Origin of the sequence: Bacteroides mediterraneensis, from assembly GCF_900128455.1 — a bacterium.
Taxonomy (GTDB): domain Bacteria; phylum Bacteroidota; class Bacteroidia; order Bacteroidales; family Bacteroidaceae; genus Phocaeicola; species Phocaeicola mediterraneensis.
On sequence record NZ_LT635783.1, the window covers coordinates 846195 to 903865 of the forward strand.

Genomic DNA, 57671 nt, shown 5'->3' on the forward strand with positions numbered 1-57671 from the left:
ATTCCTTGTGCAGAATGGTGGCACACATAAAGGCGGTGGCGGTATGTCCCGAGGGAAATGAATTGTTTGAGGAATTGTCCGGACGTACTTCCTTGGTGGTATATTTCAAGGTATTCACAAATCCGGCCATGAGAGCAGCCGAGAATACATTGCTGACGGTCAGTTCTTTCCACGAACTGCGTCCTTCTACCCCCGCCAGTTTCATTCCCCATGTGGCTGCCAGAGGGAGATATTGCGTATAGTTGTCGTATTTCTGGTGGAAGTTGGGTTCGAAACGGTTGCGCAGGGTGCGGAAATTCCGGTTTTCTCCTTTTACGACCAGTCCGGAAACGATGAAGGGAATACCCATGTACGAGAAATTCCTGCGAAAATGCTCTTTTGCTTTGGGGGCAGAGTATTTTCCTTCCGGTGAGATGGAAAGAAGAGAGTCCTTGGTCGGGTAGGCAGTGTCGTCCGGCAGGCGGGCATGCAGAGACGGAACAATCAGAGGGAAAATGGAAAGAAATAACAAGACACGGATTTTCATTGCGGCTCAGAAAATTAAAAATACATAGTAGGAGGCCGCAAAGATAGTGCTTTAGAAAGAGATGCAGAAGAAAGTCTGATGTACATAGGAACTTGCTACTTTATTGATAATCAGACTGCATCTGATTTTTCTCATGTACAAATCCAGTGTGTGATGGAAATTTCCTTCCGAAGGAAGCGGAATGCTGGAAGTACATAAAAAGAGGCTGTCTCAAATTGAAATATAATTTGAGATGGCCTTTTTTGTGTCTGCAAAAAAAATCGGGCAAGCCCCAACTTCGCTCAGTCAGGACTTGCCCGTCTCCCTAATTTTTTGTATCTTAGGGAATCAAGCAATATATCCCAAAGATAATGTTTAAAAACTATACCTCCAACGATAATCTGCTTTTACCTCCGTGTTTAGGCGATTTTATTCCCCAGAACGACCCGGTCCGGGTTGTTCACCGTATCATTGAACAGATCAGCCTGGAAGAACTTTACCGCAAGTACTCCGTCAAAGGCTGTCCGGCCTACCATCCCCGCATGATGCTGCAGATTCTGGTATATGCCTATCTGCGCAACATCTATTCCAGCCGCCGCATCGAAGAGTTTTGCCGCAATGACATCCGCTTCATGTGGCTGACCGGCAATGTGACTCCTGACCACAACACCATCAACCGTTTCCGCAGCAGTCGGCTGAAGGATGTGCTCAAGACCGTCTTCGCCACCATCGTGAAGTTCCTCGTGGCGGAGGGCTTTGTAAGTCTGGACGTGGCCTGCACCGACGGGACGAAGATGGAAGCAAACGCCAACCGTTATACGTTCGTCTGGGGCAAGTCCATCCACACCCGCATCTCCAGAATCGCGGAACAGCTTGAGGAAATATGGCGGTACGCCGAGTCCGTCACCAAGCAGGAGTTGCGCGACTCCGCTCCCGTCACTTACCAGGACATCACCCCCGAGAAGGTGGAAAGGGCGCTGGAGCAGATACATGAAGCCTTGGAGGGAACGGATGCGGACCGGAAAGTGAAGGCCAAGGTTCGGCGCGTGAGGAAGGCATGGCCCGAACAGCTGAAGAAATATGAATCCCAGGGAAAGATTCTCGATGGGCGCAACAGCTACTCCAAGACAGACCCCGACGCCACGTTCATGCGGATGAAGGAGGACCACATGAGGAACGGGCAGCTCAAGCCCGGATACAACCCGCAGGTCAGTACCAACAGACAGTTCATCCTGAACTATACCCTCCACCAGTGTGCCGGTGACACCTCCACCTATCCCCTGCACATGGAAGACTTCCATTCCCTGTACGGCAGATATCCTGACGTGTCCGTCTGTGACGCCGGATACGGAAGCGAGGAGAACTACCTGTACGCCTTCAGGCATGGCATTGAAACCTTCATAAAGTACAGCTATTTCCACAAGGAACAGAAAAGGAGCTTCAGGAATGACCCGTTCCTGTCTGCCAACTTTTACTATAATGAAGAAACCGACGGGATGTACTGTCCGATGGGACAGAGGATGAAAAGACTCTCCGATGTAAAGCGGACGACGGACAACGGTTTTGTACAGACCATCTCAAGGTACAGGGCCCGGAACTGCAAGGGCTGCCCGTTAAGATGCCGGTGTCACAGAAGCCGGTCGGAAAGGATTGTGCAGGTAAACCACAGGCTGAGGAAAATCAAGGAAAGGGAACGTGAGAAACTCCTTTCTGCGGAAGGTCTTAAATACCGGAGCCAGCGGCCGCAGGATGTGGAAGCCGTATTTGGAAACCTCAAGAACAACAAGCACTTCAAGAGGTTCCATCTCCGTGGACTGAAGAAGGTGGAAATTGAATTTGGCCTGCTGGCCATAGCGCATAATCTTGCAAAAGTAGCCTCTTAGGAGGCTTCTGACCAAGAAAAAACCGTTTAAAGCGATGAAATCTGTAGAAAGAAACTTGTAAATTCCTTTTTTTGAGAAAAATCCAAACGACTTCAGTCTGATATGAAACGACAGAGGCCATCTCAATTCATTTTGAGACAGCCTCTTTTTATATCAATGGAATATCCGATTATTTGATGTTCGGGTTCAGCTTGTTCCATTCAGAGATAGCAGGAAGAACGCCCATTGCGATTACTTCGTCACGCAATTCGCACAAGTGAGCATAGCTCTTGTCCAAAGCAGCCTGTTCTTCAGCTGTACCGTTCAATGCAGCGCAGTGGCAACCGTCAGCTGTGATTGAAGTTTCCCAAGCCATCATGATGTGATCGTACTTATCGTTTGAGATATAAGTACCAGCCGGCCAACGGAAGGCTTTGCCACCCATAGCCGCACCAATCATTTCGATAGAAACGTATGCCGGGCTCTGGAATGAAGAACGGCCACGCAGGTTGATGATGTTGGCACCACCTTTTGTTACTTTCTGCTGGATTTCAGCCCACTGTTCTTTAGTCAGAGCGTCAGTACCAATCATGTCGATCAACGGTTTGCCGTTTACTTTTGCAGTTGAAGCAAATACAGCCATCTGTTCGCCGTGGCCACCGTAAGTACGGCAGTTTTCAACAGCGTCCATAGATACGCCGAAGTGTTTAGCCAGTTCGCTGCGCAGACGAGTAGAGTCGAGAGCGGCCAAAGTAGTAACCTGGCTCGGTTTCAAACCAGAGTACAGCAAAGTAATCAAACCAGTGATATCAGCCGGGTTGAAGATTACCACGATGTGTTTTACATCCGGGCAGTACTGTTTTACGTTCTTACCGAATTCTTCTGCGATGGCAGCGTTACCTTTCAACAAGTCTTCACGAGTCATACCAGCTTTACGGGCAGCACCACCTGAGTTTACGATATATTTAGCACCAGTCAGCGCTTCTTTGATATCTGAAGTGAAAGTGACGTTAACACCTTCGAAACCGCAGTGGAACAATTCTTCAGCAACACCTTCCAAACCTGGAGCGTACGGGTCGTACAAACAGATGTTTGGAGTTAAGCCCATCATGATAGCAGTCTGAGCCATGTTAGAACCGATCATACCGGCAGCACCAACAATGGTAAGTTTTTCGTTTGTTACAAATTCCATAATTCTTATGTATTTAAGTTATGTATAAAAGTGTATAGTCTTTGTTTTTTCTTTCGATGCAAAGATAGGAAAGTTCTCATTGAAAAACGAATCTTTGTTCTGGGAAAAATGGGGGCGGAAGAAAGTATTTCCGGCAATTACGGAAAAATTTCACTATTTTTAGAAGTCACACCCTGATTTTGCAAAGAGTAGGTTGCATTTTTGTCTTCGGGGGCATACATTCGGTCTTTTCTTTTTCTTTTGTGTGAGTTTTATGGAGATTTTCAAGGGGGTTAATTCGAAATTATCCGGTAATTTCTCTGTCCCACAGTGTGGGATACAAAAACCACAGTGTGGGATACATATTTCACAGTGTGGAATATAAAAACCACACTGTGGTACAGAGAATATGAAAGGCCGGAAGAATTTAGGAATAAGGCGATTTGGAAGAATCGTTGGTCATTCTTTCAATTCTGCATTACAAACTCATTGCGGTTTCTGAAATATTCCATATTTTTGCCCCAATGACCATGAAGAAGATGAATTTGAAACTGTATATATTATGGTGGATGCTGGCCGTATGCTGTATCTTCCCGCTGGAGGCGCAGGAACAGGAAGAACCTGCCTTTCAGGAAGTAACGGATACAGCCGATGTATATCTGCCATCTGATTCCTTGTTTGCCCGTTTTCTGGAAAAGAAGCATATTCCGGTGACTTCATGCAACCGTATGACACTGTTGAAGAGTGGCCGCAGCAAGTTTGAGCATTTGTTTGAAGACATCAAGAAGGCCGAAAAATACATCCATCTGGAGTATTTTAATTTCCGGAGCGATTCCATTGCCAAGGAATTGTTCACCTTGCTGGCAGAAAAGGCAAAGGAAGGTGTGACGATAAAGGCACTTTTTGACGATTTCGGCAATTTGTCGAACAGCCGTCCGCTGCGGAAAGAACATTTGAAGATGCTGGCAGACAGAGGCATTGAAATGGCCCGTTTCAGCCCCATCCGTTTCCCTTATATCAACCATGTGTTTTGCCGTGACCATCAGAAGATTGTGGTCATCGACGGGAAAGTGGGTTATACGGGCGGAATGAACATTGCCGATTATTATATCAACGGACTGCCGGAAATCGGGGTATGGCGCGACATGCATATCCGCATAGAAGGTCCAGCAGTGAAGTATCTGGAAGAAGCGTTTCTGGGGGTATGGAACAAGGAAACGCATGAAGAGCTGCAAGAAATGACGGTGGTGCCGGACAGCTTTTGTGTGGGCTCCGGAAGGAGAGTCGCCATCGTGCAGCGTATTCCGAGGGTGTGTCCGGAAATCATGCGGGAGGCTTACATTGCTGCCTTGGATGCGGCGGAGCATAAGGTGCAGATAATCAATCCTTATTTTACGCCTACCCGTCAGGTGCGAAAGGCCATCAAGCGGGCGGCCAAGCGTGGGGTACGGGTGGAAATCATGATTCCCGGCAAATCGGACATTCCCTTTACGCCCGATGCAGGTTTTTATATTGCCAACAAGCTCCGTAAGGCCGGGGCGCATATCTATGTGTTCAACGGGGGATTCCATCATTCCAAAATCATGATGGTGGACGAGCGTTTCTGTACGGTGGGCAGCACCAATCTGAACAGCCGGAGCCTGCGCTACGATTATGAAATCAATGCGTTTATCCTGGACCTGCCTACTACAGCCGAACTGGGAGAGGTCTTCAGCAACGACAAGCTTCACAGTACGGTCATGACGCGTGAGGAATATAAGAAACGCGGTGTGTGGCGACGCTTTGTCGGCTGGTTCGCACATTTGTTCACTCCGGTTATATAATAATAAGGGAGAATATACCCTGAAACTACGATTTTTTTCTTATTTTTGTCCGATTATATGGGAATAATAGCCCTGAAAAGAACCTGATTTTTTAACTGGAACCGCATGTCGTTTTTTAAGGATGTAATCGGACAAGATGAAGTGAAACAGCTTCTCATCCACAACGTTCGGAGTGGAAAGATGCCTCATGCCCTGTTGCTTACGGGACCTGCCGGTAGTGGCAAACTGCCGCTGGCACTGGCGGTGTCGCGCTATCTGCTCTGTCGTCATCCGGGAGAGGACGATGCGTGCGGGCAATGCAGTTCGTGCAAGATGATGGACCATCTGGCGCATCCCGACATGCACTTTGCCTTTCCGGTGGTGAAAAAGAAGGCGGGACGCGACGTGGTGTGCGATGAGTTCCTGCCTCAGTGGCGTGAGATGCTGGAGCGGAATCCGTATGCCGACCTTCAGGAATGGATGCGGATGATGGATGCCGGCAACCAGCAGCCGCAGATTTACGTGCGCGAAAGCGACGAGATTCAGCGTAAACTGTCGCTGAAGGCCAGTCAGGGCGGATATAAGGTGATGCTCATCTGGCTGCCGGAGAAAATGAATGTGGAGTGTGCGAACAAGTTGCTGAAACTGTTGGAAGAACCTCCTTTGAAGACGGTATTCCTGCTGGTCAGCGAAGAGCCCGACTTGCTGCTGCCCACTATTTTGAGCCGGACGCAGCGCATCCACCTGAAACCTCTGTCCGAAGCGGATATTGAACGTTATCTGAAGGAACGGTATATGCTGCCGGAGGAAGATGCCCGTGACATTGCGCACCGTTCGGCGGGAAGCCTGTTGAGGGCGGTGGAAAACGTGCATCTGGGTGAAGAGAACAGACTCTGTTTTGAACTTTTCGTGAACCTGATGCGTACGGCTTACAAGCGTGACATCCGTAGCCTGAAGGCCTGGAGCGAGCAGGTGGCCGGGATGGGACGTGAGCGCCAGAAGAATCTGCTGGAATATTGCCAGCGGATGGTGCGCGAGAATTTCATCTGCAACTTCCGACAGCTGGATATGGTGTACCTGAGCCCGGAAGAGATGCAGTTTGCCACTCGTTTTGCACCTTACATCAACGAGCGGAACATCTTTTCGGTGACCGGGCTGCTGGAAGAGGCACAGCTCCACATCGAGCAGAACGTCAATCCGAAGATGGTCTTTTTTGACATGGCATTGAGAATGATTGTAGAAATGAAACAACAATAACAATATATGAACGATTTTAAGCTTAAAAACGGAAGCGGTCGACTCTGTTGTGGAGGCTGCGGACGACAGAATAATAAACTGAACACTTACGACTGGCTGGCCGATATCCCGGGCAATGGAGAAGAACAGGATATGGTGGAAGTACAGTTCAAGAATACCCGGAAAGGTTATTACAAGAACAGCAACGGTTTGCACCTGGTGAAGGGGGATATCGTGGCGGTAGAAGCCAGTCCGGGCCACGATATCGGCACGGTGACACTGACGGGGCGGCTGGTGCCGTTGCAGATGCGGAAAGCCAACCTGAAACCGGATGCGGAAATCCGCCGCATTTACCGGAAGGTGAAACCGGTGGATATGGAGAAATACGAAGAGGCCAAGTCGCGCGAACACGACACCATGATTCGTTCCCGCAAGATTGCGGAGAGCCTGGGACTTCAGATGAAAATCGGTGACGTGGAATACCAGGGTGACGGCAACAAGGCCATCTTCTATTACATTGCCGACGAACGTGTGGATTTCCGTCAGCTGATTAAAGTGCTGGCCGAAACGTTCCGGGTGCGAATCGAGATGAAACAGATTGGTGCCCGTCAGGAAGCCGGACGTATTGGGGGAATCGGGCCTTGCGGACGGGAGCTGTGTTGCGCTACGTGGATGACGAACTTTGTGTCCGTGTCTACCAGTGCTGCACGTTTCCAGGACATTTCACTGAATCCGCAGAAACTGGCCGGACAGTGTGCCAAACTGAAGTGTTGCCTGAATTACGAGGTGGATGCGTATGTGGAATGTCAGAAGCGTCTGCCTAGCAAGGAAATTACGCTTGAAACACTGGACAATGTGTATTATTATTTTAAAGCAGATATCCTGAAAGGAACCATCACGTACAGTACGGACAAGAGTTTCCTGGCCAACGAGGTGACAATTTCTGCCCGTCGGGCTTTTGAGGTGTTGAACATGAACAAGCGGGGTGAGAAACCGGAGAAGCTGGATGAAGAAATTTCTTCCCGTGAACCGCAACGTTCGAAAGACCTGCTGGAACAAGAGAGTCTGACACGTTTCGATAAGACGAAGGCCGGACGGAACCGGAAAAAGAAGGCAAAAGGGGGCGCTCAACCGGCTAACCAGCCTGCAGCTCCGGTGGAAGCCAACAGCAACGGACCGGCACCGGAAACAGGAACGAAAGAACGGGAAAACAGAGGCCCTCAGGCCCGAAACAACCGTCCGTCTCGCCCGAAAAATAATCCCGCACCTCAGGCGGCTGCAGGAAATGCTCCGCAAGGAGAGGCAAATGCGGGGCAGGAGCCTCGTCCGAGCCGGAACGGAAGACGAAATTTCCGTCGGAACAACAATAATGAGGGAAATAAACGTCCGGAACGAAATACAAATTCATCAGATGTACAGGGATAAAAAATGGATAAAGGGCCGAATGGGGTATGCGGGCTTTCTGAGTCTGGTCGTGTGCCTGCTTTCAGCCTGCCATACAAATACGCAGTATCATGTGTACCAGTCCGTTCCCGGAGGGGAAGGTTGGCAGAAAACGGATTCGGTGGTGTTTGAACTTCCCCCGGAAGTGCCGGCGGGAACTTATCAGATGGAAGTGGGGATTCGTCACACGGGAGCTTATCCTTATCGGGATATCTGGTTGTCCGTGACGCGAGTGGACGGCGATTCTCTGCCTTCGCATACGGACACTTTACATATTTACCTGGCCGATGAGAAAGGACAGTGGCATCATGAAGGGGCTGTCGGCGGATTGTTTCAGACAACTTATATATGGGATGAGCCGGTGGTATTGACCACAGATTCCTTGGGGCGCAGTTTCCGCATAGCCCATCTGATGCGGAAGGATCCGTTGCCGGGCATTTCGGATGTGGGCATCCGGCTATTTTTCCCGGGCCGCGTCGATGCGGAGAAACACGAATAGCAGAATGGTAAATCCCCACAGCGAAGAACCTCCGTAGCTGAAGAAGGGAAGCGGAATCCCGATGACAGGGGTCAGTCCGAGCACCATTCCCACATTGATGAAAAGGTGAAAGAAAAAGATGCCCAGCACGCAATAACCGTAGACCCTTCCAAAACGGGTTTCCTGCCGTTCGGAGAGGACGATAAGACGGAGAATAAGTGCCATGAACAAGAAGATGACAATGGCAGAACCCACAAATCCCTGTTCTTCTCCAATGGTACAGAAGATGAAGTCGGTGTCTTGTTCCGGCACATATTTCAGTTTGGTCTGGGTGCCGTTGAGGAACCCTTTTCCGAGTAACCCTCCGGAACCGATGGCAATCTTACTCTGGTTGACGTTGTATCCGGCTCCCGCGGGGTCGTCCTTCATGCCCAGCAATACTTCAATTCGGATTTTCTGATGAGGCTCCAGTACGTGGTTGAACACGTAATCGGTGGAGAAAAAGAAGATGCCGGAACCGATGACAAACAGGATGATATAGAAATACTCCCTTACTTGCTCCCTGAGGTAATAATAAAAAAGGGTGACTACGAGGGCCGCACAAATGGCCAGTTGAAGATGGCAGACGTTAAAAGGAATCACGTAGTTGGAAAAGAGTGCGCCCAGCAGGGTGGCTCCTCCTCCGATGGCGAAGATATAAACCGCCAGTTTGGGAGACTGCCGGCAGAATCTTCCTACCAGGAAGGAAGATAGCAGGATGATGAGGGTCAGTACGGAAAATTCTCCCCAGGAGGTCATTTCGTCGGGCATGATTTCGGCTCCAAACCGGAGTCCGACAATAAAAAAGACAACGGCACAGATGCCGGAAAACAATACGGCTCCGGTCATGCCTTCCCGGTACAGCATGAGGAAAAAGGAGAGATACACCAGTGCGGAACCTGTCTCTTTCTGAAGGATAATCAGTGCCATCGGCAGCAGGATGATGCCCAACACTGCCAGCAGGTCGCGGGTGCGCTGCATCTGGAAGGTGTATTCGTTCATGTATTTCCCCAGTGCCAGGGCTGTGGCGAACTTTGCGAACTCGGCCGGTTGCAGACTGACGGGACCGAGCACAATCCACGAGCGTGAACCTTTGATTTCATGCGGATTGAAGATGGTACCGAAAAGGAGCAGGAGCAGAATGCCATAAATCAGGTAGGCGTATGTATCGTAAATGCGGTCTTCTAGCATGAGTATGACGAATCCGAGTCCCAGCGAACAGCCTATCCACATGAGCTGCTTGCCGGCACGTGTCGTGATGTCGAAGAAATTGGGCTCTCCGTAATCGTAGCTTGCTCCGCATACGCTGAACCAGCCGCAGGTGACCAATACCAGATAAAGTCCGATGGTCCACCAGTCCACATTTTTCCATACACTACCTCTCGTGTATCCCATAATCAATCCTCCTGTTTTGAATTTCTGTTGCCATCGCTTCGTCTTCGGGCGAAAGCTTTCCTTTCAGATATTGTTCTATCATGAGCCGTCCGATGGGGACACCGTAGACAGCACCGAATCCTCCGTTTTCCACATATACGGCAATGGCTATCTTCGGGTCTTTCATCGGGGCAAATCCCATGAATGCCGAGTGGTCTTTTCCTCGGTTCTGGGCCGTACCGGTCTTGCCGCATACTTCGATGTCGGGCAGGTTGGCTCCCCGGCAGGTTCCACCCAGCACGGCAGCACGCATGCCTTGTACCACTTCATCGTAATGGGAACGGTCGACCATGGTATAGCGTTTCTTGGAATAGAGTGTGTCGAGCGGCTCACCTTGTACTTCCTTGACCACATGGGGCGTAATGAAATAGCCTCTGTTGGCAATGGTCGCTCCCAGATTGGCTATCTGCAGCGGTGTCAGCGTCACTTCTCCCTGGCCGATGGAGATACTGATGATGGTCAGTCCGTTCCATGAACCGTGATAGGCCTTGTCGTACACACTGGCATTGGGGATGAATCCTCTTTTCTCTCCGGGGAGGTCAATTCCCAAGGGGTAGCCGAATCCCATGGATACCATGTAGTCTCTCCATGTATTCATGGCCTTCTGTACGGAGCCATATTTCTGCCGGGCTCCAATCATGTGATAAAGTCCCCAGCAGAAATAACCGTTGCAGGAAGTGGCGATGGCCGGAATCAGAGAGAGGGGGGAGGGGTGTGAGTGACAGCCCACATGGAGGCCTCGGAAATTGAAGCCGCCATTACATGGGTAACTGGTACCGGTGGTGATGATTCCTTCCTGCAAATAGGTGAGTGCCTGTGAGGTCTTGAATGTGGACCCTGGGGGGTAGGTACCCATGATGGCGCGGTTCAGCAAGGGCTTCCATGGGTCACGCGCCAGCATCAGGTGGTTCTTTCCTCGGTTTCTTCCCACCATCTGGCGAGGGTCGTAAGAGGGAGAAGACACCAGACAGAGTACCTCGCCGGTAGAGGGTTCGATAGCCACAATACTGCCGATTTTCCCTTCCAGCAAGCGTTCGCCCAGTTGCTGGAGGTCGATGTCCAGACTGAGTCGCAAGTTCTTTCCCGCTACGGGAGCTTTGTCGAACTTGCCGTCCATGTAGTTGCCTTGAATACGTCCGCGTGCGTCGCGCAGCAATATCTCAATGCCTTTTTCGCCTCGCAGCTGTTTCTCGTAAGAGCGTTCCACTCCCAGTTTTCCGATAAAATCTCCAGGAATATAGTATTCATCCTTTTCCATGTCCGATTTGGACACTTCTGCAATATCACCTAAGATGTGGGCTCCCGCATTGTAGGTATATTGCCGGATGGTGCGTCGCTGGATATAGAATCCGGGAAACTTGAACAGTTTTTCCTGAAACACTCCACAGTCTTCGGCCGACAGCTGGGTAAGAAATACCTGATTGGTGTAGGGAGAGTATCCCGGGTTGAGGCGCCGGTCCTTGATGTCATGGAATTTCTTTCGGAGAAATTCCGGTGTGATTTTCAGGGTCTGACACAAATCGGTCGTATCCAGTTCGGTAATCTCCTTCATGATGACTGTGATGTCGTAGGCTGCCTGGTTATAGACCAGCAGTTTGTCATTGCGGTCGTAGATGACTCCCCGGCTGGGATACTGTATCCGCTTGAGAAAGGCGTTGCTGTCGGCATTCTTCTTATAGTCCTCGCTCATGATTTGCAGGGAGAGCAAGCGTATAAGAAAAATCAGTACAATGACAGCGACGGCGCCTGCAATGACGTATTTCCGCTTTTCAAGGTCGTAATTTCTTTCCACTATTTTTTCCTCCTGACAGAATCAACACATAAAATAAAGATGAGCGTGATGACTGCATCACTGGCTATTTTCAGTAACAATATTTGTGGCCGCGCAAAAGAGAACATATCCAGCAGATTCAGGACGACGGCATGCAACAGTACCATAACCAAGGTGTATCGGAAGAAAGGAGCAAATCCCATCTGATAGATGCCTGGCTCGAAGTTATCAGTGGTGTCGCGCAGTGAGAACAAACGCAGAATCCAGGGGCGGCAGAAAGCCGTCAGCACGGAAGCAGCTGCATTCAAGCCGGGGGTGTTGCTGAAGATATCGATGCAGAGTCCCAGGAAAAAGGCCCACAACAGGAGACCTTTTCGGCTGTTTCCCGAATTTATTTTCAATAAGAAATAAATGTATAATAAGGGAGTAGCGTATTGTTCAAAATGGATGTGATTCAACACCAGCGCCTGAAGTAGGACCAGTATTATAAACCATTTAAGACGTATGATGTATTGCATAATTTCCCAAACTTTCTGTGTGATTAATAGTTATGGTTGCACGGAGTGGATACTGTCTTCCAGCTGTGCCTGTTCGCTCCCGTTGAAAGAACCCAGTACCCTGACGTTATTCAGTCGGGCAAAATCGGTAAAGAGTTTCACCTTGAGCAAGTAGGACAAGCCGTCGTGGCTGTCGGTCATGTCATCGACAGTGCCTACCGGTATTCCGGCGGGGAATACGGCACTGTAGCCGCTTGTCACGATTGTGTCGCCCAACGTGAACTCCGAATGTCTGGGCATGTCTTTCACATAGGCATATTGTGAGGAACCTCCATCCCATTTGAGGAAACCAAAATAGGACGTTCTCTTGATTTTGCAGCTGATGCTGCTTTTGGAGTTGAGCACAGGAAGCACGATGGAATGGTGTTGTCCTGTCAGATAAACAATGCCTACCACCCCATTTCCACATACTACGCCCATTTCCGGGCGGATACCGTCGGCCGACCCTTTGTCTATCGTGATGAAATTGTTGGGGTGGGTTACGCTGTTGTTCACCACTCTGGCATCATAGAGCACGTAGTCTTTCAATGCTTCCTTGCGCAGGTTGGCTACTCCGAGTGTATCTTGGGTATATTGTTCCAAAGCCTGTGACAGGCGCTCTACCTCAATTTCCAGCTCCACGTTTCGTGCCGTGAGGTCTTTATTGACTTCCGTCAGTCCGAAATAACGTGTCACTTGATTGGATGCCTCGTACACCAGTCCCGCCACATAGTTGGCAGAAGTGAAGAAAGCACTTCCCTGATAGTTGTTGAAACGGAACAGCAGGGTAAGGGAAATCACTTCCAGAAGTACGAAAAGGAACCAATGGTTATATTTCAGCAGAAAATTGATTAGGTTTCGCATGTCAGAGAGTCCGAATGATATGTAAACAAAAAAGTGAAAATTGAAAATGAAGGGACCTTCCGACCCCTTCATTTTCAATTTTATGAGATTATCTCATCAGGAATGAGAAACGATCTACATTTTTCAAGGCGATACCCGTTCCTTTGGCTACGCTCAGCAAGGGGTCTTCGGCAATGTGGAAAGGAATGTTGATTTTGTCTGTTAGACGTTTGTCCAGTCCGCGCAGCAAGGCTCCGCCTCCGGCCAGGTAAATACCGTTATTGACGATATCGGCGTACAATTCGGGAGGTGTATTTTCCAGTGCGCTCAGGATGGCCGTTTCTATTTTGGCAATGCTTTTCTCCATGCAGTGAGCTATTTCCTGATAGCAGACCGGAACTTCCATCGGAAGCGCTGTGATACGGTTCGGTCCGCGTACGATGTAGTCTTCCGGAGCATTGTCTCCCAAATCCGTAATGGCCGCACCTACATGAATTTTGATTCGCTCGGCCATTCTTTCACTGACTTTGACATTGTGCTGTCGGCTCATGTATTCCTGAATATCCGCTGTCAGGTCATCACCAGCCACACGGATAGAGTTGTTTGAAACAATACCGCCTAATGAAATTACGGCGATCTCGGTAGAACCTCCACCTATGTCGACCACCATGTTTCCTTCCGGAGCCTCCACATCCAGTCCGATACCGATAGCCGCAGCCATCGGTTCAAATATCAGGTAGACATCACGTCCGCCTGCATGTTCCGCACTGTCGCGTACGGCACGTAGTTCCACTTCTGTGGAGCCTGACGGTACGCCGATGACCATGCGCAGGGAAGGAGTGAAAAGATGACGTCCGGTATTTACCTTTTTAATCAACCCGCGCATCATCTGTTCGCAGGCGTTGAAGTCCGCAATCACTCCGTCACGCAACGGGCGTACGGTGCGAATGTTCGGGTTTTCTTTTTCGTACATCAGCTTGGCACGTTCACCCACGGCAATCATTTTGTCCGTACGGCGATCCAACGCAACGACAGAGGGTTCGTCTACCACAATCTTGTCATTGCAGGTAATGATGGTGTTGGCTGTGCCAAGGTCCATCGCTATGTTTTGTGTAAAGGAGAATAATCCCATTCCTTCTAATATAAGTCTAGAATTTTGAATTAATAAGTCCGTATAAAGAAGGCAGAATGAACTGCCTTTTATTTATTTCTTGAAATAGTCGCGGATAGCGGTATCGTAGTGTGAAGATACGGTAAAGGCTTCACCTGCAAACCAACGGCGCTGTTCACGTGTGGTAACGGCTCCCTGCTGGTTCAGGATGTCCAGCAACGGCTGATACTGGTGTTTGCTGGCTACGATAACTACATCGTTGAAATTCTTGGCTCCGGCACGAATCAATGAAATGCCGCCTATATCGATTTTTTCGATGATATCTTGTTCGGCAGCACCGCTGGCTACTGTATCTTCAAACGGATACAAGTCTACAATTACCAGGTCGATTTCCGGAATCTCATATTGTGCTACTTGTTTTTGGTCGCTTTCCAGTTCTCTACGGCAAAGGATACCTCCGAAGATTTTAGGATGTAAGGTTTTCACACGTCCTCCCAAAATAGAAGGATAAGTCGTGATATCTTCTACTGCCTTGCACGGATAGCCCAGTGATTCAATGAATTGACGTGTTCCTCCAGTAGACAGGAACTCCACTCCTTCTGCATGAAGTTTAGCTAAGATTGCATCCAAGCCGTCTTTATGGTAAACAGACACCAATGCGGTTTTGATTTTCTTTGATTCTGACATAATTTTGAGATTTTGAATTCAGCCGCAAAATTACGAATTTTCAGGTGATAAATATAAGATAGTAGAAATAAAATATCTTTTTTTTACATTCATCTTGAAAGTTTTACGGCCGACCTTCTTGTGAATAATACTTTCATTTGGTTTCTTTCTGAGGTTTTGTAACAGGATTGTAACATATATGACATTCAATTATAACAAGGATGAAATACTTTTGCACCCGGAAAAACTTAGCAAAACAAGTTATGGAAACTATTTATTTGGGAATTGTCATATTCCTGTTTATGCTGGCAGTCTTTGATTTGCTGGTGGGTGTCAGTAATGATGCCGTGAACTTTATGAATTCGGCGGTTGGTGCAAAGGTCGCAAAGTTTAAAACGATTATCATTGTAGCTGCCGTTGGAGTGTTTGCTGGAGCGGTGTTGAGTAACGGAATGATGGATATCGCCCGTCACGGAATTTTCCAGCCGGTAAATTTCAGCTTTTATGAAATCATGTGCATTTTGTTGGCAGTCATGGTGACGGACGTGGTGTTGCTGGATATTTTCAATACGTTGGGCCTGCCTACTTCTACCACGGTATCCATGGTGTTTGAATTGTTGGGAGGTACGTTTATTCTGGCAATTCTGAAGATTATCGGAGACGAAACCGGCATGTTGAGTCTGGGTGATATGATGAATACGGAAAAGGCTTTGTCGGTCATTATGGGTATTTTCCTTTCTGTGGCAGTTGCCTTCATTGCGGGTACTATTGTACAATATGTGTCCCGACTTATTTTCAGTTTCAATTATAAGAAACATCTTTCATGGACCATCGGTGTGTTCGGTGGAATTGCTGTGACAGCCTTGGGTTACTTCATTATTATACAGGGCTTGAAGAGTGCTTCGTTCATGACGCCTGAAGCTCAGCAATGGATTCAGGATAATACCCCGATATTAGTAGGTGGATGTTTCGTGGTGTTTACGGTCATCATGCAAATCTTGCACTGGTGTAAAGTGAATGTGTTTAAGATTATTGTGTTGCTGGGAACTTTCTCCTTGGCACTGGCTTTTGCCGGTAATGACTTGGTGAACTTCATCGGTGTGCCTTTGGCGGGCTTTTCTGCGTACACGGATTATGTGGCAAATTCCAATGGGGCAGGTATTCATGATTTCATGATGTCTTCCCTGATGTCGTCGGCTAAGACTCCGGCCATTTTCCTGATAGCTTCGGGGGTTGTTATGGTATATGCGCTGGCTACTTCCAAAAAGGCGAAGAATGTAATCAAGACTTCAGTCGATTTGGCCCGTCAGGAAGAGGGAGATGAAATGTTCGGTTCTTCGGCTTTAGCCCGTGTCATTGTACGTCGTGCCACTAATATCAATGATTTCCTGGTACGTGTGATTCCGGTGGGGATGCGTCGCTGGATTGATAGCCGTTTCAATAAAGAAGAAGTGATTTTGAACGATGGGGCTGCCTTCGATATGGTGCGTGCTTCGGTGAATCTGGTTTTGTCTGGGTTGTTGATTATCATCGGTACTACCATGAAGTTGCCGTTGTCTACCACTTATGTGACCTTTATTGTAGCGATGGGTAGTTCATTGGCCGACCGTGCCTGGAGCCGGGAAAGTGCAGTATATCGTATCACGGGTATGCTTTCCGTGATTGGTGGCTGGTTTATTACGGCGTTCGTGGCTTTCACGATTTGTGCGCTGGTTACTTTCATAATGTTCTATACCAGTTTCGTTGGCATGTTCATTTTTATTGTGGTAGCCGTAGTGCTTTTGGTACGCAGTAATATCCAGTATAAGAAGAAAGAAGAAAAAGTGGATGGACAGGACGATGTGTTCAAGCGGATGATGAGCAGCAAGGACAAGAGCGAAACCTTGGCGTTGCTTCGTCAGCATGTGCAGGAAACCTTGGCCAGCTACGTGGATTTCAGTGAGAAAACCTATGTACAGGTGACCGACGGATTCATCCATGAAGACTTGCGTAGTCTGCGGAAGGCTATGAATGCGACGGACGACCAGAAGAAGATGCTCAAAAAACGCCGGCGGAAAGAAATTCTGGGATTGCGCCGTCTGCCTATGACGGTAGCCATCGAAAAGAATACATGGTTCCACTTGGGAAGCAACAGTTGCGAGCAAATGCTTTACTGTTTGAAACGAATCTGTGAACCTTGTAAGGAACATGTGGATAATAACTTTAACCCGATATCTCCGGATTGTGTGAAAGAATTTCTCCCTGTACGCGAGCAGCTCTGTAGTTTGATGGAGCGTACCAAGAGTGCCATCAGTACAGGTAACTATGCGGATGCTGATGATATTTTGAAGAAAGGTGATGAACTGAAAAACAATATTTCCGCTCTGCGTAAGCAACAGATGAATCGGATGCAGGAGTCTGACAATACGAGCTTGAAGGCAGCAATGGTCTATTTGAATATCCTTCAGGAATCTCAGGAGTTGGTAAGCATTTGGCGCCATCTGTTACGTGCCAGTCGTTTCTTCCAAGGGGATTATGTACCCCAGGAGGTTTCTATACTGGCTTTGGCGGAAGACCGTTGAGGCTGATTATTCTTTGAATTGATAAAAAAGGCCGGCAGGAAGTTTCTCTCTTTCTTGTCGGCCTTTGTTTTTAGGGCTTATGTAGGTTAGTCTTCTTGTACTTCGGTGAGGTTTCCGGTTGTAGAATCCATGATGAATCCTCTTACCCGTATATCCTGTGGTACTAGCGGGTGGTGGCGTACGATGTGTACGCTCTTTTGTACAGCTTCTTCCGTATCATTGAAGCCGCTGAGCCAGGAATTTAAGTCGATATCGCAGTATTGCATCATTTCGATATGGTCTTGCGAGATACCTCTTTCACGCATGTGGCGTAGCATGACTTGACTGTCCATGTGCTGCACGCCGCAGTCTGTATGCCCGATAATCATCACCTCTTCCACTCCTAGTTCATATATGGCTACCAGCAGGCTGCGCATGGCACTTCCAAAGGGGTGGGTAATCGTACCACCGGCGTTCTTGATGATTTTGACATCTCCGTTTTTGATACCCAGTGCGGCGGGCAGCAGTTCTGTCAGACGGGTGTCCATGCAGGTGACAATGGCGATTTTTTTGTCAGGGTATTTGTTCGTGATGTATTTCTCGTACCCTTTGCTTTCCACAAATGTTTTGTTGAAATGTAATAATTCGTCTATCATAGTCCTTTATATTTTGTATAGAATATGGACAAAAATACAGATTTATTTTGTGATTTTTCCGTTGCTTTCTGTGGGAATTCCTAAAATCATGTGCTAATCGTGAAATATGCTTCTGTTTTTTTTTCTACTTTTGTAGAAAATTCAACCAAACTATTAAAATATGGCTAAAGAACTCGAACTCAAGTACGGCTGCAACCCTAACCAGAAGCCGGCCCGCATTTTCATGCAGGAGGGAGAACTGCCTATTGAAGTATTGAATGGACGTCCCGGTTATATCAATTTCTTGGATGCGTTCAATGGATGGCAGTTGGTGAAAGAACTGAAAGAAGCTACCGGTATGCCGGCTGCCACTTCGTTCAAACACGTGAGTCCTGCCGGAGCCGCAATCGGTCTGGAACTGGATGAAACCATGAAGAAGATTTATTTTGTGGATAACCTGCCTTTGTCACCGCTGGCAAATGCGTATGTACGTGCACGTGGTGCCGACCGTATGTCGTCTTATGGAGATTTTATAGCTCTGAGTGATGTGTGTGACGAGGAAACTGCCCGTTTCATCAATCGTGAGGTATCCGACGGCGTTATTGCTCCAGGATATACGGATGCGGCCTTGGAAATCTTGAAGAACAAGCGGAAGGGTACTTATAATGTCATCAAGATAGATCCGTCTTATCGTCCGAATCCCATTGAACACAAGGACGTGTTCGGCATTACTTTTGAACAGGGACGTAACGAAGTGAAACTGAATGGTCCGGAACTGTTTGCAAACATTCCGACACAGAATAAGAATTTCCCGGAAGAGGCTAAGCGTGATTTGATGATTGCATTGATTACGTTGAAATATACGCAGTCTAATTCAGTTTGTTATGTGAAGGACGGACAGGCCATTGGTATCGGCGCTGGACAGCAGAGCCGTATCCATTGTACTCGTTTGGCTGGAAACAAGGCTGATATCTGGTACCTGCGCCAACATCCGAAAGTATTGAACTTGCCTTGGGTAGAAAAAATCCGTCGTGCCGACCGTGACAATACCATTGATATTTATATCAGCGAAGATCACGATGATGTATTGGCCGATGGCGTATGGCAGCAGTTCTTTACGGAAAAGCCGGAAATCTTGACCCGTGAAGAGAAGCGGGCATGGTTGGATACACAGAAAGGGGTGTCTTTAGGTTCAGATGCATTCTTCCCGTTTGGCGACAATATCGAACGTGCGCATAAGAGTGGGGTAGAGTATATTGCTCAGGCCGGAGGCTCCGTACGTGATGACAATGTGATTGAAACATGTGATAAATATGGTATTGCAATGGCATTTACGGGTATCCGTCTATTCCATCATTGATACCAAAAGTAAAGATAATAAGAGAAGAGGTGCAAATTTGCACCTCTTTTTTTGTAGAAAGAGTAAAGATTTGCTATCTTTGCTGCCACTAAGTACTTAATCTTGGGCTTGTTTGGTTTTGACAGCGAGAGATGTGGTATGTAAGCATGCAGTGCGTCAGTGATTTGCACTATAATCTCAGTTACTGAACAATTATCTGGCAACGAAAATTATGCTCTCGCTGCTTAATCGAAGTATAGTAGATTAGCTTTATTCCCGTCACAGTGATGGAAACGAGACATCGCTCAAAAGCTCTTGTTCCGAAGCGTTTGGTTTAGCGGTGCAGCAAAATCGGAAATAGTTTCAGCCTTGTTCCGTGGTTGAAATGAAATTTTAGGAACTAAGACATAAGTGGGTGGCTCTGGTCTTGCTTGTGTACGAAAACCGAAGGCAGAGATAAGCATGTAGAAAGCATATGGCTTCCTTGTTTGGACGAGGGTTCGACTCCCTCCAGGTCCACAGATAATGAAAAGCTGCTGAGTTTCTCAGCGGCTTTTTTGTTTTTCCTAACGACCCTGTATCTGTTATCGGATGGAGAGGATATGAAAAACGGCATATATCCTTTTGGTGTGGAGAATATATGCCGATTAGTAAATCGATGCTGTTAATCAGCAATGGCATCGTCAAAGTTCTCGATTCGTGTCACTTTCTTAATGCTTTCCAGTTTCTTTAAGTTTTCACAAATCGTGTTCACATCGTCCACATCGTGTACAAATAGTTGGATACGTCCTTCAAAGATTCCATCATTCGACTCGATATTCAGTTTGTGGATATTTACATTCAGTTGCTGGGAAATGATTTGTGTCACTTGATTTAGCACCCCGATACCGTCAATACCTTTTATATAGACGTTTACAGGGAAGTTGAGAGCTTTTCCCGTTTCCCACTGTACGGCCAACAGCCTGTTTCCAAAGCTGGTTTTAAGCTGGGCTGCAATTGGGCATTGACGTTTGTGGATGATAATCCGGTTGTTGTCATCAATATAACCCAGTACATCATCTCCCGGTATCGGCTTGCAGCAGTCTGCAATGATGTAGTGCTTCTGAATCTCTTCAGGAGTGAGGCGGACGACCTTCTTCTTGTCAATGTTCAGTTGAGGCGTATTCTCTTTGGAGGGTATGCTCTCCTGTGATTTTGATTTGTTTCCTCCACCGAAGGCAAAGGCGATATATTTCTTCCAGTTGGTAGGAGTCGGTTTTTCTTTTAATTCATTTTTATCGGCTTCTCCCAGCGTGAAGACTTTTTGTCCTATTTGGTACATCAGGTCTTCGGGTGTTTTCAGTTTGTGGAGTGTGCAAAGTTTCTGTATGTTGGTATCGCTTGCTTCAATACCTTCTTTGGTGAAGAAATCGTGCAGCATGTCTTCTCCCGTCTGTTGCACTTCTTTCTTTTCTCTTTTTAGAATAGACAGAATCTTTGCTTTCGCTTTGGCTGTGGTGGCAAAATTAATCCATGAAGGCTGTACCTTTTGTGCTTTGGAGGTAAGAATCTCCACTTGATCTCCACTTTGCAGTTTATGGCTGAGTGGAACCAGCTTGTGGTTGACTTTTGCTCCAATGCAATGGCTTCCCAAGAAGGTATGAATAGAGAATGCGAAATCAAGCGCAGTAGCGTTTTGCGGCATGGTCTTGATTTCTCCTTTGGGAGTGAACACGAAGATTTCGGAGGCAAAAAGGTTCAGTTTGATGGTATCCAGGAAGTCAATGGCATCCGGTTGCGGGTCATCCAAGATTTCCTTGATGGTTTTCAGCCATTTGCTGAGTTCGCCTTCATCTTCGCTTCCACCTCCTTCCTTGTATTTCCAATGTGCGGCAAAACCTTGTTCGGCTACATCGTTCATCCGTTCACTACGGATTTGTACCTCAATCCATTGGCCCTTATTGCTCATCAGAGTGACATGAAGCGCCTGATAGCCATTGGCTTTCGGATGGCTGACCCAGTCACGTAGACGGTCGGGATGAGGTTTGTATATTCGGGAAATGGCTACATAGATATTGAAGCAGTCATTCAGTTCCTCTTCCTCGTTTTTGGGGGTAAAAATAATTCGTACAGCCAGAATATCATAGATTTCCTCAAACGTGATGTGCTTGTTTTGCATTTTATTCCAAATGGAATAAGGCGACTTGATGCGGGCCAAGATTCGGTAAGGAAGCCCCATTTTGTCGAGCTGTGCCCGGATGGGAGCCGTGAATTCTTCGAACAGACTTTCTCTTTCAGCCTGTGTGGCTTTGAGTTTGTCTTCTATTTTCTGGTATGCTTCCGGGTGCTCGTATTTGAAGCTCAAGTCCTCCAACTCTGTTTTGATGCGGTTCAATCCCAGTCGGTTGGCAAGGGGAGCATAAATATAAAGCGTTTCTCCTGCAATTTTGTATTGTTTGCTGGGAAGCATGGAGCCGAGTGTACGCATGTTGTGCAGTCGGTCTGCAATCTTGATAAGGATGACACGGATGTCATCATTCATTGTCAGAAGAAGTTTTTTGAAGTTCTCTGCTTGTGCGGAAGCTCTGTCTCCAAAGATGCCTCCGGAGATTTTGGTCAGCCCGTCTACGATTTGAGCTATCTTGGGGCCAAACAGATTTTCGATATCTTCCACTGTATAGTCTGTGTCCTCCACGACATCGTGAAGTAACGCTGAACAGATGGAAGTAGACCCTAAACCGATTTCCACGCATGCGATACGTGCTACGGCAATAGGGTGTAAGATATAAGGTTCGCCCGAACGTCTGCGCACTCCTTTGTGCGCCTGTCGGGCGAAATTGAAGGCTTTCGTGATAATTTCAACCTTTTTCCGGTGTTTGCTTTCAAGGTATCGGTCCAATAACTCCTGAAAGGTATTGTCTATCAGTTGTTCATCTGCTTGTTCCTGCGTAAGTTTGTCGTCAGTCATAATTCTCTCCCTTCTTTGAATCGATAATGCAAAAATAGGGAAAAATACGAATCAAACAAGCAAATGGGCGCTTTTCTTATCGAATGCGTAGTGATTTACCGGCTCGGATATTGCTACCCTTAATTCCATTCAACCGCCTGAGCTGATTTACACTTACTCCATATTTAGCTGCGATTCCCCCTAATGTCTCTCCGTTGCGAATACGATGGTACACCGCTTTTCCTTTATTCTGGCTTTTGCTTGCACTGCTGTTGCTGACCGTTACGGTATTGCGTCGTGTCTGATAAACCTCTGGCTTATAGTTGTAAATACTGTCTTCGTGGTCGATGAAGCAGCTCATCATTTGAGTTGGTAATCTTAAGGCATAAGGTTTTTCGTTTCCCGGAATGATATCTTTCTTGAATTCGGGGTTCAGGGCACGCAACTGGTCAATATCCATCTTACATACTTCTGCTATCTGGTTCAAGTTCAGTGAACGGTTGATGTGAACGGTATCCGTACTTTCGGGCATGTTCATTTCCATGGGGCTGATGTAATGCTCGCAATAGTAAGTCATGATGTAATTGGCTGCTACAAATGCAGGTACGTAGCCTCTTGTTTCTTTGGGAAGGTAATTGTAAATCTTCCAGAAGTCTTTTTCTCCTCCCGCCCGGCGGATGGCCTTGTTGATGGTACCCGGTCCGCAATTGTAGGCAGCTAAAACAAGGTTCCAGTCGTGATAGATATCATATAAATCTTTCAGATAGCGTGCGGCAGCACGGGTGGATTTTACCGGATCCCTGCGTTCGTCTACCAAAGAATTGACTTTGAGCCCGTATACTTGTCCGGTACGAAGCATGAACTGCCATAGTCCTACGGCTCCTTGTGCAGAAGTGGCAGTCGGATTCAATGCCGATTCAATGACAGGCAAGTATTTAAGCTCCAATGGAAGGTCATATAAATCCAGCGCTTCCTCAAAAATAGGCATGTATAGATTGTTCGCACTTAGCATGAAAGATACTTTCTGCCGCAGGCGAGTGGCATACATGTCGATGAATTTCCGAATGATGTCGTTATAAGGCATTTCGATGATGGCCGGAATCCGTTGCAGACGATCCATATAGATGGAATCGCTGACTTCCGGGTTCTGGGTGGTCATCGTACAGTTTTCTGCCGGGTTGATGTAGTGTTTAGATATCCAGTCCAAATAGAGACTGTCGGTGGTGGATATCATACCCTCCGGCAAGTCTATCACGTCTTCTTGTCCGTTCGCTGATTGTACAGTGATTGTTTTTTCCGTTTGCTGTGCAAAAAGTGAGGATGCACTGCAGATTGTGGCAGTCAGTAAACTGAAAAGTATCTTTCTCATTTGCTTAAAATTTAATACAGCATTGCAAGCCGACTCCTTGCGGACGGTTGCGGAATGCATCGTTAAAGATGGTGGGTTCCCATTTCATGCTGAGGTCTTTACTGATGTCAAAATCAGAAAGCTCGGCATCGACATAGGCGTCAATCACCGATAATAAATATACACCAATAAATGCAAATATACTCAAGTCGCGTTGGCGACGATAAAGGTCTTTACGTGAACGGAATAATTCTTGCCAATATTCAAGCCGGTCGTTGACATTGGTTCCGGGAGGAAGGAAGTCCTCATAACTTTTGTTGTTGGGGTTGTTACTCATTATATCCTGATAGGCTTGGGAGTAGTCCTTGTACATTTGTCCGTTCCATGTCAGGGCGTATGCACATCCTACGAAGCCTCCATAAATGATGGGTAACTTCCAATATTTCCGGTTGTAGATTTGTCCGGCTCCCGGGATAACCAGTCCCAGCCATACTGTCCGGTTGGAATTGGGTATCCAGCGTTTTTTCTCTTTTACAGGAGGCAGGGTATGTTGTAAAGAGTCATTTTGTTTTGCCAGGGCAGCCGTATCCAGTGGCGATTCCAGATTCTTCAAGGCGATTTGTCGTTGTAAATCTGTCGTATCAGCCAGTGCCAGGCTGTCTGCCTGATTCTTTACACGGATAGAATCGGCCGTAAGTACGCCTTCCCGGTGCTTTTTGGCACGTTGGGCATACACTTCCGTGCTCCCCCAATAAGGGGTGCAGAATAACAAGATCAACAATACTAAATATGTAAATGTATGTGCTCTCAAAAGATTGTTTCCGTTTATTCTGTTTTTTTCAAAGAGTCTAAAATCTCCATAATTCTTTCCAGGTCTGCCTCGCTGTTAAAAGGAATGCTGATTTTTCCTTTTCCTTTATTGCTGCAGGATAGTTGTACTTTTGTGCCGAAGAAACTGCACAAATGATTTTGCAGCATGGAGTACTCTTCCGATAATTGTGCTCCTTTCGGTGCAATGGTTTTTCCTCCGCTTTTCACGCTTTCGCCGCTGGCCAGCGCTTTTACAATTTCTTCAACTTTGCGTACCGAGTAGCCTTGGCTCACGGTTTCATTGAAAATACGTATCTGGGTTTTAGGGTCTTCTAAAGTCAGCAACGCACGTGCGTGTCCCATATCGATTTCCTTGTTTTTCAAAGCCATCTGAATGGGCGCCGGCAGTTTCAGCAACCGCAAGTAATTGGCGATTGTGGTACGTTTTTTGCCTACCCGTTCGCTGAGCCGTTCTTGAGTCAGTTCGTATTGCTCAATCAGGTGCTGGTAAGCCAGTGCGATTTCAAGTGAATTCAAATCCTCACGCTGGATGTTTTCTATCAATGCCATTTCCATGACATTTTCATCGTCGGCCGTACGTATATAAGCCGGTATGGTTTTCAGTCCAGCCAGTATGGAGGCTCTGTAACGTCTTTCTCCTGCAATAATCTGATAGGAATCCTCGCTTATCTGTCGTAAGGTAATAGGCTGTATGATACCGATTTCCGCAATGGAGTCGGCCAGTTCCTGCAAAGCGATAGGATCAAATTCACGGCGAGGTTGGTTGGGATTGACCGATATCTTGCTCAATTCTATTTCATTGATAGAAGATGAGCCGGAAGTTTTTACCTCCTCATTGGATATCAAGGCATCAAGTCCTCGTCCTAATGCAAATTTTTTCTGTACTGCCATACGCTTATTTGCTATTTCGTGTTATAATTTCATTGGCCAAGGCCAAATGGTTCTTTGCTCCGGTGGATTCGGCATCATAAAGGATGGCCGGAATGCCGTGGCTGGGAGCTTCACTCAGTTTGACGTTACGCTGGATGATGGTTTTGAACACCAATTCCTGAAAATGCCGTTTCACTTCGTCGTAAATCTGGTTTGCCAGACGCAGGCGTGAGTCAAACATGGTCAGTAGAAATCCTTCAATTTCCAGTGAAGGATTCAGTTTGGTCTTGATAATCTTGATGGTGTTCAACAGTTTGCTGATACCTTCCAAAGCAAAATATTCACATTGCACCGGGATAATAACCGAGTCGGCAGCGGTCAATGCATTGATGGTAATCAGTCCAAGCGAAGGCGAACAGTCTATTAATATGTAGTCGTATTCGTTTTTCATCGGTTCCAGTGCGTGTCGCATGATTTTCTCACGGTTCTCCAGGTTGAGCATTTCAATTTCCGCACCTACCAGGTCGATGTGAGAAGGTATGATGTCTAATCCGTCAATATCGGTGGTGTAAATAGCTTCCCGGATGTCTGCCTGATTGATTAAACATTCGTAGATTGAACAGTCGATGTCTTTCAAGTCCACGCCTAGACCGGATGAGGCATTTGCCTGGGGGTCAGCGTCAATCACTAGTACTTTCTTCTCGAGAGTAGCTAAAGATGCAGCCAAGTTAATCGTCGTGGTAGTTTTACCTACTCCTCCTTTTTGATTGGCTAAAGCAATAATTTTTCCCATATTAATCAGTTTATTCTGATTGCGAAGTAACGAATAATTGGTGACAGTGTCAATTAAAATTCCATGACTTTTTGGAAAGTGTTGAAAAGTCACCTCATCTGTTAATAACTTCACGCGGGCAAAGATATATATTTTTACTTAATTGCGTGGCCCGGTTTGGTAAGATTAAGATTTGTTGTAACTTTACACTCATAAAAAGATTGAATGATAATATGATGAAAGAGAAACCATTTCTGCTGTTGTCGAACGACGACGGCTATGCTGCGAAAGGAATTCAGGAGTTGATAAAAGTATTGCGTCCTATGGCCGATTTGATGGTGGTCGCTCCCTCGGGCCCCCGTTCGGGAGCTTCCGGTTCCATTACTTCAGAACATCCTCTTCGTTGCACGCAATTGATTTCTGAGCCGGGATTTACTTTATATAGCTGTACTGGCACACCGGTAGATTGTGTGAAGCTGGCTTTGCATGAGTTGGTTCCTCGGGTGCCCGATATGGTGATTGGGGGAATCAATCATGGAGACAATTCTTCGGTGAATGTGCATTATTCAGGAACCATGGGAGTCGTGATTGAAGGTTGTTTGAAAGGAATCCCCTCTGTCGGTTTTTCGCTCTGCAATCACGATCCGGAAGCGGATTTCACACCTACCTTCCCTTACGTACAACGGATTGTGGAAGAAGTGCTGGCACATGGATTACCTGTCGGTTGTTGTTTGAATGTGAATTTCCCGAATGTAAAAGAGCTGAAAGGAGTACGCATCTGCCGACAGACGGATGGAGTATGGACAAACGAGTTTGTGAAGGCGGTTCATCCACGGGGAGGCTATTATTACTGGTTGACAGGCTCTTACAAAAACAATGAGCCGGATGCGGAAGATACGGACCATTGGGCGCTTGATCATGGTTATGTGGCCATTACCCCCACAAAGATTGATGTGACCGCATACGCGTTGAAGGAAGAATTGAATCACTGGAATCTTCAGTTATGAAATACTATTTGATTGTTGGAGAAGCGTCGGGCGACTTGCATGCCTCCAATCTGATGAAATCCTTGCAGCAGCATGATCCGGAGGCGGAATTCCGCTTCTTCGGAGGTGATTTGATGGCTGGAGCGGGAGGTACTTTGGTGAAGCATTATAAAGATATGGCCTATATGGGGTTCATTCCTGTTTTGCTTCATTTGCGGACTATTTTCCGGAATATGGATTATTGTAAGAAAGATATTGTCCGCTGGCAGCCGGATGTATTGATTTTGGTGGATTATCCGGGATTCAATTTGAAAATTGCCGAGTATATCAAGGCGCATACCCGTATTCCGATATTTTATTACATTTCTCCCAAAATCTGGGCTTGGAAGGAATACCGTATTAAAAATATCAAGCGTGATGTGGACGAATTGTTCTCCATTCTTCCTTTTGAGCTGGAGTTCTTTCGAAAACACTCTTATCCGATTCATTATGTGGGAAATCCGTGTGTGGATGCGGTTGACCGTTTTCAACAGACGTATACAGAAGATTTTTCTCATTTCACGGCACGCAACAACCTGGGCAGTAAACCGATTATAGCCTTGCTGGCCGGTAGCCGGAAGCAGGAGATAAAGGATAACCTTTCACGGATGATAGAGGCTTCCCGTGCATTCCCGGAATATCAGTTTGTGATTGCGGGGGCTCCCGGTATTGCTCCTGAGTTTTATCGGGCTTACATGGGAAAAGATGCAGAAATTGTTTTCGGACAGACCTATGATTTGTTGTCTCATGCTACGGCGGCTTTGGTGACAAGTGGGACGGCTACGCTGGAAACAGCCTTGTTCTGTGTGCCTCAGGTCGTATGCTATTATACTGCTGCCGGAAAGCTGGTTTCATTTCTGAGGAGACACATTTTGAAGGTGAAATATATCTCGTTGGTGAATCTGATTGCAGGGCGTGAGGTCGTGACAGAGCTTGTGGCCGACGGGATGACGGTGGAAAACGTAAAAACGGAATTGGCACGGATTGTTCCGGGAGGAGACGGTCGGAAGGCGATGCAGAAAGACTATGAGATACTGGCAGGTATCTTGGGTGAGGCAGGAGCTTCTGATAGGGCAGCCTCTCAAATGGTCGAACTGTTGTGGAAAAAATATCACAGGTCCTCAATCTAGTTTTGAGGACCTGCTTCTTGAATTTAAAAGAAAGAAATCACATATAAATATACGACGGCTGCCGGTACTGCCATCAGCGTGCTGTCAAACCGGTCGAGCATTCCGCCATGCCCCGGAAGAATATTACCAGAGTCTTTTATTCCCAGTGTACGTTTCAGTAAGGATTCTGTCAGGTCACCCCACGTGCCGAATACCACAACGGTCAGGGCGAGTCCAATCCATACCCCTATCGACATGAAGGGGAAGAAATGTGCCATAAGAATGGCCGCACTGATGCTGAATACCCCTCCTCCGATGGAGCCTTCCCACGATTTCTTGGGCGAGATTCTTTCAAACAGACGGTGCTTTCCAAACAACATCCCTGTACAATAGGCTCCCGTGTCATTTATCCAAGTAAAAATAAAGATGGATAAAGGCAATATCGGATTATATTGTATCTGATAAGGCGATGTGCCTCCCACAGAGTGATAAGCCAGTACGTTCAACATGGAAAATGACAAGGCGATATATACCTGACTCATCATGGTATATGCCCAATTGTTCAGCGGGTTTTTCTTCTTCAAGTACAATTCGCTTACCAACAGGTAGATGAGGAGGAACAAATAAGGTATCAGAATTTCGCTCTGTCCAGGCATCACACCCAGATAGGCGAATCCGAAGAACAAGAAGACACCTGCCAGCATGCAGATGGGTTTGTTGATTTCCACATCCGGCTGCTTGCTGACAATGGTTCCAAATTCATGGATGGTCAGTGCGGTGATTAGTGCGAACAATAAGGAGAAAGAGATAGGCCCTCCCAGGATACATCCTATGAGGACACCTACAAAAATAACTCCTGTAATGGCGCGTTGAATAAAATTGCTTTTCACGGTGTTTTATGTATTTCCCAATAAACTTGGCGGTTATTTTTCTCCTTCTGCAGGTTGAGACTCATCAGTCGCAGGCTTTTCTTCCGGCTTTTCTTCCGTGGGCTCTGCGGATTCAGAAGTCTCCTGCTTGTTCTCCAGCTGTTTGGTCGCTTCTGTCTGTTCGTTGGCGGCCATGATTTCCTCCGAACGTGAAGTCCACGGACGTTTACCAAAGATACGTTCCACATCCTCTGCAAAGATGACTTCTCGTTCTATCAGCAATTGGGCCAGTTGGTTGTGTCCTTCACTGTGTTCTTTCAACAGTTCCTTGGCCCGTGTGTATTGCTCATTGATCATGTTTTGTACTTCCTGGTCAATGAGTTCGGCAGTATGTTCACTGTAAGGTTTGGTGAAACTATAGTCTTCGTTGCTGTTGTAATAACACAGGTTGGGAAGTTTGTCGCTCATACCGGCGTAAGCAATCATGCCGTATGCCTGTTTGGTCACTCGTTCCAAGTCGTTCATGGCACCGGTAGAAATATGGCCGATAAAGAGTTCTTCAGCCGCACGTCCCCCCAAAGTGGCGCACATTTCGTCCAGCATCTGTTCCTTTGTCGTGATTTGGCGTTCTTCCGGAAGATACCAGGCTGCTCCCAATGCACGGCCTCTCGGTACGATGGTGACCTTGATCAGCGGGTTAGCATGTTCCAAGAACCAGGAAATTGTGGCGTGGCCCGCTTCATGCAGGGCAATGGCACGTTTTTCGGCTGCCGTCATCACTTTTGTCTTCTTCTCCAAACCGCCCACAATACGGTCGATTGCGGCTAGGAAATCATCCTTACCTACACTCTTCTTTTGGTGACGGGCGGCAATCAGAGCGGCTTCGTTACATACATTTGCAATATCTGCTCCGCTGAACCCCGGAGTCTGGCGGGCCAGCAGATCTACATCTACAGAGTCATCCAGTTTCAACGGTCTCAAATGTACACCGAATACTTCCTTCCGTTCGTTCAAGTCCGGCAGGTCCACGTAAATCTGACGGTCAAAACGCCCGGCACGCAGTAAGGCTTTATCCAAGATATCTACACGGTTAGTGGCAGCCAGAATGATGACTCCACTGTTGGAACCGAATCCGTCCATCTCGGTCAGCAACTGGTTCAGGGTGTTTTCGCGTTCATCGTTTCCTCCCATGCTCGGGTTTTTGCCACGGGCCCGTCCTACGGCATCAATTTCATCGATGAAAATGATACAAGGGGCTTTTTCCTTTGCCTGGCGGAACAGGTCGCGCACACGGGATGCACCTACACCGACAAACATTTCCACAAAGTCGGAACCGGAGATAGAGAAGAAAGGAACATCTGCTTCTCCGGCTACAGCTTTGGCCAACAAAGTCTTACCGGTTCCCGGGGGGCCTACCAGCAGAGCGCCTTTAGGTATTTTACCTCCCAGTTCCGTATATTTTTGCGGTTGTTTCAGGAAGTCTACAATTTCCTGCACCTCCTGTTTGGCTGCAGCCTGTCCTGCTACATCCTTGAAAGTGATGCGGTTGGTACCTTTTTCAAAGAGCTGCGCCTTGCTTCTGCCTACATTGAAAACGTTCGATGAGCCGCCGGCACCTCCGCCGCCTCCCATCCGTCGCATAGCAAACATCCAGATGGCAATAAGGACGACAAAAGGCAGTACGTTCCAAAGAATCAGGCTGAAATAGTCACTTTTCTTTTCATATTGTATAGAACCGGTGAAAGTTCCAGCTTTTTGTTGTTCATCCAGAAATTTGTCCAATGCTTCCATAGAACCGATTTGTACGTGAATGGCCGGACTCCTTCCCACTTTGCTGGCATCTTTCTTGAAGACATCCACTATGTGTTCCGGTTTGATATACATTTCGATTGTATTGTTATCGTATGCCACGATTTTATCTGCATATCCTTTGGTAACCATTTCCTGAAATTCCGTGTAGTTCACTTCTTTAGTAGCGCTACCTTCATCTCCAGAGAAATAAAGAAAAGCAAAAATCATGGCGATAATGACGTAAAGCCACGTCAGACTGAAACGTGGTACGTTGATTTTTGGCTTGTTATTGTTATTATTGTTTGAATTGTTACTCATAATTCTATACCTATATTATATTAGTCTAAATCTGGAATGCGAGTCAGTTTGGCATCCGCCCACAAATGTTCCAGATTGTAAAAATTCCGTACTTCCGGTAAAAATACATGCACAATGACCTCACTGTAATCCATAGCTACCCATTGAGCATTTCTTTGTCCGTCTATGGCATATACTTTGGTTCCGGTTTCTTTTCTGACATGTTCTTTGATAGAGTCAACGATGGCCAATACTTGGCTGGGCGAATTTCCCTGGCAAATGACAAAATATTTACAGATGGTATCTTCTATTTCAGTTAAATCGACAATGACAATCTGTTTCCCTTTTTTCTCTTGAATTCCTTCAGTGATTTTTTCTATTAAATTTGTTGTTTCGTTCATTCTTTTGAATCTTCCTATATTTACAAATAAAGTTCTTTATATAATAAGTAGGGCAAATATACTTGCTTTTCCGTATATCAGAAAATTTTTGCCTGAAAGAAGCTGAAAAAAGAAGAAAAATATGTTTTTGAGAAGAAAAAAATGCCCGAATGCTTTGTATGTTCCAAAAATGTTGTACCTTTGCACCGTCAAACAAAAAGGATGACAATCGTTCTTTCGATTTTGGGCTATGGTGTAATGGTAACACAACAGATTCTGGTCCTGTTTTTCTTGGTTCGAATCCGAGTAGCCCAACTTCTTTTTTGCCGCGTTTCCACGGAGGAGACAAAGCACTATTGGGCTATGGTGTAATGGTAACACAACAGATTCTGGTCCTGTTTTTCTTGGTTCGAATCCGAGTAGCCCAACAAAAAGGTGTTCTGATTTTTCAGAACACCTTTTTTGTTTTTTACTTTTTATATTTGTAGAGGGGAATATATGGTAACCTTTTATTGAGGTACTCTTTAAATGTTAATAATATTTATTTCGCAAACAATTGAAAGTACATTCTAGTTATTAAAACATCGAGATTGAAAAATGTGATTAATTAAAGTTTGAATGAAAAAATGAAAAAGGTAACAATTTTAGTAGCTGCAGCTTTGGCTGTAACGGGCCTTTCTGCAAATGCACAAAAGGCGTACGAGGGAACTCGTTTTCTTGACAATTGGTATGTGGGCGTGAAAGGTGGAGTCACAACTCCTGCTGCTCATTCCGCTTTCTGGCGTAACATGCGTGCGGAAACAGGTATTGAACTGGGTAAGCAGATTACTCCGGTTCTGGCTGTATCTTTTGAAGGATTGACGGGTATCAATACCTCAATGAGTAGAACGGCTTTCGATGATTTGAATTTGGGAGCATTGGGTAAAATCAACTTGAATAATCTGTTCTTCGGGTATAACGGTGAGCCGAGATTGTTTGAAGTGGAAGGTATTGCCGGATTTGGCTGGGGACATGACTTCATGAACTCGGGTTATGGATATGACCGTTCTTATATGGTAAGCCGTTTCGGTGCAAGCTTGAACTTCAATTTGGGTGAGCAAAAGGCATGGACTGTAAATGTTCGTCCGGCTATTGTTTATAGAATGGATGGTAACCGTGCACAATTGCTGAATGTCAACAAGTCGAAGATTGAAATCTTGGCAGGTGTGACTTACCATTTTGCTAGCAGCAACGGTAAGCATTACATGACTATCCAGAAACCTTATAATCAGGCAGAAGTTGATGCGTTGAATGAATCTATCAATGCGTTGCGTGCTGAAAATGCCCGTAAGGAGGAAGCTTTGAATGCGAAAGAAGCTGAGAATGCCCGTCTGGCAAAAGAACTGACCGATTTGAAGAATGCACCTAAGCAGGTTGAAACAATCGTTCAGAACACCCATTCCAAGTCATTGGAATCAGTGATTACTTTCCGTCAGGGAAAGACTGCCATCAGCGCAGACCAGATTCCGAATGTAGAACGTATTGCTACTTATATGAAGAACAATCCGAAGAGTACAGTTGTAATCAAGGGATATGCTTCTCCGGAAGGTAGTGCGGAAGTCAATGCACGTGTGGCCAATCAGCGTGCGGAAGCCGTGAAGAACATGCTGATCAGTAAGTACAAAATCAGTGCTTCACGTATCACTGCTGAAGGTCAGGGAGTAGGTGATATGTTCTCTGAACCGGACTGGAACCGTGTAAGTATTGCGACATTGAATGAAGCGGAATAATTCTTTTTAAATTGAAATAATGTAGTCTGAAGGCTGTTGCAGGTAAAGCTGTGACAGCCTTTTTTGCGTTTTATCCGTGGTAGGGAGGTTTTTGCATTTCTTGTATTTATGAATTGTGGGAAAAGTGGCTGAAAAGCATTATCTTTGTCCCCGAATTTGTAAAATCATGGAAGAACGTACACGATACAATGATTTTGCCAAGTTTCTGGCGCTTCATTTCCCATTCAAGGTGCAGAAGATTTCCCTGAATGTGGGATTTACCTGTCCGAACAGGGATGGAGTAAAAGGATATGGAGGATGTACCTATTGCAATAATCAGACGTTTAATCCTGCCTATTGCCGGACGGACAAGTCGGTAACGGAGCAGCTGGAAGAAGGAAAGGCCTTTTTTGCACGGAAGTATCCGGAGATGAGATACCTTGCTTATTTTCAGGCTTATACCAATACCTATGCGGAACTGGAGAAGCTGCGGCAGATGTACGAGGATGCCCTTCGGGTGGAAGGGGTTGTCGGACTGGTGATAGGTACCCGTCCGGACTGTATGCCCGATGAATTGCTGGATTACCTGGAAGAACTGAATCGTCGGACTTTCCTGCTGGTGGAATACGGTATTGAAAGTACGGACAACCAGACTTTGCAGCGCATTAACCGTGGACATACGTTTGAATGCACGGTGGATGCCGTGGAACGTACGGCGGCAAGGGGTATTCGTGTGGGGGGGCATGTCATTCTGGGCCTTCCGGATGAAGATCACGAGGCCATCATCCGTCAGGCTGCACAAGTATCGGAACTGCCTCTTACAACGTTGAAGATGCATCAGTTGCAATTGGTGCGCGGCACACGTATGGCCCGTGAGTATGAGTTGCATCCCGAGGAATTCCATCTGTATGAGGTAGACGAATATATTGACCTTGTGATTGATTATCTGGAGCGTGTGCGTCCCGATTTGGTATTGGAACGTTTTGTGTCGCAATCACCCAAGGAATTGCTGATTGCTCCCGACTGGGGAATCAAGAACTATGAGTTTGCCGTCCGCATGAAGCGTCGTCTGCAGGAAAGGGATACTTGGCAAGGTAAGCTTTATGAGAGAGAAAAAGAATAAAAACAATATAGTATTTTAAATTAATAGGATATCAATGGAAATTAAAGGTAAAGTTCATTATGTCGGTGTGAACGACCGCACAAAAGCATTGTTTGAGAATTTGTGGCCACTGCCGTACGGCGTATCTTATAACTCTTATCTGATTGCAGATGACGATATGGTGGCACTGGTGGATACGGTAGACGTTGCTTTCTTTGAAGTTTATATCAAGAAAATCCGCAGCATCATCGGCGACCGTAAAATCAATTATTTGATTATAAACCACATGGAACCAGACCACTCAGGTTCTATCGCATTGATTAAGAAATACTATCCTGAAATTGTGCTGGTAGGAAACAAGAAGACTTTCGACATGGTAGAAGGATACTATGGCGTGACAGGTGAACGTTACGTAGTGGGAGACGGCGATTTCCTGAAACTCGGACACCACAACCTGCGTTTCTATCTGGTGCCGATGGTTCACTGGCCGGAAACGATGGTCACATTCGATGAAACGGAAGGAATTCTGTTCTCTGGCGATGCCTTCGGATGTTTCGGGGCCTTGAACGGAGGTTGCATCGACCGCAACATCAATACCGATATCTATTGGAACGAAATGCGCCGTTACTATGCCAACATTGTAGGTAAATTCGGTAATCCGGTGCAGAGAGCTTTGCAGAAATGCAGTGGACTGCCTATCAAGATGATTTGCCCGACACACGGACCGGTATGGGAAGAATATATTCCGAAGGTGGTAGACATGTACGACAAGATGAGCCGCTATGAAGGTGAAGAAGGAGTGGTGATAGCTTACGGTACGATGTATGGCAACACGGAAGAACTGGCTGAAACCATTGCGGAAGAATTGAGTGCACAAGGTATCAAGAACATTGTGCTGCACAATGTATCTCATACGCCTCATTCTTACATCCTGGCCGATATCTTCAAGTACAAAGGACTGATTGCCGGTTGTACGACTTACAACATGCAGCTGTATCCTGAGATGGAGTCCTTGCTCAACAAGGTGGCTGCCCGTGAAATGAAGAACCGTCTGTTTGGTTACTTTGGCTCATTCACTTGGGCCAGTGCAGCTGTGAAGAAACTGGGTGAATTCACAGAGAAGCTGAAATTCGAAGTGGTAGGTAACCCGATTGAAATGAAGCAGAGCATGAAGACAGACAACTATGCACAAGCAAAAGAATTGGCAAAGGCCATGGCCGATCGTCTGAAAGCTGACCGGAAATAAGAAAGCGAATTTCCTGTTAGAAAATAGGATATAAAAAAATCTTCCACTGAGGTGATTCCTTTGGTGGAAGATTTTTTTATGCAGTGCATCTGTCCGATGCTTAGTCTTTTGCCTGATGTACCGTCAGCTGCGGGAACGGGAATCCGATGCCTTCCTTGTTGAAGGTGTCATACACGATTTTGTTCATGTCGAAATATACGTCCCAGTAGTTTTCGGTCTTGGTCCAGACGCGTACTTTGATATCCACGCTGCTGGCCGACAAGGCACCCAGTCCGATGAAAGGAGCAGGGGTGGTCAGGATACGGGTGTCTGCCGCAATGATGCGTTCCAGTACGGCTTTTACTTTCTCAAAGTCTTCTCCATATTCCACACCGAACACCCATTCCGCACGGCGCATTTCCTGTTTGCTGTAGTTGGTGATGGCGTTGCTGCTCAATGCGCCGTTAGGCACGTAAATGATACGGTTGTCAGTTGTAGCCAGAATGGTATGGAAAATCTGGATTTCTTTGACCGTTCCGCTGGCATTCTGTCCGTCAATGTAGTCGCCCACCTTGAACGGCTTGAATACCAGAATAATCAGTCCGCCGGCGAAGTTAGACAGATTTCCTGAAAGAGCCATACCGATAGCCACACCAGCAGAGGCCAGGATGGCGGCGAAGCTCGTGGTTTCTACTCCCAGTTTGCTCACGATGGCAAATGCCAGAATCAGATTCAGTAGGATGTTGAGCAGACTTTTCAGGAAAGTCTGCACACTGATTTCCAGTTTCCTTTTCTCCAGAATCTTGCTGACCAGTCGTCCGATTTGCTTGATGATGAAGCGGCCTACAATGTAGATGATGATGGCCGCCAGAATGTCTTTTCCCACTTCAATCCCCCAGTTGAGCAGTTTGTCCAGAATCTGTTCCACATTGATTTTGGAAGCTGCCTTGCCTGCCTGTGCAGTTGCTTGTAATAATGTAAGTAACATGATTTAATGATTAATTAATAATACAGTTATTTATTCCTTCAATATACCTTTTCCCTCTCTGACAATTTCAGGTACATCTTCACAACAATTTATCACGGTAGAAGGTTCAATGCCTCCTGTCCCTCCGTCGATAATCAGGTCGGTCACACTTCCGAATTTTTCCTCAATCAGTTCCGGGTCGGTGATGTATTCGATGTCTTCTCCCTTTTCCAACGGAAGGGTAGTGGTCAGGATTGGGGCGTCGAGCAGACGGCAGATTTCGCGGATGATAGCGTTGTCGGGCACACGGATACCCACTTCTTTTCGGTTGCGGAAAATCTTGGGCAGTCGGCTGTTGGCGTTCAGAATGAAGGTGAACGGACCGGGCAGGTTGCGTTTCATCAGCTTGAAAGTGGCGTTGCTCACCTGTGCATATTCACTGATGTTGCTCAGGTCGTAGCAGATGATGGACAGGTTGTGCTTGCGCGGGTCGATATTTTTCAGTTTGCAGATACGTTCGATAGGCCGTTCTTTCAAGGCATGACACCCGATGGCATACACTGTGTCGGTGGGATAGATAAGGATGCCGCCGTCGTTCAGCAGGTCTACCACCCGCTGCAAGTCTTCCGGTCGGTTGTTCTTGGGATATAATTTCAGTATCATGACGTTTATTCACGAATGATGAGACCTCGTGAATCGCAAAAATAAGAAATTTATTTCTTTTTCTTCCGTAGTTCTTCCGCAATTCGATAATGGATGGCTGCTTCTATTTCTTTTCCGCTTTTTTCGAGTGCCTCGGCAAAATATTCATGTGCTCCCGCATGCTGGGGTTTCAAGCTGGTCGCCTTGTCCAGGTCGGTCAGGGCATCTTCCGTTTTTCCGGTCAGCAGCCGGAGTTTTCCACGGTTGTATACCGCCTTGAAGTCCTGTGGGCGAAGCTGTACGGCCCGATTCAGACATTCTTCCGCTTCTTCCATCCGGTCTTCGTCGAAGAAGGTCACTCCCTTGCGTACCCAGGCATCCACATACTCCGGATACAGTTCCAGTGCCTTGTCGTAGTTGGCTTGTGCCGCCCGCGGGTCGTGTGCTTTGGTGATGCACTCGTTGCCCATCAGGTAGTATTCGCGGGCATACTTCTGCAGGTTCTGCCGTTGCTGCTGCATCTGTTCTTTAAGCTGTCGGTTTTCTTCTTTGAGCCGGTTGATAAGACCCAGTTTCCGGCGGATAAACCGTTGTATAAGTGGTTTCTCAATGTCGTATCGGTTGTGGATGGCCTTGAAGAAGGCTTCCAGAAATTCCGCAAACTGTCCTTTGTCGAAGGCTTTCACGGCTGCCACGTACTGGATGTCGGCCTGTGCCTGTTTCATGGCCCGTTCAAAGGTCTGGTTGTCGTTGAAACGCTGGGCAAAGCTGACGATTTCCGGGCGGACAAACACATCGGCCGGTGAGATGCGGCGTTTCAGCTGGATACCTTCGAGCGAGGTGCAGCGGCTCAGGGCCACGTACGCCTGTCCACCGGCAAATACCCCTCCCGTGAAGTCGATGATTACCCGGTTGAATGTGAGTCCCTGGCTCTTGTGTACGGTGATGGCCCAGGCCAGCCGGATGGGATATTGGGTAAAAGTGCCCAGTTCTTCTTCCTCTATCTTTTTTTCCGTTTCGTTGTAGTGGTAGCGGATGTTGCTCCAGCTTTCCTTATGCACGTCGAACTCGCTGCCGTCTTCCGTCACCACGTAGATAATGCCATCCGCCGAGAGTCCCGACACGGTGCCGATGGTACCGTTCACCCAGCGTTTTTCCTGGTCGTTCTTGATGAAAATCACCTGTGCGCCCGGTTTGATGACCAGTTCCATGAGAGTGGGAAGGCTGCTTTCGGGAAATTCTCCGTGTATTTCGCCTTTCAGTGTGACCGGGTCGCCCGGCAGTTCTTCCAGTTTTTTTTCGTTGATGTAGTCCACGTTGTCCCGGCGGGTGGCCAGGGTGATGTAGAGGTCGTTCTCTTCCGGGCAGGGAGGTGTCGGGGTGTAACGGGTGTTCAGCAGTTGCAGGTCGGCGGCTCCGGCGGTATTGGTCCGGATATGGTCGAGTACGCTGACAAACACCTTGTCGGTCTGTCGGTACACCTTGGTCAGCTCAATCGATACCAGTTCCATTTCCTGAAACACCTTGGCCGAGAAGAAATACGGGTTCGGGTAGAAACGGTTCAGAATCTCCCGTTCGTCACTTTTCACCACCGGCTCCAGCTGGAACACGTCGCCCACCAGCAACAGCTGTTTCCCGCCGAACGGTTCACGCAGGTTGTGCGAGTAGGTGCGCAGCACCTTGTCAATAAAGTCGATGATGTCGGCCCGTACCATGGAAATCTCGTCGATGATGATGAGTTCGATGTGCTGAATCAGTTTCCGGTGGTCGACCGAATATTTCAGGAAATCTTTCAGTTTCCGTCCCTGAAACTTCGGGTCGTCTGGCAGAAGCGGATGAAACGGGAGCTTGAAAAAGCTGTGCAGGGTGCTTCCGCCCGCATTGATGGCCGCAATGCCCGTAGGAGCCAGCACCACATATTTCTTTTTGGTATGCTGGCAGACGTATTTCAGGAAAGTGGACTTACCCGTACCCGCTTTTCCGGTCAGAAAGACCGACTGGTGGGTGTACTGGATAAGCTTCAGGGCATTCTGAAATTCGGGATTGTCGGTATCTATCAGGGTCGGAGTCATGGGTTGTGGTTTTTAGAAGCAAAGATACAAACAAAAGGGTAATAAAAAAAGCGGTTGGAAATCCAACCGCTTTTTCGTCAGAATATTTACGAGAAGCCTTTCGGCATTTATCAGATTCATTCTTCAAATGCTGAACTTGTCAGCGACGCCTGTTTATTTGCGTCTGTCATCACTCAGCATTACATAGCCCCAGATCATTGGATCTGCATTGGCAATCTTGTGGAAAATGTTTTTTACCTTTTTCATAATTGTTACCCTTTCTTTTTTTAGTTAGTTTAATTAAATCTTCTGGCGGGCTTCCCAGCTGGCCTTTGTTGTACTTGTTACCTAATTTATAATTACCTATGAAAACTTTTTGTGGGCCTCTTTCTTATTGCCCTTTTCTTTTTACACCACAAAGATAGGGCTTTCTTTCTTACGAAACATGTTTTATAGCATGTTTTTCAAATAAAGGTCCAATTTGTTGATGTAAATCAAATCCGAGGGTAGAATTAGGGCTTTTCGGTTACATTCTTCTCCTTCTCTCCCGAAAAACTTGTAACTTTGCTTTCGTTTTTGGAAGATTTATGACAGTAAGAATCAATAAGCAATACGAAGAACGCCTGGGGACAGAACGGATGCTTCCCCTTATTTTCAAAATGGCGTTGCCGGCGGTGGCCGCACAGTTTGTCAATCTCCTATATAATATAGTAGATCGCATTTACATCGGGCACATCCCCGAAATCGGGACGAATGCGCTGGCGGGAGTGGGAGTGACTACTTCCCTCGTTATCCTGATTTCCTCATTTTCGGCCATTGTGGGGGCCGGAGGAGCCCCGCTGGCTGCCATGGCGTTGGGACAGGGCGACCGGGTGCGTGCGGGAAAGATTCTGGGCAACGGTTTCATGCTGCTGATACTGTTTACCGTTCTCACTTCGCTGGTGTCTTATCTGTGCATGGAGCCCATCCTGAAGTTTGCAGGAGCTTCTGCCGTTACGCTCCCTTATGCCGAAGATTATCTTTCGGTGTATTTGCTGGGTACGCTGTTCGTAGAAGTCTCCACCGGACTCAATACCTTCATCAATTCACAGGGACGTCCCAGCATCGCCATGTATTCTGTGCTGATTGGAGCTTTGCTGAATATCGTGCTCGACCCGATTTTCATCTTCTGGTTCGACATGGGTGTGAAGGGAGCGGCACTGGCCACCATCCTCTCACAGGCCTGCAGTGCCTGCTGGGTTTTGGGTTTCCTGTGTTCCGACCGGGCTTCCCTGCGTTTGGAAAAACGCTACTTGAAGTTCGACCGCCGCATTGTGGGCGGTATGCTGGCCTTGGGCGTATCTCCTTTCATCATGGCCAGTACGGAAAGTCTGGTAGGCTTTGTACTGAACGGCAGTCTGGAGAAATTTGGCGATATTTATGTAGGTGCTTTGGCTATCCTGCAAAGTGCCATGCAACTGGTCAGCGTGCCGCTCACTGGCTTTGCCCAAGGTTTTGTGCCGGTGGCCAGTTACAACTACGGGCATGGCGACCGGCAGCGGGTGAAAGACTGTTTCCGGATTGTGCTGACAGTGATGTTCTCCTTCAATTTCGTCCTGATGCTGCTGATGATTTGTTTCCCGTCCGTAGTGGCTTCTGCCTTTACGAGCGACCGCGAATTGATTGCCACCGTGGAGCATGTGTTGCCGATTTTCCTTGCCGGAATGACCATTTTCGGCCTGCAACGTGCCTGTCAGAACATGTTTGTCGCCCTTGGCCAAGCCCGGATTTCCATTTTTATCGCCTTGCTCCGTAAGGTCATTTTGCTGGTACCTCTTGCCTTGGTGCTGCCTCGTTTCTTCAATGTGGAAGGCGTGTTTCTGTCTGAGGCCGTTTCAGATGCCACAGCTGCCATCTGCTGCACCCTGCTCTTCTTCTGGCAGTTCCCGAAGATACTCCGCAAGGCCCCGATTCCCTTGAAAAAATAGATTTAGTGGAATGATAGGGTAAATTCATTGAAACACAAGCAGATAAAGAATAAAATGTATAGGAAGATTCTCTGTCCCACAGTGTGGGATACAAAAACCACAGTGTGGAATACATATTTCACACTGTGAAATACAAATCCCGAAGTGTGGAACAGAGAATATAAAGGGGCATTTACAGTTATTCTTGCGGGTGTTTGATTTGATAAATGGGATTGTGGAAAAATAATCGGATGAAATGAGGAAAATGTGAAGTTGGATAATTATAAATGCGTACCATACTCATACAGAATATGAATCATCCAATTTTGTCCTCTGCTTTTACCCTCATCGCGGTCATCAACCACGGGTATTGGGCTATAGACTTTTTCTTTATACTTTCGGACTTTGTCATCGGCTATGCTTACGACGACCGATGGAAGAAGAATCTGATTTTGAAGGGTTTTTCAAATGTTAGATTGATTAGAGTATAGGGTTGATTTCATGTTGTGAGATTAATCATGTGTGTTGTTTTTTGTATGAGTAATGGTCTTCATGCAGTTAGAAGCCTGCAAGCTTGTGGGGTATTTTCGTGCACTACTTCTTTTTAATGTCAACAAATGTTGTTCAAAGGTTTATTCTTACATGTCTATTAATTTTACGGTGGGACGGCATTATCGTTGTGGATTTTTAAATTGGCTATGAGGTTTAAAAGAATTTACGTCAAATGAGTGTTGTATGTAACAAGGGGAAATTAATTCTTGTGTATACTCTTTTTTTGTAGTGAAAATTGAAAATAAAAAAAAATAACTATATAACCTGCTGCAAAAGAATAATTTGCATTATGGAAAGCTAAAAATTAAATTAGTGTATATTGACGGATTTTGTATTGATATAATTACCAAAAATGGTTTTTATAAATAAATATATATTTATGAATTTTGATATTGAAAAAATATATGTATATTTGCAAACAATAGAACTATCATGTTAAGATAGCTATACCTTAAATATCACTAATATTATAAAAAGACACATGAAATAGATAGAAAAGCACAAATAATAGGCTAAATAGTCGTGGAGCCTAAGTTTTATAAATCCCACTTTAAGTATAATACTTATGATAAAAAACTTCAAAACAGTCAGTATGATGCTGTTACTCGGTTCTATGAGTACAGGATTGACGCATGCTGCATTCGAGACGAGTGTGGCAGGAACAAATGTTGTTCAGCAAAATAATGTATGTAAAGGTATTGTGAAGGATGCAAACGGTGAAACCGTCATTGGTGCATCTGTAGTTGTCAAAGGAACAACTAATGGTACAATTACCGGATTAGATGGAGATTTTGAACTTTCTAATGTAAAAAAAGGTGCAACGATTCAGATTTCTTTTGTTGGGTATCAGACGGCAGAGGTTGTATGGAATGGAGAACCTCTGACAATAGAATTGAAAGATGATTCACAGGTGTTGGACGAAGTAGTTGTAGTTGGTTTCGGTACACAGAAGAAAGTAAACCTTACAGGTTCCGTTTCAACGGTAAATGCCGATGAATTGACTTCACGTCCTGTAGCCAATGTGACACAGGCTATGCAGGGTTTGGTTCCCGGTATGAACTTCAGTTATGGAAAAGGTGGTGGTAAGGTTGGTAACACCATGAGTATCAATGTCCGTGGTACAGGTACACTGGATTCAAACGTATCCAATGCTTCTCCGCTTATCTTGATTGATGGTATGGAAGGAGATATTAACATGTTGAATCCCAATGATATTGAAAATATCTCTGTGTTGAAAGATGCTGCAGCATCTTCAATCTATGGTTCGCGAGCTCCTTATGGTGTGATTCTTGTAACTACTAAAAAAGGTAAGGCGGGTAGAGTTAATATCAATTACAACAATAACTTCAGCTGGTCTACTGCCATTAATATGCCTAAAATGGTAGATTCGTATAACTACGCGAAATTCATAAACCAGATTGCCATTAATGACAATAACACACCGAATTTTAAGGAAGAACACCTTCAGCGAATTAAGGATTATCAGTTGGGTACTTTTACGCAAACAACTGTGCCCGATGAGAGCACTCCGACCATTTGGGACTGGAGAGGTAATGCCAACGTTGATTGGTTGGACGAAATTTTTGGTGGAACAGGATTCCAGCAAGAACATTCATTGAGCGTAACCGGTGGTAGTGAAAAAGTACAGTATTTTATGTCAGCCAATTATTTTACCCAAAATGGTGTGGTAAGATATGGTGATGAAAATATGCATCGTTACACGGTAAATGGAAAAATCAATGCACAGCTTACTCCTTGGTTGAAGGCCAATTATAATATGAAATTTATGCGTAGAGACCTTGACCAGCCTTATAATTTGGATGATAACTTGTTCTTCTACAATACTGCACGTCGTTGGCCGACTCAGCCGGTGCTTGACCCGAATGGACTTTATTTGACAGAGTTGACTAAAAATTTGATGTGGGGTGGAAATAATGTAACACAGACTGACTGGGTTACACAGCAATTGCAGTTGGAACTGGAGCCGATTAAAAATTGGAGAACTTTCATTGAATTGAACTATAAGACCATCAACACCATGCGTGATGAGGCTCGCAACAAGCTTACCAAGTATGATATCAATGGAAACGTGTATTATGAAGCTGGACAGAAGAATAGCATTTACTCTTATTCTGAAAGAACCAATTTCTTCAATACGAATATCTATTCTGAATACACACATCAATGGAATAATCATACGTTGAAGGGCATGGTGGGTTTCCAGGCAGAACTTAACAAATATACCATGGTAGGAGCTAAGAAGGAAGACCTTATTACGGAAAGCATGCCGGTTATCAATGTGGCTACGGGTAAGGAATATGCTTATGGGCAAAAGAACCATTGGGCAACTGCCGGTTTCTTTGGACGTATCAATTACAATTATGCTGAAAGATACCTTGCGGAAGTAAACTTGAGATACGATGGTACTTCACGATTTGCAGCCGATAAACGTTGGAATTTATTCCCGTCATTCTCTGTGGGTTGGAATGTGGCTCGTGAAGAGTTCATGGAAAAATACCAGGATGTAATCAATACGTTGAAATTTAGAGGATCTTGGGGTCAGTTAGGAAACCAGAATACAGTGAGCTTGTATCCTTATATACAGACCATGCCGTTCTATCCTGTGACCAATACAACTCAGAATACATGGCTGATCAATGGAGCACGTTACAATGGTTCAACTGCTCCGAGCTTGATTTCTGCACTGTTGACATGGGAAACCATGAGTTCATGGAACGTCGGATTCGACCTTGGTATGTTCAACAACAGATTGAACATGAGTTTTGACTACTTCGTTCGAACTACTTTCGATATGGTGGGTCCTGCTCCTGAATTGCCTGTCACTTTGGGTACAGCTGTTCCGAAAGTAAATAATGCGGATATGCGGTCTACAGGTTTCGAATTGGATTTGTCTTGGAGAGATCAGATTAATGGATTTAATTATGGTATCCGCGCCTTGCTGTCTGATGACCGTCAGAAGGTTTTGAAATATCCGAATGAAAGTGGTTCTTTCCAGACTTGGCGTGAGGGACAGTACCTGAATGAAATCTGGGGTCTGACTACAGTCGGTATTGCAAAGACTCAGGAAGAAATGGATGCACATCTTGCAAAAGTAGATCAAAGTGCAATTGATGCAGGTACATGGCTTGCGGGTGATGTAATGTATGCAGACTTGAATGGTGATGGTAAGGTAACTAATGGTAATACAATGGACGATTTGGGTGATAAGCGTCTGTTGGGTAATTCCACTCCTCGCTTTAAGTTTGGTTTGGATTTGGATGCTTCATGGAAGGGATTCGATGTAAGACTCTTCTTCCAGGGAGTTGCTAAGAGAGATTGGGCTTTTGCTGCAAACCATATTGTATATTGGGGTAATGCAGGTGGTGTGTGGAACTCTGCAGCCTTTGAAAACAATATGGACTTCTACCGTCCGGTTGGTGATGATTGGTTAGGAGAAAATCTGGATGCAAGATTCCCGAGACTTACCTCTTCTAACAAAAACAGACAGACGCAAACTGCTTATATTGAAAATGCAGCTTACGTTCGTTTGAAGAACTTCCAGATAGGTTACACCTTGCCTTCCAGCTTAACTCAGAAAGTAGGAATCTCAAAACTAAGAATCTTCTTCTCTGCTGAGAACTTGTTCACGATTACAGGTTTGCCAGATGGTATTGATCCTGAAACTTTAGGAAATAACTCTGATTTCGGAGGTATGGCCAACTATCCGTTGACGCGTACATTATCAACAGGTCTTAGTATTAACTTTTAAATAAGATATATATGAAACTAAATAAATATGCTTTGATTTTAGCTGGAGGATTATCATTATCTATGATGACTTCATGTAATGATTTTCTTGACAGAGAGCCATTGGATGCCATTACACCGGAAAACTTCCTTTGGACTGACGCTGATATGAGCGCCTACATGATTAAACAATATAGTTTTTCTACCCATTCAGGTGCCGGAGTCGGTATTTGGGGAAATGACAATGGAACAGACAACCAATGTAAGGCTTCCTATAGTACTTCATGGATCCCTGGTTTGTGGAGAGTTTCTGACCATTATTCGAATGATTATGATGACCCATGGTATTTTGGTGCTTTGTACAATTTGAACTACTTCCTTGAAACTGTTTTGCCGAGATATGAGGCCAATGAATTGACGGGTAATATGGATATGGTGAAACATAACATTGGTGAAGCCTATTTCTTGAGAGCATGGTTCTATTTCAATAAGTTGCAGACGTTTGGAGATTTTCCTATCATTAAAAATGTGTTGAAAGATGAGAAGGAAGAATTGGTAGCTGCCAGCAAGAGATATCCGCGTAACCAAGTTGCTCGTTTTATTCTGGAAGACCTCGACCAGGCAATTAATTACTTGTCTAACAACCCTGAGGGTGGAACCAATAGAATCACGTTGAATGCAGCTTATTTGGTGAAATCACGTGTCGCATTGTATGAGGCAAGTTGGGAAACCTATCATGCCAATACGGCTTTAGTACCGGGTGGTCCCGGATGGCCTGGAAAGTCTGAAGACTTGAACGGATATAATGCTGATACAGAAATTAAATTCTTCTTGGATCAATGTAAGAAGGCAGCTGCTTATGTGACAGACAATATTCAACTGGCTACTAATACTCATGAATGGGCGGATGGAGCTGCTAAAATGCAGAATCCTTATTTCGCACAGTTCTCTGCCGATGATATGAGTTCATATCCTGAAATCATCATGTGGAGAGATTATGACGTAAACTTGGATATCAGACATTCAGCTGGACAGTATCTGCGTACAGGTGGTAATACTGGCTTTACCAGACAGTTTGTAGAAACTTTCTTGATGAAGAATGGTCTGCCGATTTATGCGACTGGCAGCAACTATCAGGGTGATAAGTCCTTGGAGAAAGTACGGGCTAATAGAGATGAACGTTTGCAGATGTTCATGATGACTCCGAATGAACTTCTGACAGATGGTCAGACAGAGTTCTTGGATACATTGGCAACTTATCCTGCTTTGTTCTCCAAAGAAGAAAGCCGCTGTGTGACAGGATATCAGTTGCGTAAGGGATTGTCAAATAACTGGACCCGTGACTGGAATGAAAATGGTGAAGGATGTCCTATCTTCCGTGCAGCAGAAGCTTACTTAAATTATATTGAGGCTTCATGTATGGAAAATAATGGCAACAGCATTGATCAGAAAGCTGCTGGTTTGTGGAAACAATTGAGAGAAAGAGCTGGCTTGCCGGGAGATTATAATATAACAGTCAATGCCACCGATTTGAGTAAGGAAAATGACTGGGCTGTATATTCAGGCAAGACTCAGGTTTCAAAATTGTTGTATAATATTCGTCGTGAAAGACGTTGTGAGTTGATGGAAGAAGGCTTCCGTATGTATGACTTGAAACGTTGGAGAGCACTTGACAGACTGGATGGTACATGGCAACCGGAGGGTATCAATTTCTGGGAAGCAGATGTAAACTATGTGGACATCTATCAGAACTGGTACGGACAGACTGTGAAGGCAGACGGTTCATCTACTGCTAATATGTCTGCAAAAGAGAGAAGCAAATACGTAAGACCGTATGAAATTGTGAATGGTGAATCCAACCAGTTGTGGAATAGCGGTTATAAATGGTGTGAAGCTCATTATTTGAGCCCTATCTCAATTGTACATTTCAGAAATACTGCAACGAATCCGAGCGATTTGAGTACTTCAATTATTTATCAGAATCCTGGATGGCCTACTGTAGCTGATCAGGGACCTACAATTAACTGATAGACAAAAGATAAAATGGGGGCTACTTAATAGTTGAAGGTCTATTAAGTAGCCTTTTTAATATATTTTTGTAAGATGAAAAGTTTAATATTATTATGTCTTTTATGGTTGCCTTGCAGATTGCTGGCGCAACCTGAAGATGAGATTGCGTTTATGGATCGGTTTGTCACAAAGCAAGCAGTGGTGACGGATTACCGTTATAAAGATACCATACCCTCAGCGTGTGGTCTGGTGAGACTGAAGAATGGGAAAATTGCTTTTATGACTAAGCAATCGGGGAAAATGACCCCCTTTTATATAAAGGCCATAGAGACTGGATATTGGGATACAAGATATGAAAGTAACATTGACTATAATTCCGTTTTCTCTGATATGGTCAGAATGGGAGCCAATACGGCCTATGTTATGATACACTGGGAGGAAATAGAACCCAGTGATAATTGTTTTAACTTTACATTTACTGACAGTATTGAAAAATACGCCCGAAATAATGGTATAAAAATAAATTGGGTATTGTTTCTGCATGCACAATATAACGGTGTTCCGTTACCGGATTGTACAAATTCATGGACTTTCCATCTTGACGACAGGGATTCATGCAATTACACTATGCAGTGGGCAAAACAGAATGGGGTGGTGTATAAAGATATTAAAACGCTTGTGGAAAAAGGTGGAATAAGACCCTTGCATGTTTATGGACATAAAGAAATATTTTACCGAATAAAACGTATGCTTAGGGAACTGGCTTCTCATTACAGAAATAGTGATACTGTAATAGGAGTACAACTTGGAAATGAAGAGGGATTCAGTTTCTTGGATGAGAGTGATTATAACCCTGTAACAGCCGCTTTGTATGAGGAGTGGAAACTAAAGACAAACAAAACTGATTATGCTCAATTCAAGCGAGAAGCTATGAACTGGTGGTGGAAACAGTTTACAACGGCTTTTCATGAAGTGGATCCATATAAGATGTTGTCGACAAATTTGGATGCAGGACAGGCAGAGGCTGGTGATGAACTGCGTATGGATATGACTGGTACTAGTACTTCTTTCTATGAAGATGGTAATTTGGATGTGATAGGCACTATGTTGTATAAACAGTATGGGTATAAAGCGATTAAAGGTCTTGATAAAAGATATGATGGAGGCAGATATTCTTATGAGTTACCAATATTGGTTCCTTCAGAAATAGGAATTGGCAGATTTAATAAGAATGAAGATTTCAATAGTTTTGTAATGCATACTTTAGAAAGGGCTGCTCAAGGGTTCGGAGTCTATTGTTATGGTGAGGTTCGAAAGGAACATGCAGATTCATTATTGGCACGGAGAACACTGATGGAGATGTTTGCCAATATCGAACAGAATGAAGATATAATATTCGGCGGCTTACCTGGTCCTGGCTATGTAAGATGTTTCTCTGAATATAAAAAATTGAAAATTAGTCATCTCAATATTGACAACAGGGAGACTCTTGTTATGATATACGTACCTACATTTGAAGTGGAAAACGAAATGAATCAAACAGACATAGGGAATTTAAAGTTATTTCTCCACTCTAAAATCGATGGGAAATATGAAATGAAGGTTTATAAATCAGGCAAGTGTATTCAAAAAACAGCATTGTTGCTGGACAAAAATAAGCCTGTGAAAATTGCAGTTGATGATAAATTTGATTCTACACCAATATTTATAAAAATAAAAATGAAATAAAATATAGTTATGAACAAGTTGCAAATAGCTACACTTATCATACCATTTCTATCTACGAATGTGTATGCGGAAATAGAAAAAACTCCTAATATCGTTCTTATTCTGTGTGATGATATGGGCTTTTCAGACCTTGGTTGTTATGGTAGTGAGATAAAAACGCCCAATATTGATAAGCTTGCTCAGGAAGGAGTGCGTTTTAGTCAATTTAAGAATACAGGACGAAGTTGTCCCAGTCGTGCAGCCTTACTTACTGGAAGATACCAGCATCAGGCGGGTATGGGATGGATGGCCGAAGTAGACGAACATAGACCTGGTTATCGTGGACAGATAGATAAAGAATATCCGACTATTGCCGAAATTATGAAGGAAGGAGGATATAGTACGTATATGAGTGGAAAATGGCACGTAACTACGACTGGAGCCTATGATGCACCTAATGGAAGTTATCCTGTGCAGAGAGGTTTTGATAGATATTATGGTTGCCTTCATGGTGGAGGAAGCTATTATAAGCCGAGTCCAGTATATAATAATTTAGATAGGATTACCAATCTGCCTGATGACTATTATTACACGCAGGCTATTACTGATTCTGCGGTTAGTTTTGTAAATAAACATGACTGTAAGACTTCCATGTTTCTTTATGTGGCTCATTATGCGCCTCATTTGCCTTTGCAAGCTCCTCAAAAATATATAGACAAATGCATTGACAGATATAAAGTCGGTTATGATGTATTGCGTAAACAAAGATTTGAGAAACAAAAACAGTTACAACTTGTACCTGATGAGATGGAACTTCCTTTATTCAATAAGGAATTTGGTGGAAAGCGTCCTGCATGGGAAGAACTTACTACTGAGCAGCAACACAAATGGATAAATGATATGGCCACGTATGCAGCCATGATAGAAATTATGGATGAAGGTATAGGGAAGTTGGTTGACGCCATAAAGAAAAAAGGAATGTATGAAAATACAGTATTTATCTTCTTGAGTGATAACGGTGCTACTGATGAAGGAGGATACATTGGTCAGTTGATGTCGGATTTGTCGAATACTCCATATCGTAGTTATAAGAAATGGGTATTCCAAGGTGGAACAAGCACACCATTCATTCTTACTTATGGAAATAGAAGTAAAAATAAGATGCAAGGAAAGGTTTGTAATCAGCCGGCACATATTATTGATGTTTTGCCTACATGTATGGCAATAGGAGGTATGAAATATCCGCAAAAATATTCTCATGCTGATTTGGAAGGGAAGAATTTATTGCCAGCTTCTGAAGGTAAGTCTATAGAAAAAAGGACATTATACTTCGAACACCAGAGTTCATGTGCGATTATTGATGGAACATGGAAACTTGTAAAAGCTAACCGGAATGAGCAGTGGGAATTAATAAATTTAGATGAAGATCCGTTTGAAACGAATGATTTGGCTGATAAATATCCGGATAAGGTTGAAGAACTTGAGACTAAATGGATTGAATGGGCTAATACTCATAAAGTTTTTCCATTAGAAGATAAAACATGGACAGAAAGATTGAATTTCTATAGGGCTAAGAATCCAAATCAAAAGGGAGAATAATAATACACCAGAGTGCCAAACATGTCCATAGGATGAGGGATATTGGATGACAAAAGAAAGATAGGTATTGTGTCTTATATACAAATTTTTATACATTTATTAGATATCATTCTTATGGCATGTGGCACTCTTAAAAAATGAATATTATGAAAACAGTATTTTTTCCTTTATTAGCTTGTAATTTGTGGGCTATAAATTCTGTTGTAGCTCAAAATGCCAGGCCTAATATTATAATGTTTTTAGTGGATGATATGGGCTGGCAGGACACTTCTGTCCCGTTCAATGGCAATGAAGTTTCAACTTTGAATTTACGTTACCAAACGCCCAATATGGAAAGATTGGCAAGGCTTGGAGTAAAGTTCACACAAGCTTATTCATGTGCCATATCTTCTCCCACAAGGTGTAGTTTAATGTCAGGAATGAATGCTTCTCGCCATAGGGTTACTAACTGGACATTGGAATTTGACCAAAAAACAGACGCAAACAGCGATGTCATTGAATTGCCTGACTGGAATTATAATGGAATACAACCTGAAGCTACCAAAGGAGTAATAAATAATTCAGTAGCTATTACGTCTTTGCCTCAAATATTGAAGGACAACGGATACAGAACTATTCATTGCGGCAAGGCGCATTTTGGTGCAAGAACAACTCCTGGGGCTGATCCATCGAATATGGGATTTGATATAAACATTGCGGGAGGTCCTAATGGAGCTCCTGGCAGTTATTTGGGTATAAAGAATTTCGGCGAAGGCTCTCCCTTTGCCGTCAAGGGTCTTGAAAAGTATCATGGTCAGGATATTTTTTTGACAGAAGCTTTGACAATAGAGGCCATAAAAGAAATGAAAAAGGCGGTAAATGAAAAAATACCATTCTATTTGTATATGTCACATTATGCTGTCCATACTCCTATAGAAGATGACAAAAGATTCAGCAATAATTATAGAGGAAAATATGATAGACAACTTAAATCTAAATTAGGAGAGAAAGAGGCTAAATATGCTGCACTTGTTGAAGGAATGGATAAAAGTTTGGGGGATATAATGGATTATATTCAGTCGGATCCAAAACTGGCTCAGAATACAATAATATTGTTTATGTCTGATAATGGTGGGCAGGCTTTGGGATATTGCAGGGAAGGCGTACCTAACAGAGATCCCAATTATCCGGCACGTGCTGGTAAGGGGTCTGCTTTTATGGGAGGGGTAAGAGAACCGATGCTTGTTTACTGGCCAGGTGTGACTAAGCCCGGCAGTATATGCTTGCAAAAGGTTATTATTGAAGATTTTTACCCTTCTATTATAGAAATGGCAGGAATACACGACTACCATACTGTGCAGATAGTCGACGGAAAAAGCTTTGTCAGGTGTTTGAAGAATGTAAGTGATATTGATTCTAATAAATCTATAGTGTGGCATTTCCCTAATTTATGGGGAGAAACTCAGGATATTGAAGAGGGATACGGTGCCTATTCATCAATATTGAAGGGTGATTATCATCTGATATATAATTGGGAAAATGGAAGATTCAGACTCTATAATGTAAAGGATGACCTTTCAGAGCAAATCGACTTGTCTGAAAGATTGCCAGAAATAGTGAAAAAGTTGTCATCCGAATTATCGGATTATTTAAGGGAAAGAAATGCACAAAGACCATCTTTAAAATCTGATGGTAAAATTTTACCTTATCCAGATGGACTGTAACAGTATGAATTTGAATAACCGAACTGAACATAATTCTGTATAACGATTAATTTAATAACATGAGAAATACTTTATTTTTAATCAGATTAACAATTTTCTTGTTGCTCTTAAATGGAATGAACGGCCTGTGTGCGATTGCTAATTCATATCAACCGGAATATTCGACGGCAGGTTTTTATGAATTAGATAACACTGGTAGAAAAGTTTTTAGTATGAACCCTGCTTGGCGTTTTCACAAAGGAAATGTGACAGGAGCAGAAGATATAGAATTTGATGACAGTCGTTGGAAACTCGTTTCACTGCCCGACGGAATGGAGATACTTCCTGCTGAGGCGAGCGGATGCATAAACTATCAGGGTGAAGTGTGGTATCGCAAGCATTTTACTCCCGAAGAGGAATGGAAAGGAAAGAGACTGTTCTTGCACTTTGAAGCTATTATGGGTAAATCAAAAGTGTGGGTTAATGGAAAACTGGTAAAAGAACATTTTGGTGGATTTCTCCCTGTTATATCTGATGTTACAGATTATCTTGTATATGGAAAGGATAATGTAATTGCAGTATGGGCTGACAATGCGAATGATGCTTCTTATCCTCCTGGGAAACAGCAGGATATGCTTGATTTTGCTTATTTTGGAGGGATATATCGCGATTGCTGGATGATTGCTCATAATGATGTCTATTTGACAGATCCTAATTATGAAAATGAAATAGCTAGTGGAGGTTTGTTCGTCTCATATAATAATGTTTCAGATAAATCAGCAAATATCCGGCTGGATGCTCATGTGAGAAATATGTCATCAAAATCATTTTCAGGAAAAGTGGAATATGAACTGTATGACAGAAATGGGAATAAGGTTCAATCCAACAGTAAAAGTTTTTCTCTTTCAAAAGGGAAAGCCCGTACCACGACGGTGGGTATGAATGTCGAAAACCCTCATTTGTGGGATCCTGATTCCCCATATTTATATCAGCTGCACGTATATATCAAAGATAAGAATAACAATATAATTGACGGCTATCGAAGAAAAATAGGTATACGGAGTATAGAATTTAAAGGAAAAGATGGTTTTTGGTTAAATGGTAAACCTTACCCGTATCCGTTGATTGGAGCCAACAGGCATCAGGATTTTGCCGTTATTGGTAATGCTTTATCCAACAGTCTTCATTGGAGAGATGCAAAGAAACTGCGTGATGCAGGATTAAGAGTGATAAGAAACGCTCATTATCCGCAGGATCCGGCTTTTATGGATGCGTGTGACGAATTAGGACTTTTTGTAATTGTAAACACCCCCGGTTGGCAGTTCTGGAATGATGCTCCCATTTTTGCAAAAAGGGTATACAATGATATACGCAATATGGTACGGCGTGACCGCAATCATCCGTCTGTATGGATGTGGGAGCCTATTCTTAATGAAACATGGTATCCGGAAGATTTTGCCAAAAATGTGGTGGATATTTTGCATGAAGAATATCCGTACCCCTATTGTTATGCAGGGTGTGATGTAACAGCTCGTGGCAGTGAATATTTTCCTATTCACTTTACTCATCCTCTTAATGGAGCGGGTGGTGCATTTAATACCCAAAACATGAATCCTGAAATTTCATACTTTACCCGTGAATGGGGAGATAATGTGGATGATTGGAATTCTCATAACTCTCCAAGTCGTGTAAACAGAGCATGGGGTGAAATTCCTATGCTTATTCAGGCTCAGGGATATGCAAAGACTGATTATAAGTATACTTGTTATGATGTTCTTTACAGAAACAGTCGACAACATATGGGGGGATGTCTGTGGCACTCGTTTGATCATCAGCGTGGTTATCATCCAGATCCTTTTTATGGTGGCATAATGGATGCTTTCCGTCAGCCTAAGTTGGCTTATTATATGTTCTGTTCGCAGCGTCCTGCACAGAAGAATGATATGCTCATTTCGGAAACAGGGCCTATGGTTTATATAGCTAATGCTATGACCCCCTTCTCTCCTAAAGATGTTACCGTTTATAGTAATTGTGATGAAGTAAGGCTTACATATTGTAAAAATGGTAAACAATATATCTACAAGAAGGAAAAAACAGACATGGGCATGCCTTCTCCTGTCATTACTTTTGAGAATGTGTGGGATGTAATGTATGATAAAAAACTAGCTCGTGAAAGGAAGCATAATGATTCTTATTTATTTGCGGAGGGACTGGTGGATGGCAAGGTCGTAGCTACCCATAAAGTCTTGCCTGCACGTCGTCCTTCTAAGATTGTTATGTGGGTTGATAATGAGAATGTGGAAACTACTGCTGATGGTTCCGATTTGGTTACAGTTATTGCAGCTGTGGCAGATGATAAAGGGAATATCAAGCGTCTGAACAATTATCATATTAAATTTGAGATTGAAGGAAACGGTGAGCTTGTTGCAGATGAAGCAACTTTCACTAACCCTCGCCAGGTACAATGGGGAACAGCTCCTGTATTGGTTCGTGCCAATACCAATGCCGGTGAGATAAAGGTAAAGGCTTCTGTTGTATTTGAAGGTATTCATACTCTCTTATCTGCCGAGCTCATAATTAAGTCTGTTGCTTCAAAGCATAAGCTGATAGCTGATAATAAGGAGCTTTCTCTGTTGCTGGAAGGTTATAAAAAGAATGATGGTGTTGTTTCTGAAAGTAATACTGATTGTAAAAGTGAAATTAAAAGGTTACAGCAGGAACTTAGTAGATTGAAACTTAAGGAGGTTGAAAAACAACAATCTGATTTTGAGTAATATAAATTGATTTTATATAGTGTATTGTATGTTTCAGGCTAATTTAAATTATTTGATGGGAATTGGTCTTACAATGAAGGCTGCTTCTCTTATGGCTTCAAGCCCTGATGTTTCGCAAAGGTCTTTACCAAACGTAATTATAATATATGCCGACGATTTGGGATATGGCGACCTTGAATGTTATGGTGCGAAGAATGTTCTTACTCCTGCAGTAAACGGTCTGGCTAGTGACGGTATCTTGTTTAACAACGCTTATGCAGTGGCGGCAACAAGTACTCCATCAAGATATTCTTTACTTACTGGTGAATATGCATGGAGAAAGGAAGGTACAGATGTGGCTGCAGGTGATGCTGCTATGATTATAAATCCGAATCAGTATACTTTGGCTGATGTGTTCAAAAATACGGGATATAGAACTTCAGTTATCGGGAAGTGGCATCTGGGACTTGGAGCTGAGACAGGCAAACAGGATTGGAATGCTCCTTTGCCTACTCATCCGGGAGATCTTGGCTTTGACTATTCATATATTATGGCAGCAACGGCTGATAGGGTTCCATGTGTTTTTATAGAAAATGGTATGGTGGCTGATTATGATCCATCGGCTCCAATAGAGGTGAGTTATTCAAAGCCTTTTCCTGGTGAACTTTTAGGATGCGATCATCCGGAACTGTTGTATAATTTAAAACCAACTCATGAGCATGATAAGGCTATTGTTAATGGAATAAGTAGGTTCGGGTATATGAAAGGTGGTGGAAGGGCTTTATGGAAAGATGAAAATATAGCTGATTCTATAGCTTGTCATGCGATAGAGTTTATCAATAAAAACAAGAATACCCCTTTCTTTATGTATCTGGCCACTAATGATGTGCATGTGCCAAGATTTCCTCATGACAGATTTAGAGGAAAAAATCCAATGGGGTTGCGTGGTGATGCTATCGTACAGTTTGATTGGACTGTAGGGCAGGTGGTTTCTGCTTTGAAGAATTTGGGCATTTATGATAATACTTTAATCATATTATCTAGTGACAATGGTCCTGTCTTGGATGATGGATATGATGATAGGGCTGAGGAATTACTGAATGGACATTCACCTACCAGGGGGTTGAGGGGCAATAAGTATAGTGCGTTTGAGGGAGGGACAAGAATTCCGTTTATTGTTTCGTGGCCCAATGGTATTAAAGGTGGGAGAAAATCTGATGCTTTAATTTCACAGATTGATTTGATCAGATCGCTTGGTGAGCTTATTGGTGCTCGTATTCCCAAAGGTTCTGCTCCGGACAGTGAGAATTATATAGGGGCTATTTTGGGGTGTGATACTTTGGGTAGAGACTGGGTAGTGGAACAGTCGTATAATCATACTTTGTCTGTGAGAGATAGAGAATGGAAGTTTATCGAGCCTAATAATGGTCCTGCTGGTATTCCATGGATACCTGAAGTTGAATCTGGAAATAGTACTGAACCTCAGCTTTATTATCTTAAAAATGATGAATATGAGAAAGTGAATTGTGCCAAAGATAATAAAGAGAAAGTTATAGAGTTTATGGATATATTGAAAAAACTGAGAAAAATGTGACCTTTAATTTTTTTCTTATTAGAAATTTGAATTTATTAAACTGGCATGCATTGTATACTTAGGGGTTGGAGAATAGTTAGTATTCTTCGGGAAGTGAGAAGTCCATCCCGAAGAATACTAGAATTATAAAAATAACCTGAGCTCGAAATGAAGTCAAAAAATAGAAAGTTGTCTGTCTGTTATTGATAAAGTTTACGTCAATGTTTGGTCTTCTTATCCTTAATCATATATTTTTTCTGTCGTAATGTAGAATTCCTTACAAAAATCATCGGCCATACAATAAATCTCTGTAACTTTAGACTTTAGAAACATAGCAGTTATCGTTTAAATGTTATAATTGGTCACTATAAATTTAGTGATTTTATTGCTATGATTTTGATTATCAGTAAAATATATTTATTATTATTTCGAACTCACATTAATTAGGAAGAGTTGCTGCATAATTTCTGGGGAGAAATCACCTTTCATACCATAAATCTCTGTAATTTTAACCTCCGGGAATCTGCCAGGGATTTTCTTGTATCATATTTATATGTGGGGGTAAGATTGATTGATGAAAAATATTATTGAGAGTATCAGAAAGCAATGTCCTGTATCCGACTCTACTATCAAGGAGCTGGAGTCTTATTTGACACCTTGTACTTTTCCTAAAAAGTACCAGCTGATTAAAGAGGGAATTTATTGCAAATATGCCTATTTCATAGAAAAAGGTACCAT

Annotated in this window: 40 protein-coding genes, 2 tRNA genes, 1 other RNA gene and 3 pseudogenes (2 of these 46 cut by a window edge); 25 read left to right on the forward strand and 21 right to left on the reverse strand. The window is 44.5% G+C overall.

From position 1 onward, the window contains the following. Nucleotides 1–526 carry the start of a phosphatase PAP2 family protein gene (locus BQ7480_RS03385; protein ID WP_083581745.1) on the reverse strand. 1043 nt of this gene lie to the left of the window's left edge, so 526 of the gene's 1569 nt are visible here — the first part of the coding sequence; it begins with the start codon at nucleotides 524–526; its stop codon lies off the left edge, out of view. A gap of 350 nt (nucleotides 527–876) precedes the next feature. On the opposite strand from BQ7480_RS03385, the gene BQ7480_RS03390 reads away from it, so the two are divergent. After that, the gene (locus BQ7480_RS03390) at nucleotides 877–2388 is read left to right on the forward strand and encodes an IS1182 family transposase (protein WP_083581734.1); all 1512 of its coding nucleotides are present in this window, start codon (nucleotides 877–879) and stop codon (nucleotides 2386–2388) included. Nucleotides 2389–2557: 169 nt separating this feature from the next. Here BQ7480_RS03390 and BQ7480_RS03395 read toward each other — a convergent pair whose 3' ends face one another. Further along, on the reverse strand, nucleotides 2558–3559 hold the full coding sequence (locus BQ7480_RS03395; RefSeq protein ID WP_072541722.1) for a malate dehydrogenase: 1002 nt from the start codon (nucleotides 3557–3559) through the stop codon (nucleotides 2558–2560). A gap of 509 nt (nucleotides 3560–4068) precedes the next feature. On the opposite strand from BQ7480_RS03395, the gene cls reads away from it, so the two are divergent. The 4 genes from cls (at nucleotide 4069) to BQ7480_RS03415 (ending at nucleotide 8518) form a co-directional block, all read left to right on the forward strand. Beyond that, on the forward strand, nucleotides 4069–5361 hold the full coding sequence (gene cls / locus BQ7480_RS03400; protein WP_072543881.1) for a cardiolipin synthase: 1293 nt from the start codon (nucleotides 4069–4071) through the stop codon (nucleotides 5359–5361). 105 nt (nucleotides 5362–5466) lie between these two features. Then, on the forward strand, nucleotides 5467–6597 hold the full coding sequence (gene holB, locus BQ7480_RS03405; protein ID WP_072541723.1) for a DNA polymerase III subunit delta': 1131 nt from the start codon (nucleotides 5467–5469) through the stop codon (nucleotides 6595–6597). Between the two features lie 6 nt (nucleotides 6598–6603). After that, entirely contained in the window at nucleotides 6604–8001 is a 1398-nt protein-coding gene (gene ricT, locus BQ7480_RS03410; protein WP_072541724.1) for a PSP1 domain-containing protein, read from the forward strand. Next, nucleotides 7988–8518, forward strand: coding sequence for a gliding motility lipoprotein GldH (locus BQ7480_RS03415; protein ID WP_161946427.1), 531 nt, complete (start codon nucleotides 7988–7990; stop codon nucleotides 8516–8518). Before ricT ends, BQ7480_RS03415 begins: the two co-directional genes overlap by 14 nt. On the opposite strand, the gene rodA is transcribed toward BQ7480_RS03415, so the two are convergent. The 6 genes and pseudogenes from rodA to BQ7480_RS03445 all read right to left on the reverse strand — a co-directional run. Beyond that, nucleotides 8477–9931 (reverse strand): rod shape-determining protein RodA, encoded by a 1455-nt coding sequence (gene rodA / locus BQ7480_RS03420; protein ID WP_072541726.1) that lies wholly within the window; start codon nucleotides 9929–9931, stop codon nucleotides 8477–8479. The two genes, BQ7480_RS03415 and rodA, sit on opposite strands and share 42 nt — an antisense overlap. Further along, complete coding sequence (gene mrdA, locus BQ7480_RS03425; protein WP_072541727.1) at nucleotides 9912–11762, reverse strand: penicillin-binding protein 2; 1851 nt, start codon at nucleotides 11760–11762, stop codon at nucleotides 9912–9914. The genes rodA and mrdA overlap by 20 nt, the downstream gene beginning before the upstream one ends. Continuing rightward, nucleotides 11762–12259, reverse strand: a complete 498-nt coding sequence (gene mreD, locus BQ7480_RS03430; RefSeq protein ID WP_072541728.1) for a rod shape-determining protein MreD — start codon at nucleotides 12257–12259, stop codon at nucleotides 11762–11764. The genes mrdA and mreD overlap by 1 nt, the downstream gene beginning before the upstream one ends. A gap of 30 nt (nucleotides 12260–12289) precedes the next feature. Further along, nucleotides 12290–13141 carry a rod shape-determining protein MreC gene (gene mreC / locus BQ7480_RS03435; RefSeq protein WP_072541729.1) on the reverse strand — a complete coding sequence of 284 codons (852 nt, stop codon included), beginning with the start codon at nucleotides 13139–13141 and terminating at the stop codon, nucleotides 12290–12292. Between the two features lie 88 nt (nucleotides 13142–13229). Next, nucleotides 13230–14252, reverse strand: a complete 1023-nt coding sequence (locus BQ7480_RS03440; RefSeq protein WP_072541730.1) for a rod shape-determining protein — start codon at nucleotides 14250–14252, stop codon at nucleotides 13230–13232. 81 nt (nucleotides 14253–14333) lie between these two features. After that, a pseudogene (locus BQ7480_RS03445) lies at nucleotides 14334–14918 on the reverse strand (IMP cyclohydrolase); the annotation flags it as partial. Between the two features lie 242 nt (nucleotides 14919–15160). Here BQ7480_RS03445 and BQ7480_RS03450 point away from each other — a divergent pair. Further along, a complete protein-coding gene (locus BQ7480_RS03450) occupies nucleotides 15161–17458 on the forward strand; it encodes an inorganic phosphate transporter (RefSeq protein ID WP_072541732.1) in 2298 nt (765 codons plus the stop codon). An 86-nt stretch (nucleotides 17459–17544) separates the two neighbouring features. Here the strand turns inward: BQ7480_RS03450 and BQ7480_RS03455 are convergent, their stop codons facing one another. After that, the gene (locus tag BQ7480_RS03455) at nucleotides 17545–18093 is read right to left on the reverse strand and encodes a beta-class carbonic anhydrase (RefSeq protein ID WP_072541733.1); all 549 of its coding nucleotides are present in this window, start codon (nucleotides 18091–18093) and stop codon (nucleotides 17545–17547) included. 160 nt (nucleotides 18094–18253) lie between these two features. Between BQ7480_RS03455 and BQ7480_RS03460 the strand changes: the two genes are divergently transcribed. After that, complete coding sequence (locus tag BQ7480_RS03460) at nucleotides 18254–19432, forward strand: phosphoribosylaminoimidazolecarboxamide formyltransferase (RefSeq protein ID WP_072541734.1); 1179 nt, start codon at nucleotides 18254–18256, stop codon at nucleotides 19430–19432. Nucleotides 19433–19536: 104 nt separating this feature from the next. Beyond that, nucleotides 19537–19933: a transfer-messenger RNA gene (gene ssrA / locus BQ7480_RS03465) on the forward strand. 142 nt (nucleotides 19934–20075) lie between these two features. Here ssrA and BQ7480_RS03470 read toward each other — a convergent pair. From BQ7480_RS03470 to BQ7480_RS03490, 5 genes are all read right to left on the reverse strand, one after another. Then, nucleotides 20076–22358 (reverse strand): RelA/SpoT family protein, encoded by a 2283-nt coding sequence (locus BQ7480_RS03470; RefSeq protein WP_072541735.1) that lies wholly within the window; start codon nucleotides 22356–22358, stop codon nucleotides 20076–20078. A gap of 76 nt (nucleotides 22359–22434) precedes the next feature. Beyond that, nucleotides 22435–23706: a lytic transglycosylase domain-containing protein gene (locus BQ7480_RS03475; protein WP_072541736.1), complete on the reverse strand. Its 1272-nt coding sequence runs from the start codon at nucleotides 23704–23706 to the stop codon at nucleotides 22435–22437. Nucleotides 23707–23710: 4 nt separating this feature from the next. After that, the gene (locus BQ7480_RS03480) at nucleotides 23711–24496 is read right to left on the reverse strand and encodes a DUF5683 domain-containing protein (protein ID WP_394332614.1); all 786 of its coding nucleotides are present in this window, start codon (nucleotides 24494–24496) and stop codon (nucleotides 23711–23713) included. A gap of 14 nt (nucleotides 24497–24510) precedes the next feature. Further along, nucleotides 24511–25407, reverse strand: coding sequence for a ParB/RepB/Spo0J family partition protein (locus BQ7480_RS03485; RefSeq protein ID WP_072541737.1), 897 nt, complete (start codon nucleotides 25405–25407; stop codon nucleotides 24511–24513). Nucleotides 25408–25411: 4 nt separating this feature from the next. Beyond that, nucleotides 25412–26179: a ParA family protein gene (locus BQ7480_RS03490; protein WP_072541738.1), complete on the reverse strand. Its 768-nt coding sequence runs from the start codon at nucleotides 26177–26179 to the stop codon at nucleotides 25412–25414. 212 nt (nucleotides 26180–26391) lie between these two features. Between BQ7480_RS03490 and surE the strand changes: the two genes are divergently transcribed. Both surE and lpxB read left to right on the forward strand, forming a co-directional pair. Continuing rightward, nucleotides 26392–27165 (forward strand): 5'/3'-nucleotidase SurE, encoded by a 774-nt coding sequence (surE, locus tag BQ7480_RS03495; protein ID WP_072541739.1) that lies wholly within the window; start codon nucleotides 26392–26394, stop codon nucleotides 27163–27165. Further along, a complete protein-coding gene (gene lpxB / locus BQ7480_RS03500; RefSeq protein ID WP_072541740.1) occupies nucleotides 27162–28313 on the forward strand; it encodes a lipid-A-disaccharide synthase in 1152 nt (383 codons plus the stop codon). Before surE ends, lpxB begins: the two co-directional genes overlap by 4 nt. A 23-nt stretch (nucleotides 28314–28336) precedes the next feature. Here lpxB and BQ7480_RS03505 read toward each other — a convergent pair whose 3' ends face one another. The 3 genes from BQ7480_RS03505 to rsfS are packed head-to-tail and all read right to left on the reverse strand — an operon-like array spanning nucleotide 28337 to nucleotide 31650. Continuing rightward, the gene (locus BQ7480_RS03505) at nucleotides 28337–29182 is read right to left on the reverse strand and encodes a phosphatidate cytidylyltransferase (RefSeq protein ID WP_072541741.1); all 846 of its coding nucleotides are present in this window, start codon (nucleotides 29180–29182) and stop codon (nucleotides 28337–28339) included. Nucleotides 29183–29215: 33 nt separating this feature from the next. Then, complete coding sequence (gene ftsH, locus BQ7480_RS03510) at nucleotides 29216–31270, reverse strand: ATP-dependent zinc metalloprotease FtsH (RefSeq protein WP_072541742.1); 2055 nt, start codon at nucleotides 31268–31270, stop codon at nucleotides 29216–29218. Between the two features lie 20 nt (nucleotides 31271–31290). Next, the gene (rsfS, locus tag BQ7480_RS03515; RefSeq protein ID WP_072541743.1) at nucleotides 31291–31650 is read right to left on the reverse strand and encodes a ribosome silencing factor; all 360 of its coding nucleotides are present in this window, start codon (nucleotides 31648–31650) and stop codon (nucleotides 31291–31293) included. A 223-nt stretch (nucleotides 31651–31873) separates the two neighbouring features. On the opposite strand from rsfS, the gene BQ7480_RS03520 reads away from it, so the two are divergent. The 5 genes from BQ7480_RS03520 (at nucleotide 31874) to BQ7480_RS03540 (ending at nucleotide 35725) form a co-directional block, all read left to right on the forward strand. Continuing rightward, nucleotides 31874–31944 (forward strand) — tRNA-Gln (locus BQ7480_RS03520). Between the two features lie 42 nt (nucleotides 31945–31986). Beyond that, nucleotides 31987–32057: transfer RNA gene (locus tag BQ7480_RS03525), tRNA-Gln, on the forward strand. A 198-nt stretch (nucleotides 32058–32255) separates the two neighbouring features. Next, a complete protein-coding gene (locus BQ7480_RS03530; protein WP_072541744.1) occupies nucleotides 32256–33398 on the forward strand; it encodes an OmpA family protein in 1143 nt (380 codons plus the stop codon). A gap of 166 nt (nucleotides 33399–33564) precedes the next feature. After that, complete coding sequence (locus BQ7480_RS03535) at nucleotides 33565–34500, forward strand: tRNA modification radical SAM protein MnmL/YtqA (protein ID WP_072541745.1); 936 nt, start codon at nucleotides 33565–33567, stop codon at nucleotides 34498–34500. Between the two features lie 34 nt (nucleotides 34501–34534). Beyond that, the gene (locus BQ7480_RS03540; protein ID WP_072541746.1) at nucleotides 34535–35725 is read left to right on the forward strand and encodes an FprA family A-type flavoprotein; all 1191 of its coding nucleotides are present in this window, start codon (nucleotides 34535–34537) and stop codon (nucleotides 35723–35725) included. A 100-nt stretch (nucleotides 35726–35825) separates the two neighbouring features. On the opposite strand, the gene BQ7480_RS03545 is transcribed toward BQ7480_RS03540, so the two are convergent. The 3 genes from BQ7480_RS03545 to BQ7480_RS03555 are packed head-to-tail and all read right to left on the reverse strand — an operon-like array spanning nucleotide 35826 to nucleotide 39385. After that, a complete protein-coding gene (locus BQ7480_RS03545) occupies nucleotides 35826–36692 on the reverse strand; it encodes a mechanosensitive ion channel family protein (RefSeq protein WP_072541747.1) in 867 nt (288 codons plus the stop codon). Nucleotides 36693–36722: 30 nt separating this feature from the next. Further along, nucleotides 36723–37334 (reverse strand): L-threonylcarbamoyladenylate synthase, encoded by a 612-nt coding sequence (locus tag BQ7480_RS03550; protein ID WP_022354488.1) that lies wholly within the window; start codon nucleotides 37332–37334, stop codon nucleotides 36723–36725. A 50-nt stretch (nucleotides 37335–37384) separates the two neighbouring features. Beyond that, the gene (locus BQ7480_RS03555; protein ID WP_072541748.1) at nucleotides 37385–39385 is read right to left on the reverse strand and encodes an AAA family ATPase; all 2001 of its coding nucleotides are present in this window, start codon (nucleotides 39383–39385) and stop codon (nucleotides 37385–37387) included. Nucleotides 39386–39951: 566 nt separating this feature from the next. On the opposite strand from BQ7480_RS03555, the gene BQ7480_RS03560 reads away from it, so the two are divergent. From BQ7480_RS03560 to BQ7480_RS03600, 9 genes and pseudogenes are all read left to right on the forward strand, one after another. Then, nucleotides 39952–41331, forward strand: coding sequence for an MATE family efflux transporter (locus tag BQ7480_RS03560; RefSeq protein ID WP_072541749.1), 1380 nt, complete (start codon nucleotides 39952–39954; stop codon nucleotides 41329–41331). Nucleotides 41332–41657: 326 nt separating this feature from the next. Next, nucleotides 41658–41798: pseudogene (locus tag BQ7480_RS17675) on the forward strand (acyltransferase family protein); the annotation flags it as partial. 629 nt (nucleotides 41799–42427) lie between these two features. Further along, on the forward strand, nucleotides 42428–45631 hold the full coding sequence (locus tag BQ7480_RS03570) for a SusC/RagA family TonB-linked outer membrane protein (RefSeq protein WP_072541751.1): 3204 nt from the start codon (nucleotides 42428–42430) through the stop codon (nucleotides 45629–45631). Nucleotides 45632–45693: 62 nt separating this feature from the next. Further along, entirely contained in the window at nucleotides 45694–47637 is a 1944-nt protein-coding gene (locus tag BQ7480_RS03575) for a RagB/SusD family nutrient uptake outer membrane protein (protein WP_235816632.1), read from the forward strand. A 75-nt stretch (nucleotides 47638–47712) separates the two neighbouring features. Continuing rightward, the gene (locus BQ7480_RS03580; protein WP_072541753.1) at nucleotides 47713–49347 is read left to right on the forward strand and encodes a beta-galactosidase; all 1635 of its coding nucleotides are present in this window, start codon (nucleotides 47713–47715) and stop codon (nucleotides 49345–49347) included. A 9-nt stretch (nucleotides 49348–49356) separates the two neighbouring features. After that, the gene (locus BQ7480_RS03585) at nucleotides 49357–50925 is read left to right on the forward strand and encodes an arylsulfatase (protein WP_072541754.1); all 1569 of its coding nucleotides are present in this window, start codon (nucleotides 49357–49359) and stop codon (nucleotides 50923–50925) included. Nucleotides 50926–51062: 137 nt separating this feature from the next. Then, entirely contained in the window at nucleotides 51063–52628 is a 1566-nt protein-coding gene (locus tag BQ7480_RS03590) for a sulfatase (RefSeq protein WP_072541755.1), read from the forward strand. A 116-nt stretch (nucleotides 52629–52744) separates the two neighbouring features. Further along, nucleotides 52745–55381: a glycoside hydrolase family 2 TIM barrel-domain containing protein gene (locus BQ7480_RS03595; protein ID WP_394332643.1), complete on the forward strand. Its 2637-nt coding sequence runs from the start codon at nucleotides 52745–52747 to the stop codon at nucleotides 55379–55381. Between the two features lie 73 nt (nucleotides 55382–55454). After that, a complete protein-coding gene (locus BQ7480_RS03600; RefSeq protein ID WP_072543883.1) occupies nucleotides 55455–56954 on the forward strand; it encodes a sulfatase-like hydrolase/transferase in 1500 nt (499 codons plus the stop codon). A gap of 200 nt (nucleotides 56955–57154) precedes the next feature. On the opposite strand, the pseudogene BQ7480_RS18120 reads toward BQ7480_RS03600, so the two are convergent. After that, nucleotides 57155–57266 (reverse strand): annotated as a pseudogene (locus BQ7480_RS18120) (IS982 family transposase); the annotation flags it as partial. Nucleotides 57267–57507: 241 nt separating this feature from the next. On the opposite strand from BQ7480_RS18120, the gene BQ7480_RS03605 reads away from it, so the two are divergent. Next, nucleotides 57508–57671, forward strand: partial view of a Crp/Fnr family transcriptional regulator gene (locus tag BQ7480_RS03605; protein ID WP_072541757.1) — the start only. It continues 403 nt past the right edge of the window; the window shows 164 of its 567 coding nt (coding positions 1–164); the start codon lies at nucleotides 57508–57510; its stop codon lies off the right edge, out of view.

Excerpts from the sequence above, each read along its gene's own strand:
- rsfS (WP_072541743.1), bottom strand. The coding sequence starts at position 31,650 with ATGAACGAAACAACAAATTTAATAGAAAAAATCACTGAAGGAATTCAA.
- BQ7480_RS03485 (WP_072541737.1), bottom strand. The coding sequence starts at position 25,407 with ATGGCAGTACAGAAAAAATTTGCATTAGGACGAGGACTTGATGCCTTG.
- ftsH (WP_072541742.1), bottom strand. The coding sequence starts at position 31,270 with ATGAGTAACAATTCAAACAATAATAACAATAACAAGCCAAAAATCAAC.
- BQ7480_RS03540 (WP_072541746.1), top strand. The coding sequence starts at position 34,535 with ATGGAAATTAAAGGTAAAGTTCATTATGTCGGTGTGAACGACCGCACA.
- surE (WP_072541739.1), top strand. The coding sequence starts at position 26,392 with ATGATGAAAGAGAAACCATTTCTGCTGTTGTCGAACGACGACGGCTAT.
- BQ7480_RS03475 (WP_072541736.1), bottom strand. The coding sequence starts at position 23,706 with ATGAGAAAGATACTTTTCAGTTTACTGACTGCCACAATCTGCAGTGCA.
- BQ7480_RS03460 (WP_072541734.1), top strand. The coding sequence starts at position 18,254 with ATGGCTAAAGAACTCGAACTCAAGTACGGCTGCAACCCTAACCAGAAG.
- BQ7480_RS03455 (WP_072541733.1), bottom strand. The coding sequence starts at position 18,093 with ATGATAGACGAATTATTACATTTCAACAAAACATTTGTGGAAAGCAAA.
- lpxB (WP_072541740.1), top strand. The coding sequence starts at position 27,162 with ATGAAATACTATTTGATTGTTGGAGAAGCGTCGGGCGACTTGCATGCC.
- BQ7480_RS03560 (WP_072541749.1), top strand. The coding sequence starts at position 39,952 with ATGACAGTAAGAATCAATAAGCAATACGAAGAACGCCTGGGGACAGAA.
- BQ7480_RS03580 (WP_072541753.1), top strand. The coding sequence starts at position 47,713 with ATGAAAAGTTTAATATTATTATGTCTTTTATGGTTGCCTTGCAGATTG.
- BQ7480_RS03590 (WP_072541755.1), top strand. The coding sequence starts at position 51,063 with ATGAATATTATGAAAACAGTATTTTTTCCTTTATTAGCTTGTAATTTG.
- BQ7480_RS03490 (WP_072541738.1), bottom strand. The coding sequence starts at position 26,179 with ATGGGAAAAATTATTGCTTTAGCCAATCAAAAAGGAGGAGTAGGTAAA.
- BQ7480_RS03585 (WP_072541754.1), top strand. The coding sequence starts at position 49,357 with ATGAACAAGTTGCAAATAGCTACACTTATCATACCATTTCTATCTACG.
- BQ7480_RS03555 (WP_072541748.1), bottom strand. The coding sequence starts at position 39,385 with ATGACTCCGACCCTGATAGATACCGACAATCCCGAATTTCAGAATGCC.
- rodA (WP_072541726.1), bottom strand. The coding sequence starts at position 9,931 with ATGGGATACACGAGAGGTAGTGTATGGAAAAATGTGGACTGGTGGACC.
- BQ7480_RS03595 (WP_394332643.1), top strand. The coding sequence starts at position 52,745 with ATGAACGGCCTGTGTGCGATTGCTAATTCATATCAACCGGAATATTCG.
- BQ7480_RS03570 (WP_072541751.1), top strand. The coding sequence starts at position 42,428 with ATGATAAAAAACTTCAAAACAGTCAGTATGATGCTGTTACTCGGTTCT.
- BQ7480_RS03600 (WP_072543883.1), top strand. The coding sequence starts at position 55,455 with ATGAAGGCTGCTTCTCTTATGGCTTCAAGCCCTGATGTTTCGCAAAGG.
- BQ7480_RS03535 (WP_072541745.1), top strand. The coding sequence starts at position 33,565 with ATGGAAGAACGTACACGATACAATGATTTTGCCAAGTTTCTGGCGCTT.
- BQ7480_RS03395 (WP_072541722.1), bottom strand. The coding sequence starts at position 3,559 with ATGGAATTTGTAACAAACGAAAAACTTACCATTGTTGGTGCTGCCGGT.
- mreC (WP_072541729.1), bottom strand. The coding sequence starts at position 13,141 with ATGCGAAACCTAATCAATTTTCTGCTGAAATATAACCATTGGTTCCTT.
- cls (WP_072543881.1), top strand. The coding sequence starts at position 4,069 with ATGAAGAAGATGAATTTGAAACTGTATATATTATGGTGGATGCTGGCC.
- BQ7480_RS03450 (WP_072541732.1), top strand. The coding sequence starts at position 15,161 with ATGGAAACTATTTATTTGGGAATTGTCATATTCCTGTTTATGCTGGCA.
- BQ7480_RS03415 (WP_161946427.1), top strand. The coding sequence starts at position 7,988 with ATGTACAGGGATAAAAAATGGATAAAGGGCCGAATGGGGTATGCGGGC.
- BQ7480_RS03440 (WP_072541730.1), bottom strand. The coding sequence starts at position 14,252 with ATGGGATTATTCTCCTTTACACAAAACATAGCGATGGACCTTGGCACA.
- BQ7480_RS03575 (WP_235816632.1), top strand. The coding sequence starts at position 45,694 with ATGATGACTTCATGTAATGATTTTCTTGACAGAGAGCCATTGGATGCC.
- holB (WP_072541723.1), top strand. The coding sequence starts at position 5,467 with ATGTCGTTTTTTAAGGATGTAATCGGACAAGATGAAGTGAAACAGCTT.
- BQ7480_RS03470 (WP_072541735.1), bottom strand. The coding sequence starts at position 22,358 with ATGACTGACGACAAACTTACGCAGGAACAAGCAGATGAACAACTGATA.
- ricT (WP_072541724.1), top strand. The coding sequence starts at position 6,604 with ATGAACGATTTTAAGCTTAAAAACGGAAGCGGTCGACTCTGTTGTGGA.
- BQ7480_RS03545 (WP_072541747.1), bottom strand. The coding sequence starts at position 36,692 with ATGTTACTTACATTATTACAAGCAACTGCACAGGCAGGCAAGGCAGCT.
- mreD (WP_072541728.1), bottom strand. The coding sequence starts at position 12,259 with ATGCAATACATCATACGTCTTAAATGGTTTATAATACTGGTCCTACTT.
- BQ7480_RS03530 (WP_072541744.1), top strand. The coding sequence starts at position 32,256 with ATGAAAAAGGTAACAATTTTAGTAGCTGCAGCTTTGGCTGTAACGGGC.
- BQ7480_RS03390 (WP_083581734.1), top strand. The coding sequence starts at position 877 with ATGTTTAAAAACTATACCTCCAACGATAATCTGCTTTTACCTCCGTGT.
- BQ7480_RS03550 (WP_022354488.1), bottom strand. The coding sequence starts at position 37,334 with ATGATACTGAAATTATATCCCAAGAACAACCGACCGGAAGACTTGCAG.